This is a genomic window from Peribacillus simplex (genome assembly GCF_001542915.1).
In the GTDB taxonomy this organism is placed as follows: Bacteria; Bacillota; Bacilli; order Bacillales; family DSM-1321; genus Peribacillus; species Peribacillus simplex_B.
This window is the reverse complement of record NZ_LNNH01000012.1, coordinates 393,582-451,252: the sequence shown is the minus strand read 5'-3', so window position 1 is coordinate 451,252 and position 57,671 is coordinate 393,582. Positions and strand designations below refer to the sequence as shown.

Sequence of the window (57,671 nt, the reverse complement as noted above, 5' to 3'; positions counted from 1 at the left end):
CATGATAACTGGGGTGAAACGCCAAAGGCAATACTAGTCCTGAAAGATAACGCCCTTGTGACGGAAAGCGAGATCATTACCTTTTGCCGCTCGCGAATGGCTCATTTTAAAGCGCCTACAACGGTTGAATTCGTTGAAGACCTTCCGAAAACCGCAACAGGCAAACTCCAAAAGTACCGTCTGAGGGAAATCCATTGGAAAGGAACAAAAAAGGTGAATTAATGTCTAAAGTAAAACCAAGCATGCTATGGAAGCAGCATGTTTGGTTTTTTTCTTGCATTCTATTTGGGAGGAATGCTTGTATCAGTTTCCACGACAAATCGGGGCTTCTAAAGGAAAGGTTGGATTCAGTGTAATAAATAAAAGGTTTTTTGATAAATCTGGCTTTTTACCCCTCGCATAGACCGTAAGCGCGTTTTCTGGAATGATATGCTGCTATTTAACCATTAGGACTGGCGACGAGTGCCGATGCAAGTGCTACAGTTGGGCCATCTGCAAACACAAGCGTACTTACAATGCTTGACCAGGTTGTTCCCTTTTGGTGTGCCGTTATCATTTTTCCTAAATGGGCATTAGTAGCCATGATTGCTAATAATTACTCTTTATGTCCATGTTTTATCATCAGGATGTCTCCATCAATGATAGCTGATCGAAATGTATTTTCCATCTACAACATAGACCCATATAGTGTCGTAAATAAAGAAGAAAAGATAAAAAATATTGATTGTTAATGCTTAACGAGCCATGAAAAATCACTTTATATAAGCAAAACTTATGAAGGTGCATTTAAACATTATAACGTTATATTGATTAGTTCAGGGAAATATGTTAATCTATTTTTGTAAAGAGAATATCATGAATTCTCATATTCCATTGTAACCGTTTACGAATTTTACTTACAATCAATAGGACGTTCTTAAAAAGGATGAGGGAAATGACAAGTAGGTTAATACTGAAAAATGTAAGGATGCTAGATGGTAACGGAGCAGATATCATCTTGGAAAATGGGGTGATTAAGGAAATCACTCTGGCAGGGACTGCAAGTGCAACTGGAGCTGAAATGATTGATTACGAGAATAAGGTTTTTGTTTCCAGCGGCTGGATTGATATGCATGTACATGCCTTTCCTGAATTAGACCCTTATGGTGATGATGTTGATGAGATTGGCTGTAAAACAGGTGTAACAACGATCGTTGATGCAGGAAGTACTGGGGCAGATAGGATATCTGATTTAGTTAACAGTTGTGAAAAATCCAAAACGAATGTTTTCGCCTTTCTGAATATTTCGCGGATTGGTTTGAAAAGGATCGATGAGTTATCGGATACTTCATGGCTTGATGAAACGGAATTAAAAAAGGCAATCTCACAGTATGGTGATTTTGTCGTTGGACTTAAAGCCAGAATTAGTAAGAGTGTGGTTGGTCCGAATGGGATCGAACCATTAAAGATCGCTAGGAAATTCTCTGCCGATACTGGATTGCCTTTAATGGTCCATATCGGTTCAGGGCCGCCTGATATTAGAGACGTCCTTAATTTATTAGAGGAAAAAGATATTATTACGCACTACTTAAATGGTAAAGCCAATAATTTATTTGATGAAAAAGGAGAGCCCCTACCTGAGTTCAATAAAGCGATTGAACGGGGGGTTCATCTGGATGTTGGTCATGGAACAGCAAGCTTTTCTTTTCCAACTGCAGAAATGGCGAAAAAGAGGGATATTCGTTTCAATACGATCAGTACAGATATATATCGGGGAAATCGATTAAATGGACCTGTTTATAGTATGGCAAATGTGCTTACTAAATTCTTGTATCTGGGATACCCCTTAAAAGAGGTAATAGATGCAGTTACGGTCAATGCAGCAGTGTGGCTGCATAAGCCAGAGCTAGGAAGGATTTCAGTTGGGGATATGGGGAATCTGACTCTATTTTCCCTTGAGGATGAGTCTACCCTTCTGCAGGATTCCGAAGGCGAAAAAAGGATGGCGGAAAAAAGAGTGGTCGTAAAAGGAGTGGTTATTAATGGAGAGTTCAATGAATGCTAAATACGGTTTGAAAAGAGTCATTAATGCTAGCGGAAGAATGAGTATACTTGGTGTTTCTGCTCCGACTGACACAGTGATGGATGCGATGAAAACAGGTGGACAAAATTATGTTGAAATCTCTGAATTAGTCGAAAAGTCAGGACAGCATATAGCGAATTTACTTCAATCAGAAGCAGCGGTCGTCGTAAACTCAGCTTCCAGCGGAATCGCCCTTTCAGTGGCGGCAATCGTCACTGAAGGAAATAGAAGGAAAAGTGAAAGACTTCATCAAGATCACATTCAAAAGAATGAAGTCATCATGCTGAAAGGACACAATGTTCAGTATGGAGCGCCAGTCGAAACGATGATTTACCTTGGTGGCGGAAAATTGGTTGAAGTGGGATATGCAAACGAAGGCAAGGCAGAACATATTGCCGACGCCATTAATGATAATACGTCCGCGATCTTATACGTGAAATCCCATCATGCCGTTCAGAAGAATATGATTTCGATAGAAGAAGCCTGGGAAGTGGCAAAAACTTATAATATTCCTTTGATTGTCGATGCTGCAGCGGAGGAAGACTTGAAGAAATATGTACAAGTCTCCGATTTAGCCATTTACAGTGGTTCAAAAGCGATTGAAGGACCAACATCGGGTATTGTTGCTGGGAAACAAAAATATATCGGGTGGTTGAAGGTACAATTGCAATGTAACGGCAGGAGTATGAAAGTTGGTAAAGAAACAACCTTTGGGTTGCTTCAGGCATTGGATGAGTATTTTGTCAAAGCGGACAATAGCGGACAAGAAAAAGCTAGTTTACAAGTTCTTGCATCCCTGGAATCCATTGATGGCGTAAAAGTAACGATTGTTCAAGATGAGGCAGGTAGAGCCATCTATAGAGCTCGTATCTCCATTGATCCTTTGATTACGGAAACAACGGCAAAGGAAGTGAACGAGCAGCTGAAAAATGGAAATATTGCCATTTACACGCGTGATTATGGTGTACGTCAAGGCTTTTTCGATATCGATCCGCGTCCATTGCAAGGTGATGACATTCATGTCATTGAAGCACAGTTAAGAACCATTTTAGGAGGGAATCAAGGATGACTAACATAAACGAACGCTTTTTGAATGATCGAGTGGCGCTTAATGTACTTGCCGATAGTGTAGAAAATGCAGTGGAGGTGTTCAACGCAGCGGAAGGCCATGTCTTGGTGGGGGTGCTTTCCAAGGATTATCCAACCGTTGAAGCGGGAGTGGCTGCAATGCAGGAGTATGGCGATGCCATTGATGAGGCCGTTTCAATCGGCCTTGGCGCTGGTGATAATAGGCAGGCGGCAGTTGTTGCAGAAATTGCAAAATATTATCCTGGCAGCCATATTAATCAGGTTTTCCCGAGTGTGGGAGCGACAAGGGCAAATTTGGGCGAAAAGGATAGCTGGATAAATTCGTTGGTTTCTCCAACTGGCAAAGTCGGCTATGTGAATATTTCCACCGGCCCTGTTAGTGCAGGTGCAAGTGAAACTGCCATTGTACCGATCAAAGCGGCCATTGCCTTGGTCCGGGATATGGGAGGTAATGCATTGAAATACTTCCCGATGAAGGGCCTGAAGCATGAAGAGGAGTACCGTGCAGTGGCCAAAGCTTGCGGTGAAGAGGGCTTTGCTTTAGAACCGACTGGTGGAATCGACTTGGAGAATTTCGAAACCATTCTGGAAATAGCTTTGGAAGCAAAAGTGCCTAAAATCATTCCCCATGTTTATTCTTCCATCATTGATCAAGAAACCGGCAAAACGAATGAGGAGGATGTAAGGAAATTATTGGCCATGACAAAAAAATTGGTTGAAAAATATGCGTAAACGGATCGTGGCATTCGGGGAAGTGATGATGCGCTTGCAGGTACCGGGACATGCCCTATTATCACAAGCCAACACGCTGCAATACTCCTTTTCAGGCACGGGGGTAAACGTTGCTTCTGCGATGACCAAACTTGGGCATGATGGTTTCCTGGTGACAAAATTACCGGATAATCCCCTTGGGGATTCTGCGGTGGTTTCCTTGCAGCACTTAGGCATTGAACGGGATTTCATTTCCAGAGGCGGTAAGTATTTGGGGATGTACTTTCTGGAAAACGGCTTTGGGCAACGTGCAAGCCGGGTTACCTACTCAAATCGGCTCGAAAGCAGTTTCAATACTGCTTCGCTATCCGATTATGATTTGGGACTGATTGCAGAAAAGGCAGATATCATTCATTTTTGCGGGATCACACTTGCCATGGCGGATAATGTACGGGAAAGCATGAAGGTGCTGGCGAGAAAAGTAAAAGAAAAAGGCGGTACGGTCTGTTTCGATTGCAATTACCGCCCTTCCTTATGGGAGGGAGGGTATGCAGCTGCCAAGCCTCATTATGAAGAAATGCTTTCATTGGCGGATATTGTCATGATGAATGAAAAAGACGCCATGTATATTTTAGGGATGAAGTCCAAATCTCCACATCGGGATGGACAGCTTAGGGAGTTGGTGCCTGAAGTGGCCAAAAAATACAATATCCGGTCAATAGCGGGGACACATCGTTCAATCAATAGTGATACTACCCATACTTTACGTGGATACCTGTACAAGGGGCAAACATTTCACTTTTCAGATAACCTATCATTTTCGGTTTATGATAGAATAGGTTCAGGCGATGCATATACGAGCGGAATCCTCCATGGAGAATTGACAGGCTTTTCCCCGGAAAAGACAGTTTTGTTTGCAGCTGTTTCAGGAATGCTTGCGTGTACGGTCGTTGGTGATACTCCTTTGGCAACTGAAATGGAGATCCTGTCAGCCATGGAAGGTAAAATGGAAGATATAATGAGATAAAAGGCAGGAGATGTGGGATGAGAGTGAACAGGAAAAATGGACCTATGTATTTACAAATTAAAGAAATATTGAAGGATCGTATTTTACATGGTGTTTATGCCATTGACACGAACATCCCCTCCGAGCCTCTGCTGGAAGAAGAATTTAAGGTAAGTAAGGTTACTGTCCGCAATGCGATTAAAGAACTTGTGCAAGAGGGATATGTCGAAAAGAAAAGCGGAAAAGGCACTAGAGTCATAGCGAATGGTTCGATTGTCAAGCTTTCCAAAGGGAAGCGTTTCACGGAATTATTGGTGGAGGAAGGGCATTTCATTTTCAAAAAAATGTTGAACATCAGTCATGTTGAACTTCCTGCTGATTCTAACCTGCATTCTTTATTCGGCGATCATTGCATAAACATTGAACGAATCTATTTGTTGGACAATGAGCCTTATATTTACTTTACGCATTACGTTTCCCTGGATTTGGACCAAGATGAGTTGGAAGAGGTCCAAATCAATTCCTTGTACCGTTTTTTAGAGGATCATAACGTCCAGCTTGAAACTTTCAGGGACGAATTTGGCGTTACCATCCCACCGGACCATATATGTGAAGCACTGAAAATCGAACCCAATAGTGCTGTTCTAAAAAGGATTCGGATTTCAAGTGACAGGGACGGAAAGGTCATGGAATATAGTGAAGGATTTTACAACACGGCGAAACAGAATTATATCGTTACATATAATGAGCCGGTACAATAATTCGATTTTCGATTTATTGTATCGCTTTGAATGTAAGCGATTTCTTAAGGGCGGGTAGAGCATATGGAGCTATATTTATTAGGAATTACGCTGATAGCGATCGTCATTGTTATTTTGGGGGTATCATGGTGGAAATGGCATGCATTCATAAGTTTGACTGTAGCCAGTTTATTCTTAGCTGTTTTTTCCGGTCTTCCTATGGACAAGATTGTAGGCGCTTACGAAACGGGCGTCGGTGCAGTCCTGGGACACCTTATAGGCATTTTGGCATTAGGGACGATTCTAGGGAAGATGATGTCCGACTCAGGAGCTGGCATGCAGGTAGCCGACTTCTTCATTCATAGATTTGGTGTGAAGAAATTGCCATGGGCGATGCTGTTGTCAGGCTTCATCATCGGGATACCGGTATTTTTCGAAGTGGGCTTGGTCATATTGCTCCCTTTGGTCATTTCCATACGGAAATCGACTAAAGTGAATATACTATTAATCGGAATTCCAGTACTTGCTGGTTTATCGATCGTACATGGGCTTGTACCCCCGCATCCGGGTGCGATGACGGCAATCGGGATTTATAATGCTAACATGGGGCACGTACTTCTTTACTCATTGATCATAGCATTCCCGACAGCTGTACTTGCCGGTCCTTTGTTTGCGAAATGGATTCAAAAACGGGTAGTTCCAGTTGGGGAACCGGAATTGATCCGGGTGGAAACGAAGGCAAATGCCTTGCCAGGCACAGGAGTTTCGTTCTTTATCATCCTCTTGCCTGTATTGCTTATGGTCTTGACGGTGTTGGCTCCTTATCTGCCAATACCGGCTTCCATGGAAAAATGCTTGTTATTTATCGGAAGTCCGGTCATTGCCCTATTAATCTCTTGTTTTGCAGCTTACTATTTCTTGGGCTTTAGGCAGGGAATGGATAAATCGCTCATTAAAAAATTAACGGAAGAATGCTTATTGCCTTTGGCTTCCATTATTTTAATAATTGGAGCGGGGGGTGGCTTCAAGCAGATCTTAATCGATAGTGGCGTGGGAACCGCCATTGCATCCATGTCTGAACAAATATCATTATCACCACTCGTGCTTGCATTTCTAGTGGCTGGATTGATCCGGATTGCCACAGGCTCTGCAACGGTCGCTTTGACCACAGCAGCAGGAATCGTTTCACCAGTCGTTGCCAATATGACGGGTGTCAATTTGGAATTACTCGTCATTGCCACGGGCGCAGGTTCACTTATGTTTTCCCATGTCAATGATGCAGGCTTCTGGTTGGTCAAGGAATATATGGGGTTAACCGTAAAAGAAACGTTCAAAACATGGACAGTCATGGAAACCTTACTTTCCTTTGTGGCTTTCGGTCTTGTATTGATCTTGGATCTATTTGTTTAGGCAATATGAGGGACAAATGTAGTGGATAGATAACAATTCTTTACCCCCGTGATGTGTCAAGGGGTGACATATCACCGGGGGTTTTCATTTTGTATTAAGGTTCCAAAGGCTAAGTGAAGCAAACGAATGGATATGGCCGGCTTGGATGACATAGGAGATTGGAATAAGATTCATCCCGAACTTTCTTCGTTTCACCCAGAGGTTGTGGGGCTTGCTCCTCTAATGTATAAATCCTGACAGAGACTTCGATATTGTAAGATAGACAGCTTACCGTTGACATATTCATTTTGAATATAGTCTAACAATTCATTGGCATGATTGGGCTTCCGGCGTTTTTCCTGAATGTAATGGAGGATTAAAACTTCTATAGTCACACACTCACCTTACTTGACAAGTATTTTTTTCATTAACAATATAACACGGTAATTCAAGTAATTATCATTTTTTGAATATTTTAACTATCGACATTTTTATACAAATATAAGAGCGGTTAAATTCGAACTTTGCCGAAAGAAGCCATGGCCGGTGAAAAATAAGCATTTACCCGTAGTTATTAAGGATTTGCACTGAGATTGCTTCTTCCTCCTCTCCAAGTTATATGGAGAGAATTTAGTTATTGACCGTTTCATTTCACTGCAGTCACCCGCTCATCAAGGGCGGTCCGCCCTTGATGAGCGGCGCATCTTTTCGAATCCACTTTGTAATAGGTTGATGGGAAATGATCTTGCATATGTAAGAGTGAGAGTATGAGGGAATGGGAGTCTATCATCGTTCGTAAGGAAACATTGCCTTGAAGAAGAAATACATAAGGAAGGTATAAAGGTTTCGGAATGAAATCATCCCGAAACCTTTTTGTTTATGAACGGCAATCATTGAGGTGTAAGGGGTAATGACTAAATGAACATCATGCCTGGACTTTTTGAACGGAAAATGGCGCTCCCTGAAGTTCGGCTGCCTCTCTCTTAATGGAGAATATATAAGCGGCCAGGCCTAAGAGGGCTGCAAAAATCAGCATGGCAATCGATGTACTGAAGTCCCCGCCGGAAAGATCGCGCAGCCAGCCCATGATATAACTGGAGAAGCCGCCCATGATATTGGTGAATCCAAGCAAGCCAGCGGCACGCCCGGCCGTTTCTGGCGTTGAATATTTAACCATGAGCATATTGCTCAGATGGAACACTCCGCCTTGGGCACCCATTGCCAGTCCCATGCATAGCCCTGCCAGAATTGGATTTCCAATGAAGACGGCCACTGTCAAAAAGATAGCCGTCATCGCAAATAGAAGCGAGGCCATCAAGCTGGGACGCCGCGTCTTGTCTGCTAGAAATCCGCATGCCAGGACAAAACCAAGCGCAAATAACCAGGAAAGGGAAGTGATGCTCGACATTCCTTCCTTTTCGAAGCCTTTTGCTTCTATAAGATAAGTAGGAAGCCAAATACTTATTCCGAAAAACAGGAATGAACAGACAAGCATACCGAACCAGACGATCCAGAAGCGATGATCTTTGGCGAAATTTTTAGCCTCGGATGGTTCGCCGTTCTTGTCTTCCTCATCCTGCTGGCGAATGAAAGCCAATTCTTCTTTACTTAACCGGGGGTGCTCCTCCGGGGTATTTCTCGTCATGAAAATGAACATCGGGATGTTGATGAATAAGTTGAATGCTGCGAGCATGAAGAAAGCAGCTTGCCAGTGAAGTAAAGAGATAACAAGCACCAATATAATGGCCCCTATCGCTGGCCCTAAATAGTTGCCAGTAAGCCAGGAGGACTGGGCCCTTCCTAATTCACGTTTATGAAACCAGCTGGAAATGAATTTCCCCGATACGGGAATCATCATGCCTTCCCCGAATCCGAGTATGATCCTGCTAATCAGGAACACTTCATACGAATTGGCAAGGCCTGACGTGATCATGGTAAGTGTCCATATGAATAAACCGGCAATGGCGGTTTTTCGGGCCCCCAGTTTATCGATGATGAATCCCCAAAAAAGGTTTGAAACTCCATAGGCAATCGTGAATACGAAAGAAAGAAGACCGATTTTTGCATTTTTATCATCACCTGTCATACCGAGTGCATTCAAGAATTCTGGATCTGTTTGAATGATGGAAATGCCAACCTTATCTATTTGTCCGAAAAACCAAAAGAAAAAAATTGGAACGGCAATGTACAACCATCTTTTTTTCCCATTTAACACAACACCATCTCCTTGTCGATTTTAGCATGACTTAAAACACTTACCATCAAGAATAAGTGAATGTCGGATCTTGGTTTGGATTGTCCCCCTTATCCGCCGCATCCCGCCTTTCTTTAATGAAACTAAAGGTGACTTTTCTGGGTGATGTTTTGTAAGCAAAACAACGTTTCACTTTCTTAACGATAAAATAAATAGAATTGATTGTCAATTTAATATTTTGATAATTTTATATTTTTAGAAAATAGTTCCGGACTGTCAGGTGAGAATGACAGTAAAAAACAACTAATCAAACCGGGAAAAAGAGGATAAGCAAGATGATTGGGAAAATGCAAGTGGTAATGATGAAGAATTTGGCTCTCGCTTATTAAGAGGTTTCCGCTTCAAGAAACCCGCTTCTCTACCGAATTATGAAATTTTACGTTTGTTTTTATTTTCAAACTTAGATATATTTGGAAGGTGATAAGTCTTGATCAAGCAGTGCTTTGGTCATTGCAAAATGCCGAAAGGACTGAATCACCCAAATAGTTTTATATTCGTAAATATGCTTTAATTAACAAATAAGCAATTAATCTATTCATTCGTGATAATAAAAAGGATTGGGAGGTTTAAAAATGTCTATCAGGCACTTGGAAAAACACTCGATTCACTATCTGGAATCGGGAGATGGAAAGGCGCTCGTCATTTTGCATGGCTTAGGAAACAATTCACAGTCATGGAAGCAACAGCTCAGTCAGTTGAAGGAAGATTTCAGGGTAATTGCCTGGGATGCGCCAGGTTACGGTGAAAGTTCTGATCCAGAGGAAGAATTTCAGGATTTTTCGCAGTTTGCGGATGTGTTGAAGGAATTTCTTGAGAGTCTAGGTTTGCCATCGGTGTACCTGCTCGGCCATTCGATGGGATCGGCCATTGCGCTCGATTTTACAAGCAGGTTTCCGAAGATGGTTGAGGCGCTGATCATAGCGGATGCGACGCGGGGAGCGGCCGGGGTAAGCTCTGAGGAAAATAAACGGAAACTTCAGAATAGATTACATTCGATTAATACGTTAAGGCCGGAGGAACTTGCGAGGAAAAGAGTGAAGGCGCTCTTATCGTCAAATGCTTCTTCCGGGGTAGTCAAGGAAGCGGAACGGATCATGTCGCAAGTACGCCCAGCTGGATACCGGTCCGTATCGTACGCTTTATCGAATGTAAACCAAATGGAATTGCTTTCATCCATATCCGTTCCGACCTTAGTCATTTGTGGTGAATTGGATCTGGTCACGCCTGTTAGTGAATCAAAGGTTTTTCATGAGTTGATTCCCCATTCCGAATTGGCCATCGTCCCGAATACCGGCCATTTATGCTATCAGGAAGATCCGGTAACATTTAATGAAATTGTTACCGATTTTTTGAAGCGGCACTTGGCAGACCATACATAATAAGTGACTTGAAGATTGTGGTTTTTTGGAAAAACGAGAAATGAGATGAATATACAACTGGAGGAATACGCGAATGGTAAGCGAAGAAAAAGAAAAAGAGAAATATAGTGCTAATTCATTGGTGAGAGGGCTGGAGATCATTAAGCTATTCAATGAATCACAGCCGAATTTGTCTCTTTCGGAAATTGCAAAACAACTGGGTGTGAGCAGAACGGTTCCATACCGGTTATTATTTACGTTACAAAATATTGGCTACCTATCACAGGACGAACATACAAAACGGTATAGTTTAACCCCAAAAGTGCTGGAATTGGGATTCAGTTATTTGAATAGCCTGAAATTCCAGGAAATTGTCCAACCATATATGGAGGCACTGCGTGATGAAATAGGAGCCTCCTGCCATCTTTCCATTTTGGATGGACAGGAAGTCGTTTATGTTGGCAGTGCTCCGATCAGAGGCGTTTCCGCTGTCAATGTGAACATCGGCTTGCGGCTGCCTGCACATGCGGTGGCGAATGGGAAATTACTTTTGGCTTATCAACCGAAAGAAATGCTTATGCAAATGATCAAAATATCGAACCTTACACCTTATACGGACAAAACACTTACTACTCCTGGGGAATTCATGAAGCAACTGGAGGCGATTCGCCAAAATGGTTACTCGATGACAAGCGGGGAATTCCACCCCGGCATCCGTTCTGTAGCTGCACCTATTTTTGATAGGAATGGTAAGGTACTGGCTGCCTTGAATGTCGTGGCGACAGAATCGGCTTATCAGGCAGACTTCATCGATAAAATCGCCCTGCCGAAACTGCTGGAAATTTCCCGGCAGTTATCCGTGTACATGGGATATAGTGGAGCAAAGCCATTTCAACATGAAGATGTCTGAAGAGATGTATACGATCAAAAATGTATCAACCATTATAAAAATGTGGATTCCTAAAACTTGGGTGTCCACATTTTTTTGTGGAAAAAAGACAGATTCTGCCCTAGTAAGCAAAAAAAGTGCCAATCGCGCAGGTAATGTAAAATGTTTTTAATATTCCAAAAATTAATTGACAATGAATGGGATTCGTTTTAGTATTAATTTATAAATGAAACATTGTTTTGCCAATGAAACATAAACGCATAAAAGGAGGATTTTAATAATGACAAAAGAGACTTTTTCAGTGAAGGATTTCGAAAAAAAATATGTTGCAAGGCTGAAGGATCGGACGCTCGATTGGAACGTCCTGAAGTTCCAGGAAGAAATCGATCCGGCATATAAGCGTGCACAGATGAGATATATCGGACGTGGTGCCACTGCGAATAATGACACAAATGTCATTGCAGGTGAACACTTCACCCTCAGTACGATGGTGCTTCCGCCCGGTTGCATCGGGCCTTTGCACCTTCACGATGATGTTGAAGAAGTATTCTTCATCCTTGAGGGGGAAGTTACGGCCTTGATCCAGGAAGATAGTTACAGTGAAGTGCATGAGATCAAGTTAAATGCCAGAGATTGCATAAGCAGTCCTCCAGGAGTTTATCGGGGAATCAGGAATGACGGGGATGTTGAAGCTCGGATGCTTGTCATGCTTGGGGCGGTGAAACCTAACCTGCCGACATACCCTGAGGGAAGCGAGCTTGAGGAACTTCGGAAACAACGCTCGAAAGAAAGAGAGGCCATCATTAAAGACTGATCATTTACACGAAAAGGGCACCTGCATTATGAAAATTAATCGGGCGCCCTTTTCGATTATCTTGTTATTTCCGGTCCATGCATTCTGTTAAAAAGTAATCTATTTTTATGGGAGGGAGAAAAAGATGCTTGGAATTACCCATTTACGCCATATTGGCATGATCACGCCGAACTTTGATGAACAAGCAGCGTTTTATGAAAAGGTTTGGGGCTTGGACAGGGTGCCGGCCCCTGAAGAGAACACCGTTTATTTCCGTGGTGCTGGCCCAGAACATCATATTTTAAGTCTTCATAAGGGAGAGCAGCGTGGCCTGCACCACATTTCATTCGGGATGGTTGATAAAAATGCCGTGGATCGGGCGGCGGGAATTTTACAATCGAAGGGTGTTCGAATCATCGATCAACCGGGATATTTGGATGAAGCGGGTGCAGGTTATGGATTACGCTTCGTTGATCCGGAAAACCGGGTGATCGAGCTTTCAGCTTGGGTCGAGGTTCAAACCTCAATTTGGAACAAGAAGAATGTGGATCCAGTGAAACTGAATCATGTTGTCATGAACACGAGGGATTTGGATATGATCGTAAAGTTTTATACGGATATCCTTGGTTTTAAAGTTACCGATTGGAGCGAGCATCAAATGTCTTTTCTAAGGTGCAACAGGAAGCATCATTCCATTGCTTTCAATCAAGAAGGCCATGCTTCCGTAAACCATATTGCCTATGAGGTTGATTCCGTGGATGAGCTGATGCGCGGAATAAGCAATGTTCGGAAAGCCGGACTTTCCGAGCTTTGGGGGCCTGGACGTCACGGACCGGGTGACAATATTTTCTGTTACTTCCAGGACCCGGGCGGTTTTGTCATGGAGTATACATGCTACCTGGAAACGATTGAGGATGAGGCGGAATGGCGAGCGCGTGTTTGGAAACGTGTCCCGCATTTAATGGATCAATGGGGTATTGCAGGTCCGCCGAAACCTGAAGCGCGCAAGGCGATGGGCGGAGAACCTGATTTGGGCTGGGTGGATGCTTCCACAAGTGAATCCATCATGTCGGAAAAATGAGAGGGATTTCTAATCTCCTCCCGTATCCTTAAGGCACAAGAAGATTAGGGCAGGGTAATTTCTAAAGAAGAGGGTTTCGAAAAGGAGTGACAAGATGGATTTGGGCCTGCAAGGAAAAGTGGCTGTCATCATGGGCGGCACATCGGGCGTTGGTTTGAAAACAGCAGAAATGTTTTTAGCTGAAGGCGCGAAGGTGGCTATATGCGGCAGAAGCAAGGAGCGTATGGATAATGCTCAACGTCATTTGCTCTCACTAGCTGATGAAGAAGATATTTTTGCATCAATTTGTAATGTCACCTCAAGAACGGAAGTGGATTCCTTCATTGATGGAACGGCAAAAAGGTTCGGCGGGATCGATATATTGGTGAATGCCGCCGGGCAAAGCGTGATGGGTCATTTTTTTGACATAACGGATGAACAGTGGGATGAACAGATTCAATTAAAGTTTTTTGCAATCATATATGCCGTTCGCGCTTCGCACCCGCACCTTGTCAAAAGAGGCGGAGGACGGATCATCAATATTAATGCAACGCTAGCTAAAGAACCGGAGCGTCACATGGTGGCGACTGCAGCGGCAAGGGCTGGTCTCTTGAATTTAAGCAAAACGCTGTCCCAGGAACTGGCCTTTGACAATATATTGGTGAATTCTGTAAGTCTCGGATTGATTCGGACCGATCAGTGGGAGCGGAGAAGAATGAAAAATGCACCGCATATGGATGCGGACGAGTATTACAAAGATCTTGCGAACAAGAGGAATATCCCGCTCGGGCGTGTAGGTGAAGCGGAGGAAGTCGCCAGTGTCATCGTTTTCCTTGCTTCGGAAAAAGCAAGTTATGTGGCGGGTTCAACGATTGAAACGGCAGGAGCGATTGGAAAGGCACTTTAAATATTACTGAAAAGGTAGGATTACGCGATGAATATAATAGAAGAACTGGAGTTTACGACTTCCGATTCCATCGTGAAGGAGCTGGTTCATGCAGGTGTTGAGGTAGCCTTTGGTATCGTCAGCATTCACAATATGCCGATTTATGATGCGATTCTTAGAGATGGAACGATTAAACTCGTTTGTTCACGCGGAGAGAGCGGAGCGGTCAACATGGCCGATGGATATGCTCGTGCAACGGGGAAATTGGGCGTTGTGATTACCAGTACAGGTACAGGAGCTGGTAATGCCGCGGGTTCATTGGTGGAGGCATGGGCTGCGGGGGTACCGCTTCTTCACCTTACGGGGGAGGTCGCTTCCGCTTACCTTGGAACAGGCAAAGGATACATACATGAGTGCAAGGACCAGCTGGCCATGATGGACGGTGCCTGCAAAAATGCAGTAAGGCTTAGGAACCCCTCCCAAGCTGGAGCAGTCGTAAGGCAGGCAATAACCGAAGCATTGACGGCTCCAGCCGGACCGGTTACATTGGAAATCCCCATCGATTACCAATCGGCCATCATCGATGATCTTTCAGCCGATAAGCTTCAGGCTCCAGAGTTTGAAACGAAAACGGCAGCCATTATTCCTGAACGGGTTATGGAACAAATCGCAAAAGCACGGCGGCCGGTGATATGGTCCGGAGGCGGGGTCATAAGCGCCAACGCTTCGCAAGAGCTGCAAAAATTAGCCGAGCTTTTGGGCGCAGCAGTCATAACCAGTCAATCAGGAAAAGGTTCGATCCCTGAAAACCATGAACAGTGCATAGGGCATTTTGCTGCCTATGAACAAACGAAAGAGTTTTTGAGGAATGCCGATCTATTGATTAGCGTAGGCGTAAGATTCAGGGGAAATGAAACCTCCAACTGGAAGGTGCCGGTCCCCAAAGCTCATATAGCGATTGATGCAGATTGGCAGGCAATCAACCGAAACTATAAAGCCACGCTAGGTTTGGTTGGTGATGCAAAAGATATGCTGGCAGCGATCATTCATAAGCTTGAGGAAAAATCAGTGCACCCGGCTCCTTCTTATTTACAAGAAGTCCTTACTCTTCGTGATGAAGTGCGCGCTCAACTCCGTCTCACCCTTGGCCCTTATGAACAATTTGTCGTCGGGATGAGGGAAATATTGCCTCAAGACACCATTTTGGTCCGTGATGTAACGGTTCAGGCAAACGTATGGGGCAGCCGGCTGTTTGAAATCCATGAACCGAGGACATCCATTCATGCATCAGGGGGCGGAATCGGTCAAGGGCTTCCAACGGCGATCGGGGCACAAATGGGCTGTCAAGATAAAACCGTCGTTCTCATGGCAGGAGATGGGGGGTTCATGGTCAATATCGGGGAAATGGTTACGGCAGCGGAAGAAAATTTGCCAATCATCATCGTATTGTTTGATGACTCTGGTTATGGGGTACTTCGCAATATTCAATCTGCTGCGTATGGAAGACAGGTAGCTGTGGATTTATTGAGCCCTGATTTTGTGCAACTGGCTGAAGCGATGCATTTTGCTGCGGTTCGAATCGGCTCAGGAGATGAATTCGTATCCGAATTGAAAAAAGCGAAAGAAAGACGCAAGCCCTCTATGATCGTCGTTGATATGGAAGCCGTGGGGCCAATGGCCAAGCCTTTTGGCGGTCCTCCTGGTGCTGCCGAAGCCTTTAAACCAAAAAAATTATGATGGGGGACCTTAGAATGATTTCGACATACCCATTTGTTTCAGGTAAATGCCTAATTGATGGAGCATGGATAGAACAAGGGGAAAAAGTGGGGGTAATCAATCCTGCAAACACTTCTGAAGTTGTAGGGCAAGTGGCAATATGTTCTGGGGACACCGTGAATGAAGCAATTGAAGTGGCAGAAAAGGCCTTTGATACATGGTCACGCTCGGATGTGAGCGACCGGGCTGACCGGATGAATGCTGCTGCGGTTGAATTGGAAAAAATTATCGAGGAAAATGTTACAATGTTTGTACGGGAAAATGGCAAAACACTTGTTGAAGCTAAAAAAGACTTGGTACGGTGTGTGGAAGTCATGAGGGGCTGTGCAGCAGAGCTGCTGAATTGGTGGAAACCAGAAGAGGTTGCAGGTAAACAAAAAGTCCAAATCAGAAGAAGGGCGAGAGGGGTCACGGCCATTATCACGCCATGGAATTCCCCGATGATATTAACCTTCAAACGGGTGATACCTGCTGTTTTGGCAGGCAATGCCGTTATCGTGAAACCTGCCACGAATTGCCCGCTGACGATCATGACCTGCTTAAAAGTCGTGGCTGAACATTTTCCCCCGGGAGTCATCAATATAGTGACAGGTTCAGGAAAAGTGATTGGGGATTTGGTTTGTTCCGATTCCCGTGTCCGGACAGTGGCATTCGTCGGGAGTACAGAAACCGGAAAGGAAATCATGAAGAAATCGGCGCCGAAGCTGCAGAACGTATATATGGAACTCGGAGGGAATGATCCGGCGTTAATCATGGAAGATGCCAATTTGGATGAAGCGGCGATCCAACGTTTGAGAATGGGGATTTTACGGGCTTCCGGCCAAGTATGTTCTGCGGTTAAGCGAGTGTATGTCCATTCATCACGACATGATGAGGTTGTTGGAAAGCTAACCAAAGAGTTTAGCAGGGTGGTGGTCGGTGATGGCATTCAGCCTGACGTAACCATGGGACCGTTGAATAATAAGGCACAATTCGATTTCGTGCAAGGCTTGATCGAGCGTACGGCCAATGCAGGCGGAAACATCATCACGACTGGCATTCAACTCAATCCGGAAACGTGGGATGCTGGCTACTATATGCTCCCGTCCCTTGTAACAGGCGTCAATCAGCAGAGCGAATTGGTACGGGTCGAGCAATTCGGACCGATCATCCCCATCATCCCCTTCAATGAAGAGGAAGAAGCCATAAGGCTTGCGAATGACAGTGAGTTTGGCCTGCGTGCATCCGTTTGGACAGAGAACGTGGAAGTAGCCATTAAATTGGCAGATCGCCTGGAAGCTGGAGCGGTCTTTCATAACAATCATACGGTGTTCAGTGATTTGGCCCTTGATTTCCCTGGCTTAAAAGAAAGCGGTGTCTCCCGGGAAACAAAACATTGCGGACTTGAATTCTTTGCAGACTCTTACGGGTTTGCTGATTGAGGAAGGATGAAATGACATGAGATTGGGTTTAATCGGATGCGGAAATATCGGGAAATTTCTGCTTCAAGCAATAAATGAAGACGGACTTCTTCCCGGCAGCAAAATCGTTGCGATCTATGCACGCCGTGAAGAAATCGCTGCCCCACTATCTGATGAATTCAAGGCAAAGGCGTATGGGGATGTCGATGCAATCCTGAAATCGGATGTCGATTTAATCATTGAAGCAGCGACGGTTGAAGCTGCGAAGGATTACGGATTGAATGTGCTGAAAAGCGGCAAGGACCTTTTGCTAAGCAGTATCGGGGCGATGGCTGATCCTGATTTTGCCGAAAACGCGAACAAGCTTTGCCAAATGAATAACGTTCAGCTTTTCCTTCCGTCAGGTGCGATCGGAGGTCTTGATATCCTTAAATCGGCAAATGCCATGAATGGACTTGAAACCGTCTCCATCACCACGAGAAAACCGCCAAGCGCATTGCCGGCATGTTCATCATTGGCAAACGAAAAAGTGTTATTTGTTGGTTCTGCTGCAGAGGCCATCAAGCAGTTTCCGAGAAATATCAATGTTGCGATCGTTTTGTCTTTGGCCGGACTTGGATCAGAGCGTACGAAAGTGAAAATCATTGCCGATCCCAATGTGGTGAAAAACATTCATTTGATCGAAGCGACTGGCTCGTTCGGGAAACTGAAGCTTGAAGTGGAAAACGAACCGTTGCCCAATAATCCGAAAACCAGTTATCTTGCGGCACTAAGTGTTTTGGCGACGCTGCAAAACAACGAAAAATGCGTTCAAATCGGATAATGAAAAATGGACTGAAAGCCTATCGAAAGGAGAGAAAAAGTATGATTAAAACGGATAAACCATTGGAAGAAATGTCCAAGCGGCAAGTGGTAAACCATTTATACGATACGGTCAAACCAGAGGAAGGAGTTATACCTGCCTATCTCCTTGGCGATCCAAAGGTGTATGAAATCGAACACGAAAAAGTGTTTTTGAAAACCTGGGTTTTTGTCGGCCATGAATCTGAAGTTCCCAACAAAGGAGACTTCATGACCCGTGAACTTGCTGGTTACTCACTGATCATCACTCGTGATGGTGAAGGGGAAATACGGGCATTTTATAATATGTGCACGCACCGTGGAATGAAGCTTTGCCGGGCTGATAAAGGGAACAAGTCGATGTTTACATGTCCTTATCATGGATTTAATTTCAAGAACACAGGTGAGCTTGTGGGGGTTCCGCTGCAAAAGGACATTTACGGCGGGACGCTTGACCGCACAACGATGGGTTTGCACAAAGTCAAACTTGAATCTTACAAGGGCCTTTTGTTCGGGACCTGGAATGAGGATGCAGAGCCGCTTGAAGATTTTCTCGGAGATATCAGATGGTATTTGGATATCCTTGTCGGCCGGGCAGAAATGGAAGTGATCGGAGTCCCTCAACGATTTGTCGTGAGTTCCAATTGGAAGGTGGGGTCCGATAATTTCGTTGGTGATTCCTATCACACGATGGTTACACACGGTTCGATAGCAAAACTGGGGATGGTGCCGAGTGCAACTTATTCGAAGCGCGGTTTCCAAATCCATACCGAAAATGGACATGGCCTTAACTTGGGAACGCCCAATCCGGACTTTGCATTCCCTGAAGAATTGAAGGCAGAATTTAAAAGCAATTTGTCTGTAGAACAATACGGAGTATTATCGAACTTGAAGAACATGATTGGAAACGTTTTCCCGAACCTGTCTTTTTTAATTTCCCATACAAAAATCAAAGACCAGTTCATCTCAAACACCTCTGTCCGAATGTGGCGGCCGATCGGTCACAATAAGATGGAAGTGATCGCTTGGATGCTCGTTGAAAAAAACGCCTCACAAGATTGGAAGGACCGTTCAAGGGATTCTTTTATCCTGACGTTCAGCCCCTCCGGTATTTTTGAACAAGATGATACGGAGGTGTTTACGGATATCACGGAAGCCGCTCAAGGCCCGATGCCTTTCCTTAAGAATCTTACTTATAACTATACAATGGGCCTTCACCGGGAACCTGTTGAATTCGTAGGACCCGGGGTTGCTTATGATGATAAATTCACGGAAGCGAGCCAGCGGAATTTCTACAAATACTGGCTGGAATTGATGACGAAATGATAAGAGGGAGGAGGAAGGGAAATGAACATGGAAGAAATGCTGGTTAAGTGCCAATTTGAGCAATGGTTATATGATGAAGCACAATTGCTGGATGATATAGAATTTGATCATTGGTTCGATCTTATGCACCGCAGCCTTCGCTATCAAATGCCTGTACGTATCAACAAGGAAGGAGTGGAACGTCCGGATTATTCCACTGACATGTTCACATTCAATGATGACATCGAGCTGCTGAAGCTGCGTGTGGATCGCTTGAAAACGGATTATGCCTGGGCTGAGATACCGCCATCGAGAACACGGCGATTTGTCTCCAATGTACGCGTAAAAGACTATGTAGAAGGTGAAAAAGCTGTCGTGAAAAGCTATCTGCTCATCTATCGCAGCCGCAGCACCGATATTAAACATGATTTGATTTCTGGGGAACGCAATGATGAATTCATCTTCGAAGAAGGTAACTGGAAGCTTTCCAAGCGGATTTTCATTGTTGACCAAACAACGATAAATACTAGGAATCTTGCAATTTTCATATAACTGATTGAAGGGGGATTCATAATGGCAATGGCGTTAAAGGACAAAGTGGCGCTCGTTACCGGGGGCAATTCGGGCATAGGCGAAGCTGTCACGCGACGATTCATACAAGAAGGGGCAAAGGTCAGCATCATTGGACGCTCCGTGGAAACGCTGAAGAAAATGAAAGAGGAGTTTGGGGAAGACATTCTCATCAACCAAGGAGATGTAAGTAAATATGAAGACAATGAAAAAGCGGTGCAAGCCACCGTCGAGCAATTTGGCAAGCTTGATGTTTTCATTGCGAATGCAGGTGTCTTCGATGGGTTTGCGAAATTTGCCGATGTCACTCCGGATGCCCTGGCCGAAGCTTATGATTTTTTGCTTGATATTAATGTCAAAGGCTCTTTCTTCGGAGCAAAGGCTGCACTTGCGGAACTTCAAAAAACGAACGGCAACATCATTTTCACCGTTTCTGGTGCAAGCTTCTATCCTGATGGCGGCGGTGTTTGGTACACAGCAAGCAAGCACGCCCAAATCGGCTTGATGCGCCAGCTTGCATTCGAACTCGCTCCGAATATCCGGGTAAATGCAGTGGCTCCTGGTGGCACACTGACGGCATTGTCGGTCATTCCGCCACTGCGTCCATTCGTGAAAATCGTTGACAATGATACGAAAGCCAGCAGCATTAAAAAAAGAAACCCGCTTCAGCTGGCCCAGATGCCCGAAGATCATGTAGCAGCTTATGTCCTCCTGGCATCGGACGAAGCGCGTGCAATTACTGGTGAGGTCATTTCCAGCGATGGTGGATTGTCAGTTCGTGGACTAGGCTGAGTTCATGATCGAATAACGTTTAAGAGAAGGGGAATCAAATGGCTGAAGCACTATTGGGAAAGATTGGTTGTGAAAGATATCGTGGCTTGCAATCTATCATTTTCCAAACCGCGTGGCACAAAAAAGGCAGAACCATTTTTGACAGGTGACAGTACGGTTTCAAAAGTGATTTATAAGGGTGTGCCAACGGAGTCAAGATCTAAATGGGCATTTACCAACCGTCCAATTTGTGCTGATTGAACCGGATGAAAATCCAGGAACGATCCGGGAGTTTCTCGATGAAGCAGGGGAGGAATTCAGCATATCGCTTTAGAAGTGGATTTTATTCAAAAGAGAGTTCCCGTCATGGATGAAGGTGGAAATCCAGCTTGGCAAACGGATGAATTCAACTTAAGTGACCGACGATGTATATGTAAATACACAAGCTGATCTCAAAACGCTGGTAGAAATGCTCGAGAGTGCCGAGCCTCGGAAAACTTCTTGGAAAAACGATGAAGAGGTAACTATTCAGCCGCCATAAGGGACAAATAAGGTAGAAAGTTTGTTGTAAGAGATTCGGATGCGGCTTCAGAAGCAGACCGCAAGTTGTTGGGAATCGGAAAATAGGACATCATCGATTCGGGACCAGCCGACATATCGAATGTGAGTTAAAAAAGGCCAACCAACTGAAGGGAAAGCAAGATATACGTTCATCGTTACGCCCTTAATCCAGTTTGAATGGATCGGGTCCGACGAATCGTCCAGTACATGGAGGGAACATCTTGACACATTAGGAGAGGCAGTCCACCATATTGGTTTTTCCGCGGACGCCATGGATGAGAAACGGGCGATGCTTGTGGAAATGGGGTATCCGGTCATATAGACAGGAAATTTTTTAAATGGAAAAGGCCGATATGCAAAATATAACATCCACATACAAATGTTCATTGAATTACTGGAACGGTATGAAGGGTGAAGGGAATCCTGTATTCATAAAACCGTTCAGGACCGGGGCGGTTTGCACATACATAATGAAGAATAGCCAAACGTAAGGCGAAAGGTGTCATTCACGATTCACCGTTTAGGTAAGCATCCTATAAAAGGCCATGGAAGAAATGCTCCTGCCATGGCCTTTTATAGAGTTAGGGAGAATGAAGGAATGATGCTATTAATCAACCGATCTCGTTTTCAAAGGCCATTTTCGGTTTAATTCCCTAATAAAGGTCTTCACATTCTTTTTATCTTCCATGATGGGAGAATAAACATAGGAAAGCGTCCTATTAAAGGATTCATTCTTCAAGGGTATAGTGGAAAGGATTTTGGTTTGGACATCGCGCTCTATGACACTTCGGGAGAGGAGGGCAAGACCTCCTCCATGTTTGATTAATGTTTCCTTGATTCCTTGATTGCTGCTGATGGTAAGCATCGATTTAATTTTCAGGCCATTTGAACGTATCACATGGTTAAGGTATTCCCGCGTGCCGGATCCGACTTCCCTTGTTACCCATGCTTGGTCATGCAGGTCGGCAATTTCCACCTCAGTTTTGCATGCGAGCTCATGGTCGTTCGATGAAACGACGAATAACTCATCTTGCATAAACGGGTGTACGGAGAGCTCTTTTTCATTGGTTTGACCTTCGATCAAACCAATATCGACTTTATATAACCGAACGGCCTTAACGATTTCTTCCGTGTTTCCAATGACAACTTGAAGCTCAAGTTCAGGATAATCCTTCTGAAGGTCAATGAGCAGTGATGGCAGTATGTATTCTCCAATCGTAAAACTTGCGCCAATTTTTAACTCTCCTTTGATCGACCTATCATGTTCCTGAATGTCTTGGATGGTCTGTTCATAGATGGTAATCATTTGTTTAGCACGTTCGTAGAGAATTTCGCCCGTTAAGGTGACTTTTAAAAATTTAGGTGAACGAAGAAATAATTTCGTTTGGAACTCTTCTTCCAATTTCTTTACGTGCAAACTAACACTTGGTTGTGACATAAGGAGAATTTCTGCAGTTTTTGTAAAATTCTTGACTTCCACAAGCGTCACAAAAGTTTTTAAAGCATCATAATACATCGGAATACTCCCTCTATTATTAATATTCTTAATAGTAGCAATAAATTATATATATTTTACTAATGATGAGCACTCAGGTAAAGTATTATGAAGAACTTATTTTAACAATAGTATAGGTAAAGCAGGCTATTTTCCTTATTTACGTCAATTGTTCATTTGGCAGCAACCTATCGATTCCAGTTCCCTCCATGTATGAACTGAACTTTCTAAATTTTTTTGCATTTAAAACCGACTTGATCGATAGGAGTAAAAGAGTTAATTCATTTCATGGAGTGAATGAAAATAAGAATCTACTAAAATAAGTTTATATTCCTTTGTGAGGTGGAAATCGTGCAACTTCAGGTAAGTAACAGTCCTTTTAATCAGGAACAGGCAGAGCTTCTTAACAATCTCCTGCCTGGCTTGACAGTAAACCAAAAAGTTTGGCTGAGCGGTTATTTGGCTGCGTCTCTGTCAGTTTCCATTCCAGATACAGTCGCTGAACCGGTGACGGCAGCTCAAACCGATGCCCAGAAAATATCAAAAGAAGTTACCATCCTATATGGTTCACAGACCGGCAATGCACAAGGGGTGGCCGAGAATGCCGCAAGAACGCTCAAGGGTAAAGACTTTCAAGTAACGGTATCATCCATGAGCGATTATAAGGTGAATAATTTAAAAAAAGTCGAGAATCTTCTAATAATCGTTAGCACACATGGTGAGGGTGATCCGCCAGATAACACGATATCCTTCCACGAGTTTCTTCATGGCAGACGGGCATCAAGGCTTGATGATCTCCGCTTCTCTGTATTGGCGCTTGGTGACAGCTCGTATGAATTTTTTTGTGAAACGGGAAAACAATTCGATAAGCGATTGGAAGAGCTTGGCGGCACGAGGATTTTTCCGCGGATGGACTGCGATCTTGATTATGATGAGCCGGCTGCCGAATGGCTCGAAGGCGTCATTTCCAGTTTAAGCAAGGTGCAAGGCAATACTGTTTCACCCGTTATTGAACCGTTGGCACAAACGGCTGAAACTACATATTCGAGGACGAATCCGTTCAAGGCGGAAGTGCTGGAAAATATCAACTTGAACGGCCGAGGCTCCAATAAGGAGACGCGTCATGTCGAGTTGTCGCTTGAAGGCTCTGGAATTACATTTCAACCTGGCGACAGCCTTGGTATTTATCCGCAGAATGATTCAGCTTTAGTGGATATGCTCCTTCATGAACTCGATTGGGATCCAGAAGAAATGGTGAAGGTCAACAAGCAGGGAGACCTCCAGCCGTTCAGGGAAGCGCTCATCTCCAACTTTGACATAACCGTTTTAACTAAGTCACTGCTTGAGCAGGCGGCTGCGATTTCAGGTAGTGAGGAGTTAAAGGCGCTTGTATCACCTGAAAATGAAGCAAAACTAAAGGAATATCGCAAAGGCAGGGATTTGCTTGATGTTATCCGTGATTTTGGCTCATGGGGCGGGTCGGCACAAGAATTCGTTTCCATTCTCAGAAAAATGCCAGCCCGCCTTTATTCCATTGCAAATAGCTTGTCCGCTTATCCGGATGAAGTGCATTTGACAATCGGAGCTGTCCGCTATGAAAGTCATGGGCGGGAAAGAAAGGGCGTTTGCTCCATTTTATGTGCCGAGCGATTACAGCCAGGAGATAAGCTGCCCGTATACATTCAGCATAATCAAAACTTCAAGCAGCCCGTTGATGGGAATACACCAATAATCATGATTGGACCGGGTACGGGCGTTGCGCCCTTCAGATCGTTCATTCAGGAGCGCGAAGAAACGGAAGCAAGCGGGAAAACATGGCTCTTTTTCGGTGATCAGCATTTCGTGACGGATTTCCTTTATCAGACGGAATGGCAAAAGTGGTTGGAAACTGGAGCATTGACAAAGATGGATGTGGCCTTTTCGCGGGATACGGATGAAAAAGTGTATGTACAAAACCGGATGCTCGAGCATAGCGATGAATTATTTCGTTGGCTGCAGGAGGGTGCGGCGATATACATTTGCGGCGATGAGAAAAACATGGCACATGACGTCCACCATACGTTGATTGGAATCATTGAAAAAGAAGGTCGGATGAGTCATGCCGATGCGCAGGCCTACCTGGATGATATGCAACAGAATAAACGCTATCAACGTGATGTGTACTGAAACTATTGATGAAAAGGAGATAACAACATGGTGAACCGACTATTGAAAGCACCTGAAGGACTGCCGAGTGATGTTGAGCAAATAAAAGAAAGAAGCAACTATTTGCGCGGTACACTCGAAGAGGTGATGCAAGATCGCATTAGCGCCGGCATTCCGGATGATGATAATCGCCTGATGAAACATCATGGCAGCTATTTGCAGGATGACCGCGATCTGCGGAATGAACGCCAAAAGCAAAAGCTTGAGCCAGCCTATCAGTTCATGTTGCGTGTGCGCATGCCGGGCGGGGTCGCGTTGCCTTCACAATGGCTGGTCATGGATGATCTTGCCCACAAATATGGAAACGGTACCTTGAAATTGACGACAAGACAGACCTTTCAGATGCATGGCATATTGAAATGGAATATGAAAAAAACGATTCAGGAGATTCATGCGTCCATGCTCGACACCATCGCTGCATGCGGTGATGTCAATCGGAACGTCATGTGCAATTCGATCCCCTTCCAATCTGAAATCCATTCCGAAGTATATGAATGGTCGAAACAATTGAGTGATTATTTATTGCCACGGACAAGGGCGTACCATGAAATATGGCTGGATGAAGAAAAAGTTGTAGGCACCCCTGAATTGGAAGATATCGAACCGATGTACGGACCGCTTTATTTGCCAAGGAAGTTTAAAATAGGCATTGCTGTTCCTCCATCGAATGATATAGATGTATACTCCCAGGATCTGGGCTTCATAGCAATTGTTGAAAACGGAAAACTCGTTGGATTCAATGTGGCGATCGGGGGCGGTATGGGAATGACCCACGGTGATAAATCGACATATCCCCAGCTAGCTAAAGTAATTGGCTTTTGTAAACCTGACCAGATCCTTGAAGTGGCGGAAAAAGTCATTACGATTCAGCGTGATTACGGAAACCGTTCCGTAAGGAAAAATGCCCGTTTCAAATATACCGTTGACCGCCTTGGGCTCGAGACGGTAAAGAATGAACTGGAAAATCGCCTGGGTTGGCAGTTGGACGAGGCGGGGTCTTATCATTTTGATAATAATGGTGATCGTTACGGCTGGGTGAAAGGTTTACGAGGGAAGTGGCATTTTACCTTGTTTGTCGAAGGTGGCCGCATCGCGGATCGGAATGAGTACAAACTGATGACAGGTTTACGTGAGATCGCGAAAATTCATACAGGTGACTTTCGGCTGACTTCCAACCAAAACCTGATCATTGCCAATGTATCAAGTCAGGAAAAGAAAAAAATCAATGGTTTGCTTGCCGAATATGGATTGACGGATGGGGCAAACCATTCAGCCCTCCGCCGAAGCGCGATAGCTTGTGTATCACTTCCGACATGCGGACTGGCAATGGCGGAAGCGGAGCGTTATTTGCCGGTTTTGCTTGATAAAGTGGAGTCCATCGTTGATGAAAACGGATTGAGGGAAGAAGAAATCACGATACGAATGACCGGCTGCCCGAATGGCTGTGCCCGTCATGCACTTGGAGAAATCGGTTTTATCGGAAAAGCGCCTGGCAAGTACAATATGTATCTCGGTGCCGCATTCGATGGGAGCCGGCTAAGCAAGATGTACCGTGAAAATATCGGGGAAGCAGAGATTTTGAACGAGCTGCAGGTCCTGCTTTCACGATTTGCAAAAGAACGGACGGAAGGAGAGCATTTCGGTGACTTTGTCATCCGGGCCGGAATCGTTAAAGAAGTGACGGATGGTACGAATTTTCATGATTGATCCTTACAACAAAAACGAGACGGGAATGGCTTCCTGTCTCGTTTTTTGCGCTTGTCTTCATTCCGAAACCCCGGTTTGGAGGATGTCAGCTTTCGATTCTATACGAATGTCCATATTCGGATAAATGCTTTTCCATCGCTCATACGTCATTTTTTTATTTTTGGCGTGGAATTTTTCCTTTAAGCCAATCGGGTCGATGTTGCGTTTCTGAAAATCTTTAATAAGCCTGGTGGCCTGCTTCGTTAAGTCAGCTTCCATATCCTGTTCGATTTTTTTGATCATTTTTCGATTGGTAAGATTGTCACTTCTCATCGACTCTTTAATTTGCCCTTTTATTTTTAGCTTTATCGTCATCGATGGATGGCTCTCTGAGTCTGATATATGATAACTCGTGCCGCTTCTGATACTTTCCACTACAATATCGCTCTTATTCTTATCATCTAATTTGAATTTGTATATTCCCCTTCGATGGGATTGGACTAAAGTTTTGAAGACGAACATATCTCTTGAATGCACTTTGCTGACAATTTTATTTTCATGAAACAGGGCGACACCGGAAACAGACAAGTCATTTCCACGTTTTTTTATGATAGGGAGATAGGCATCACCGCCATTTTCCAAGGAATTCCCCAAGAAAAGGTGGAGGTTGGTGTCCGGTCCGTTACCTGTTTCATTTTGCTGATTGATAAGGTTCGATAAAAAAATTCCGATATTCACATTTGAATTCGATGGTTTTGTATGGATGACATCCTTGACCTTACCTTCGACGATGACGAGAAGAACCCTGTTACCGAGCTGGGGCTCACGGTAAAGATAATCCGTCAGTTCTGTCATCCCGATTTTATGAACGATTTTTTCACTGAATAAAACGATGCGAGTCTGTCCGAGTAGCACCGTTTTATCTGCTTTTTTTGAAACGGCAGCCTGCACATCACTTGTCGTTGATGAAGTCCCGGATAAGATTTGGTATTTACCCATTTTATCTTGTTGAAAGATAGGGATGACGAACATTCCTTCAACCTTATCATCCTTGATCATATCGTACCCGATGGCCTGGGCCATATTCACCTCGTCAACCACTCGTGGCTGGGCGCAGCTGCATAGAATCACAAAAGCCAAAATGACAGGAAGTAATTTTCTCATATACGATTCCTCTTTTTCTTAATATAGATGATGACCAAAAGAAGAGGCAGGTAGGAAACAAGGAAAATCACGCCGTAGGGATTGATGATCCGCGCCAATATATTAAGCGAATCGATATCAAAAAAGAAAATGTTGATCATCAGGATAATAAGCGACATCCCCCATAATGGATATTTTTGCTGGACATTGAATAATCGCTTGAACCCCCTGCTGGCAGCCCATAAGGAGATGGTCATATTAGGTATGATGACGATGGCCCACCAAGAAACATCTATATATTCAAAACGTTGAATAAAGGACAATTCAACGATGCTTGTCATGGAGAGGGTCGGCCATATGGTCATGACTAACTGCTTCTGCGAATAAAAAACGAGCGAAACCAGATAAATGAACAGGGTGGTCAATGTGGTCGACAAAGCGCCTCCATGAGCGTATTTTTGAGAAGACTTTGCGTCCCTGATGAAAGGGTAGAACATCAGGATCAGTTCAAATCCAATCATGGTTAAGGAAACATTTCTCGTTCCTTTCCATATATCCAAAATCGAGTGATCGAAAATGGGCAGTAAATTGGTGAATTCAGAGTATTTCATGGCATAGAAGAGAAAGAATAAAAGCCCAAAGGTCATGGTGGCGCTTAAAAAGGCTATGCCCGTAATCGTTCGGAAGCCTCCAGTATTGATATAGTAAATCAAGACCAGGAAGACCAGCGAAAAAGACCAGGCAGGAACCTCTTCAAACATCCATACATGTATGACCTGAATATAGCTGATCATGACCGTCAAGCTGAGAAGCAAAAAATAAAGGATGAAAAGCAGGCTGAAGAAGTTTCCCATCCATTTCCCGAATGCCTGATAATTGACAGTCAGGATATCTCCTGGCACAATGCTGAAAATCTTATAAATCACCCATATCAGCAAATGGACAATCAATCCCGCCAGTATTATCGATATCCAGCCATCCGTACCAGTGGATTTTGCTAAAACTCGTTGGAAGCTGAGCACACCAATTCCGGTTTGCATGGCATGCACTAAAAAAAACACATAAAAAGGCTGCACCTTGTCCTTTTCGTTAACACCAGCTGGGTTCATATAGGTTCCTCATTACGATCATTCATTAAAATCATTTTTTTTGATGATTTTCTGTTTCGGCTTTGATTGCCTCGCTGTATTTTCCGTTCGTAAATTGATGGGTCGCGATTTAAAAAGATTAAAGGGGAGCCGCACGAAGCTATCTTTCCAATCCTTTAAGTGGAACGGATAGATAGGCTCAAGGTACGGGTGCCCCATCGATGTCAGCTTAATAAGATGTGTCATTAAGAACACGGCCGAAATGGTAATTCCGAGCAGCCCCCAGATCTGGGCCCCGATCAAAAAGGGAAACCGCAGTAACCGGATGGCATTGCCCATTTTATAAATGGGGGTGACAAACGATGCCAGAGCGGACAAGGCAACGATGATCAACAAGATATTACTCGTCAGCCCCGCTACAACAGCAGCCTGTCCGATTACGATACCGCCGACGATACCCAATGTCTGACCAACCTTTGTCGGAAGCCTGGCAGCGGCCTCCCGCAGTAACTCAATCGAGATCTCCAAGAATAACGCTTCAATCAAAGGCTGGAAGGGGATCAAGTTTCTTGAAGTGACGATCGTTTCCAAAAGATCTTTAGGAATCAGTTCATAATGGTAAGTCAGGACAGCTACATATAGCGGCGTTGCGAATATCGAAAAAATGACCGCGAAAATCCTTAATAAACGAAATGCCGATGCTGGCACCCATGGCATGTTATAATCTTCCATCGTAATGAAGTACTCCAACAAAATGGTTGGGGCAATCAAGGCGGAAGATGACCGATCAACGATCATCGCCACTTTTCCTTCAGCCAAAGCACTGGCGATGCGGTCGGGCCTTTCCGTGTATAGAAAAAGGGGGAATAATGTACTTGTATCATCATAAAGCATTTGCGCCAGATGGGAGCCATCCAAGATTTCATCAAAATCTATTTCATTGATGCGCTGGATGACGGTTTCGACATTTTCATTGTCAACGATGCCATCAATGGACAAGACAGCCACTTTTGTTTTAGATAAGCTGCCCACGGTCAATTCAGTCACCTGCAAGCTTGGTACGGGAAGCCTTTTCCTTACAAGATTCAGATTGATATCGATATCCTCGACAAAAGCTTCCTGGGGACTTATGATCCCAAATTCAAGTTCCGGTTTATCAACCTGCCGCCCATGTTGGGCAACCACATTTATTAACAAACACTCATCAAGGTTTGCATCTAGCCTAATCGCGATATGCCCTCTCATGATTCGCTCTTCCACCACAATCTTCGTACTGGTGATGAGCGTGTCCTCGATTGGAATACTATCTCTCAATTTCTCCAAACTGATTTGTTCCAAGGTTGGTATCACTGACAGTACACTTTTGTGAAGCTCCTGTGCATCAATTAATGAACGATAATACGATACCCAATAACCTACGTCATTATATGAGCCTTGATGGTTTATAAAATCATAGGATGTAGAAAAGGAAATAAATAGTTCGCGTATTTCGGAATTTTTATTGATGCCGTCATCGTTATCCTTTTGTTGTGAGCTGCTTTGTCTGGATTTCCTGCGGTTAAACAATGTTCTCACCTCTTAACTCAAGCTTATGATGGTTAGCATTTGCAATTAAATGACAGATTAACCATTTTAGATTGTCGTTCAATCATTTTCACGAAAGAGAAAACGGTCTGGCAAGGAATAGGAAGCATCTATCCCGCCCCTCCCGAAAGTGATTCTCCAGTCGAATAAAAAATTGAAAAAAGAGGAAACTAAAAAAAATATACTCACTTTACAAAGGAGTTCACAATGGAAAGTAAATCCTTGCATATAAAATTGGATCAAACCCAGGAAAAATTGAAATCCATATTGGATATGCAGGATGATGTGGTTTTTAAAGAATTGTACATTCCCGGTTATGATCGCTCCGGAATATTCGTATTTGTCAATGGGACGATGGATTATCCAGCCTTCAATGAAATCGTCCTTGGTTTATCATCTGCCCAGATTGAAAAGAGCCATTCCGTTTCAGTCGAGCAATTGGTCATTTCCAAGATTTGTTCGGTAAAGGACGATGAAATTGAAACCTATGAAAAAGCCAAGGAGCATATTTTTGACGGGAAAACGCTCTTATTTATAGATGGAATAGCAAAGGGCTATGTCTTGAACCTCGAAAGAGAAAAAACACGCAATTTCACGGAACCTTCAACAGAGAGGGTTGTACGGGGCCCGAAGATGGGCTTTATCGAAAGCCTAAAGGAAAATATCGGGTTGATCAGGCAATATTCAAGCCATCCCAATCTCATTATCAAGCAACAAAAGGTAGGGACGTTGGAAAAACGTGAATTGGCGCTGATATATTATGAGGGAAAAGCAAGCGATAGATTAATAAAAGAAGTGAATAAACGGATAGATGGCGTGAAGGAAACGGACCTTCAGGATACAGGGATGCTGGAGGAATTAATCGAAGATACATCGTTTACCCCATTTCCGCAGATCCAAAATACGGAGCGCCCAGATAAAGTTTTATCTGCCTTGCAAGAGGGGAGAGTGGTGATCATGATCGACGGATCCCCGTTTGCGCTAATGGCACCAACGACGATCACGATGCTGCTGCAATCTCCCGATGATTATTATGAAAGATGGGTAGCGGGCACTTTCTTGCGGATCCTTCGGTATTTTTCGCTTTTTGTTACCGTTTTTCTATCTGGGATTTATATATCCTTGGTATCGTTCAACCCGGGATTGCTGCCGACAGAACTGGCGATGACCATCGCAGGAACAAGGGAGAATGTGCCATTCCCCCCGTTTGTCGAAGCCATCATCATGGAATTGACGATTGAACTGCTTCGAGAAGCGGGCATCCGTCTCCCAGCCCCGATCGGTCAGACAGTTGGATTGGTTGGAGGAGTCATCATCGGACAGGCAGCCGTGCAAGCGAATATCGTGAGCTCACTCATGGTGATCATCGTTGCCATCACGACAATCACTTCATTTACAGTCCCGCAATACAGCTTTGGGCTTGCGTTCCGGGCATTAAGATTCGGTGCGATGATTTTCTCTGCCGTCCTTGGTCTATATGGAACCACTTTATTCTTTATCCTCGTCATCAGCCATTTGTCCAAATTGACAAGCTTTCAAGAACCTTATTTTCAACCGCTCGATTTCATTGGGAAAAAGACTTGGAAGGATGCTTTCATCAGATTACCGAAACGAAAAAAAGGGGGGCGACTCTCTTGAACCATTTGGATGGCAAAATCATTAGTTCAGAATTGGCCGCAATCATTTCATGCAGCATGCTAGGAATTGGGATGCTGACGCTTCCAAGGACAATAACCGAAAAAGTTCACTCGTCCGATGGATGGATCGTCTTGATCCTTAACGGACTGCTAATTGGGTTGTTCATTTGCTTACTTGTTGCCATGTTAAAAAAACATCAGGTTACAAGTTATTATACCTATATGGAAGAGGCATACGGAAGGTTGCTCTCCAAAGTTATCGGTTTGCTCGTCGTACTGTACTTTGTAAGTGTGGCCAGTTTCGAAGTGCTTGCCATGAGTGAAATGGTCCGATTTTATCTGTTGGAGGATACCCCGGAAGAGATCGTGATTCTTACCTTGATTCTAGCAAGTGTGCATCTCTTGACAGGGAAAATTAAAGCGATAGCCAAAGTGTGTGTCTTCTTTCTGCCGTTGACTATTGTCATCGTCTTGTTCATTTACTTACTAAGTATTAGGATTGTCGATTTAAAAAACATACAGCCTGTCCTTGGCAAAGGCTTCCTGCCCGTGATGAAAGGGATGGGCACCGGTACCTTGTCCTTTTTTGGAATTGAGCTTTTCATCTTCCTGTTTGGTTTAGTGAAAAATCAAAAAAAGGTAAGGAGCGGGGTTTTACTCGGTTTTTTCATTCCCGTAATCTTATATGTGATTACATATGTTCTGGTTGTGGCTGCTTTGACTGTACCGGAAGTGAAAGCCGTCACCTGGCCAACGATTTCATTTATACAATCGTTTGAGGTGAAGGGAATATTCATCGAGCGTTTGGAGCTATTTCTTTTGATCACCTGGATCCTCCAGTTTTTTTGTACCCATGCAATTTACTCTTATTTTGCAGCAGAAGGCATGACGAAAATCTTCAACAATTCGTATACAACGAACCTGATCGTTCTCGTTCCCGTCATGTTCATCCTGGCGGAGATTCCGAAAAATACAATCCAGATTTTTAAGATGAGCGATATGCTGGGCTATGTTTTCCCTGTTATATTGATTGGCTTGCCCATTGTAACATTCGTGATCGTTCAAGTGAAAAGGAGTCGAAGAAGCCGATGAAAAGGTTATGGGTACTCTTGCTTATACCATTGCTTTCGGGCTGCTGGGACAGTGAAAACATCGAGGATTTATCCCTTGTGGTAGGAGTGGGAATCGATTTAAGTAAGAACAAAAACGAAATCAAGTTAACTCAGCAAATTCTCGTACCTCCTGGCTATAGCTTGCAGGAAAATCAAGCTAAATTAAAATATAAAAATGTTACCGTCAGTGCGAAAACGCTTCATGAGGCAATACGGGATTCCTTGCTCCTAACCAATACGGTCTTGACAAATCATCAACGAATTTTGCTCATCAATGAAGAAGTGTTAAGGGAAATCCGCATGGAAGCCATCATCAATCAGTCGATACGTGACAACAATACAAGAAGAAGCTGCTTTGTTTTTTTAACGAAAAGACCGACGAGGGAAATATTGGAGAGAGCGGACGACGGGGAGATTCCTTCTAATGTGATCTATGAATTGAAAGATAATGATAAGCGAACGAATAAAATCCTCCCCCCTTTAACATTGGGACAGGCTTCCTCCAGTTTACAATCAGATGGAAGCTTTGCCATCCAGGCTGTTGATATCAAAGGGGGAAAATTAATTTTGCAGGGAGCTGGGGTGATCAACGATTCAAAGTTGGTCGGGCTCATGAATAATAAGGATATCGAATCACTGAATTGGTTGAGTGGATCAGTGAAGGGCGGAATAATCGAAACGGCCCATCATGGTAAACCTTTCAGCGTTGAAGTGGACAAGAGGAGAAGCCGGAAAATCAGGACAGATTTGGACGGAGATCATTTGACGATCAATATTTCTGTAGCATACACAGCAAGACTTTCGGAAGATTGGTATGGCAAGGAAAATTCCTTCAAAGAAAGCTATTTAAAAGAAGCCGAACGTGATGCGGAGGAGAAGGTGACACGAGACGTCGAAAAGGTTGTCTGGAAATTGCAGCATCAATATAAAACGGGGGTAGCGGGGTTGTTCCGTTATGTGGAAAATCAGCATCCAGAGTATTGGGAGAAAAATAAGGAGAACTGGGACAAAATTTTCAGTGATGCCGATATCAATTACCAAATCGACTTAGAAATCATCGACTTTGGCTCAAAAGGTGGGATTAAGTGATTGTTCATAAATAAGCCTTCCTGAAGGGAAGGTTCCAGATTGTAGACAAAAGGGGGTTCGGAATGGAAATATTCCGAACCCCCTTTTAAAATTTCCTTTTGATTTTCGGCTAAAGTCAAGAGATAGGACTACTAAGAGCCCATTATAATAGGACATTTTTGGACCTTTCCATCTTTTGCCATAGCTTTTGAGAGGCACCTATCTTTCTATAGCAATCATTTCAAGTTGATGATTAGAATCATGCATGGAATGCATCCTCTTCCCCTCAAATTTTAAATCAAAAAAGACCTAAGGCAAAAGAGTTGTATCAAAAAATAAAAGTCCATTTGATTGGAGCGTGTGTACGCGGCTGCTGCAGGAAAAGAGCGTCTACTTGAGCCTTAGCGACGCTTGCGGCATGCGCACTTCCAAGTTCATAGGTTATATGTTCTTGGCAGGTTCGTAACTTCATGTGCAACCCGTATCCCCGATTGGATTCCTCCTTCGATCCAGGCTGGGGACGTTGAGGTATGCTCCCCTGCGAAGTGGACCCTGCCTTCAGGGGTGGGGATGTAGGGGAACAGGTCTGTTTCCTGACCAGGCTTAAACATGGAGAAAGCCCCATATGCATACTGGTTCAAAGTCCAGCTATAGGAAGCACCGGTTAAAAACTGATCGTATACTTGTTTTCCATGCACTTTTTCCAGATTCTTCAACGCATTTTGGATTCGGTCTTGTTCAGGAAGAATATCCCATAACGTGGCGTCATCTTCCCACGTATAGCTGGCCAAGAGAAGGCCGGATTCACTTTGATTAAACATGCTGTTAGGGTAATAAGCAAACCTGATGGGAAGGTCGGTCGACAATTTACCGCCGAATATCCCTTCCCGCTCCCAAAACCGCTGCCTGAATTGAAGACCGATTTTTGTCGATGCAGCGTAATGAAGTTCCCTGATAGCCTTCCACTTATTATGCGAAAAGGAATTCCGGGGCTCAATTTCGATAAAGGACAATAATTGAAGTGGGATCGTCACGATGGCAAGATCTCCGGTGACCGTTAAAGGCCTGTTGCTTTGAGTATGTTTAGAATCAATGGTGACCTGATTATTTTGTTGGATGATTTTTGTCACCTGATAATTAAAATTCAGATTTTCCTTCAATTCCGGTAGAAATGCATAGGGGAGCCGATCGTTGCCGCCCTCGATTGCATAGAAATTGATATCCGGATTAAAGAGCGGCATTAACTCGCGAAGGATCGCAGGAAAAGACAGCTCGGGGAAGCCCTCCAAGCCTAAAAGGACCTTTATGCTTTCAATCGCCCCCGTGGAAAGGCTGATCCCTACTGGATTGTATTGCAAAAAGAAGCTCATGGAGTATTTATCGAAGTCTCTAATGACGATGCTCCAATTATTGACAGGGTCTTGATTGATGAAGTCAGTCACCGGCTTAATTGCCAAATTAAGCAATTCTTCAGCTGTTTTCCCTCTTTCACGTGGTGCTACCGGATATTTCAGTATATCCGGATCTTGTTGGTATATGGCAGCCGTCGTCTTGATGCCATTTACATAAATGGGGTCATTTGGAGTCGTATTGGCAAAAGAGAGGGTCCGTAATTGGTATTTTTTAATATATTCAGCGACTAAATAGTGATAATTCGGGATGCGCATGGCACCAGCCTCAAGATAGGCATCATCTAGAAATGGCGCCCTCATAGTCAATATGCGCCCGCCGAGCCTTCCGCTTGCTTCCAATATTGTTACCTCATGTCCTGCTTCCTTTAAAAGGGAAGCGGCAACTAATCCAGAAATGCCGGCTCCAACGATGATGATCTTTTTTGGAGTAAAGGAAGGTCCCAGTCCATTTTTAATGACAGCGAGCATCTGATCGGGTGAAAGCGGGTCGTTGGAAAAGGCCAAAAAAAAACTCTCCTCTCTGATTAAACATTCCTAATCGGGGATTTACTCTATCATATTCTAAAAGGTTCACCATTTATGAAGATTATTGATTAATTGGTTCCTTCATCAACAAAAATCATTCCACTAGTCAATAAAAAGGGTCCGTAAAGATACTGAATATATATCAACAGAAACCTCGCCAGAATATTCATTTCATTAGTTCCTCAAAAAACCTTTCAGCTAAGCAACTATATTAATGGATCCCATGAAAACTTAGTTTGTGGGATTTTATTAAATATTTTCCTTTCCTGCGGAGATACTACCAAGAGACAAAGGTTAGAAAGGAAGAAAGTATGGATCATTTACAAATGGCCCGTGCAATGTTCGGGACGAATATGGCAGTACATATCATATTTGCGACGATAGGCGTCGGGTTGCCGATGATGATGTTGGCCGCGGAATTGATGTATCAAAAAACAAAGGACCTACAGTATGTTGTCATGGCCAAACGATGGACGAAAACATTAGGGGTGCTCCTTGGAGTCGGAATCCCCACAGGTACGATTGCTGGTGTGCAGCTATCCCTTTTATGGCCTGGATTCATGGAAGTGATTGGTCGAGTGATGGCGCTTCCGTTCCAAATCGAGATTTATGCATTCATGGTTGAGGCATTGTTCATGTCCATTTATGTGTATGCAGCTGAAAAAATCAAGCCATGGGCACGAATCGTGAGTTTGTTTTTTGTCGCATTCGGAGCATTGGCATCGGCTGTATTGATTTCAAATGTGCATGCATTTGAAGGAACGCCCGCCGGCTTCCGGTTTGAAAATGGGGAAATAGTCGATGTGGATCCTTGGGCGGCTTTTTTCAATCCAAGCTTCTTGGTGACAGCAGGGCATACGGCGCTTACGGCATATACAACAGGTGCTTTTGTCGTAGCGGCAGTTGCTGCGTATAAAATGTTGAAGAACAAATTCGGAACCACAGAATTTAATTTTCACCAAAAAGCGCTGAAGCTTAGCATCGTCTTGGGTTTGGTTTTTTCTTTTTTGACAGCGCTCAACGGACATGCGACCACACAGCATTTGTACCGCGAGCAGCCAGAGAAATTAGCGGCTGCCGAAGGCTTGTTCGAAACCACGGACCACGCTGGTCTTACCTTATTCGGTTATACCGATCGGGAAGCCCAGGAAGTGAAGTATGGGATTGAATTTCCTTGGCTCTTAAGCTTTTTATCAGGCAATAGTTTCGATACGGTCGTAAGGGGCTTGAACGATTTCCCTGAGGAGTATTGGCCGCCTCTTTATGTCCATATTTTATTCAATGCGATGGTGCTCATTGGTTCAGGTTTAATCGCTTTATCTCTGTTTGCTTTGGTTTGGAGTAAGTGGTTGAAAAAGGAAACCTATCCAAAGTGGATTCTCTGGTTATTTGTGGCGGCGGGTCCGTTTTCGGTGATTTCTATCGAATGTGGCTGGATTTATGCTTGTACAGGCAGGCAGCCCTGGACGATATACAGGATGCTTACCACTGCGGACTCCGTCACAACCTATGAGAATCTTGGATTTTTATTCACGATGTTCATTATCGTATATATCGTGTTGTGCGTGTCAGTCGTGTTTACATTGCTGTACTATTTCAAACGAAATCCGATAAGTGAGGATATATATAAAGCCGAACAAAAAGATGTGAGGCTCTTTGATTCCAATTCATGAAAGGAGGAAGGCAAATGAGCGATGCTCTTCTTGCAATTACGTTGGTTTGGGGCTTTATTTTTCTTTATGCCATCATGGCCTCGATGGATTTTGGTGCTGGTTTCTGGGCGATGACTTACATTAAAAAGGAAGAAACGAACGCTACGAAGATAGCGAACAGCTATTTATCGCCAACTTGGGAAGTGACCAATACATTTGTCGTCGGACTTGTCATTGCAATCTACAGCTTATTCCCAGGTGCGGTTTTCCCAATTGGAGTGGCCTTAATCGTTCCAGCAAGCCTGATATTGGTTTTGCTTTGTATCAGGAGTGCTTTCTTGGTTTTCTCCCATAGCGTAGACAAATATGAAAAAGTGCTGACGTATATTTCAGGGATTACGGGCTTGATCATCCCCGGCCTTTTGATCAGTGTCTTGCCTATCACACATCTAGGGTTTGTCGAAGGGGTGAAGGGGAATGAAGAGCTGAATTTAACGAAGCTTTTCACGAGCCCCAATGAATATGCCTTCTTGTTGTTCGGTGTATTCAGTACACTTTTTTTATCTTCCTTACTCCTATCCGACTACTCAAAGCAAGCGGATGAAATGAAAGCTTACAAAATCTATCGCAGGGATGCGATGATAACCGGACCGCTAATGCTAGTCATGGCCTTGCTGGTAATGGTTACATTAAAAAACGAAGCGAACTGGATTTATGTAGAAATGATGAAAAAATCATCATTATTACTTGTTTCGCTAGTCTTTTTTGTCTTAGCGGGGATAGCGCTTTATCTTCCCTATTTTTCTAAACGTGAGGTCAAAGGGATGCCGCGTCTCGCCGTCATTGCGATCATCATTCAATATTTGATCGGCAGCTATGTGTATGGCCTTGCCCATTTACCTTACATCATATATCCAAATGTCACGATCCATTCAGGCTTTACCGACCCTGCATCCTTCAGGGCAGTGTTTGCCACTTACATCGTAGGCTTTGCAATATTGGTTCCAGGTTTCTACTATTTCTGGTCGATCTTCATGAAGGACCAGCGCCGTAAGTTCAAACGACGACAAATGACCAATTAGTCCATCCTTTGAAAAGAGAGGTTATCACGATGAAAAAGTTAGATTTGCTAAAATATGCGGTTTTAGTTCTTTCACTCTTTGTGAGCTATCAGGCGGTTGAAGCGCATGATAAGAATTTTCAGGTTGATGGCACTTACATCTCCACAAAAAGGGATGTAACAGGGGACCAGAAAATAGACATCATCCAGGTTCACGGGCTGCCTTATAAAGCGGGAAGCAAGTTCCTGAAGCAAATTGAGTTGATTGTCGAAAGCGATCGCCGTACGATCAGCGTACCGTTAGAAGCTGGGTATGATCCTGAACTAAAGGTAGCGGACTTGAATAATGATGGACTGCAGGACATATTGGTCACGGTATTGATGGAAGGCAAGGATCGTTTGATCACAAGCCGTGCCTATACATTCAAGGATGGAAAAGTACATGAACTGGACATGCCTCCATCCGTGCCTGTAACGGCACAATTTTTGGACGGATACAAGGCGAAAATCAGTATTGAAGGACAAAAGCCTGTAGTGATGGATATCCGTTCAAGAAAAAAAGAATACGATGATTTGGGCATTTATCAGGACGGAAAGCTGAATGAACCGACAGAGCTTTTGGTGAATCCATACACGACGCTTGATATCAAATCAGTCTTTGGAAAAAGGAAGCGACTTATCGGAATCCAAAAAGTGAACGGGGCCGATGAACGTGATCCATTATTGGAAATCCAGTCGGTATGGACGTACGAAAATGAATGGAAACTTGTAAAAGCCAAGGTAAAAGAAATCAAGGCAAACAAGCAAACAAGGAGATAGAAAATATTTAAAATAGAATGAAGGAAGATGACAGCTCTTAATCTTGAGGGCTGTTTTTCAATTATATTTAAAAATTGACAATTTTTAAATATTTGGTAAAATCGAAATGAATCCAGTTTTATACATAACGGGTTATTGTCCACTGGATTAAATGTAAGCGGATACAAAGGTGGAGGTGCAGACCTACGGAGTTAAAGGAAAAAATAATAGAAAAATCGTTGACTCTCTTCGAACAGCATGGCTACCATGGTGTCTCCGTTAACGAAATCGTTAAGGCATGCGGAACAAGCAAGGGTGGTTTTTATCACCATTTCTCTTCCAAAGATGAGCTTTTATTTGTCATTCATGATTATTTTATTTCATATGTATTAACAAATGCACAGGAAGCCATATCAGCAAGTACACATCCAGCCGAAAAAATGAAAAAGATCATTCAATCATTCGTAAAAGTGTTTGACCTGTATCAACCGCACATTTCAGTATTCTATCAAGAAAGCATTTACTTAAAACCGCCATATGTGGAAGCCATTATGAAAAAGCGAAAGATGTATAAAGAAATTATATTTTCCGTCATCGAGGAAGGAATTGAAAAAGGCGTGTTCCGCAGCGAATTGCCGGTAGAAATCACCGGTATGTCGATCCTGGGGATGGTTAACTGGTCCTACAAATGGTACAAAAGGGACGGCGGAAAAACGATCGATGAAATCGGAGAGATATATATCGATTTAATCCTTCATGCATTATTGACGGATAAGTAAATGGAAAAGGAAAGCTCCCAGCCATCTTTACCCCATATCGCATAGATTATGGAATAAAGCGAAAAGGTGATTTGCACAGACCAACTAGTCGGTCTTAAATAGGAAGGGGAAGTGACAAATGGATTTCTCACTTACGAAAGAGCAGCAAATGATTAAGGAAATGGTTCGGGAATTTGCCGAAAAGGAAATCAAGCCAATTGCCATTGAATTGGACGCCAAGTCAATGTTCGCAGAGGATGTTTTCAAAAAAATGGGTAAACTCGGGTTACTAGGCATTCCTTTTCCTGAAGAATATGGCGGTTCGGGCGGCGATACGATTTCCTATGCCATCGCAGTTGAAGAAATCGGCAAGGCTTGCGGTGGAACCGGATTAAGCTATGCAGCTGCCGTTTCACTCGGAGCAAGTCCGCTTTATTATTTCGGTACCGAGGAACAGAAGCAAAAATATCTCGTTCCAATCACGACCGGCGAGACTCTGGCAGCCTTTGGATTGACAGAGCCGAATGCAGGCTCCGATGCAGGCGGTACGAGAACGACTGCCAAATTGGATGGTGATGAATATGTAATAAATGGTGAGAAAACGTGGATCACAAATGCCAGCTATTCAAGAACCATCACCGTTACTGCAGTATCGGGCAAGGATGCAAGGGGCAAGAACATCATCTCGGCATTCATCGTGCCAACCGATACGAAAGGGCTTACGATTAATAGCAATTATGAAAAAATGGGTGTCCGTGCTTCCAATACATGTGAAATCATCCTTGATAATGTCCGCGTTCCGAAGAAGAACTTATTGGGTGATCCAGAGAAAGGGTTCAAACAGTTTTTATTCACGCTGGATGGCGGAAGGATTTCGATTGCAGCTTTGGCAGTGGGCATTGCCCAGGCAGCCTTCGATAAGGCTTTGGCTTTTTCAAAGGAGCGCATTCAATTCGGGAAATCGATTTCAAGTTTCCAGGCGATTCAGTTCAAGCTTGCAGACATGGCCATGGAAATTGAATTGGCAAGGAATATGGTCCATAAGGCAGCTTGGTTAAAAGACATGAAAAAACCGTTTGCAAAGGAAGCGGCCTACGCCAAGCTGTTTGCAAGTGAAACCGCATTCAGGGCCAGTAATCAAGCGATTCAAATCCATGGCGGTTCAGGTTATATGAGGGAGTACGAAGTGGAACGTTATTTAAGGGATGCCAAGCTGTTGGAAATCGGTGAGGGCACATCTGAAATTCAAAGAATCGTGATCGCCAGGCAATTAGGGTGCTGATATGTAAGTGACGCAGATGAACCATGATGGTTGGATTCATTTTGGGTGATGGCAGATATTATCTATACAGCAAAGAGCGTTCATTCTTACCTTTATTCGATAGGAGGAATATGATGTCTGATTTGCTAGATGTTACGATCGGAAAACTGCTTGAAATGACCGCAGGGCGATATGGTGAGAATGAAGCGGTGGTGTACCATGAACTAGGCTTTCGCCATACGTACAGCGAATTTGAAAAAATTTGCAGGAAGGCAGCCAGGGGGTTTATGTCACTCGATATTAAAAAAGGGGAGCATATCGCCATCTGGGCGACCAACAAGCCGGAATGGCTCATTTCTCAATTTTCCACAGCGAAAATGGGCGGGGTATTGGTTACGGTCAATACGAATTACCGTACGAGTGAACTGGAGTATCTGCTCAAGCAATCTGATTCGACGACGATGATCCTGATGGAGCAGTACAAGGACCATTCGTATATGGATACGCTTTATGAAATTGTACCTGAATTGAAAACTGCAAAACCAGGAAAGTTGCAGTCTAAGAAACTGCCAAAATTGAAAAACATCATCGTTCTAGGGGAAACACGGTACCCGGGCACATTTTCATGGGATGAAGTCATGGACGGAAGCCGCTCCATTTCGGAGGAGTCCCTTGACGGAAGGATGGGGGAATTGACTCCCGATGATGTTATCAATATGCAATACACATCAGGGACGACAGGATTTCCAAAAGGCGTGATGTTAACGCATTCAAACCTGGTCAACAATGGATTGAATGTCGCTGCATGCATGAAGCTTACAAAGGATGACAGGCTTTGCATCCCTGTCCCGCTGTTTCATTGTTTCGGCTGTTCCCTCGGCTCGATGGCTTCCGTTTCTGTTGGGGCGACGATGGTTCCTCTTGTGGAATTCAATCCCCGAACGGTCCTCCAGACGGTGGAGGCAGAAAAATGCACGGGGCTTCACGGCGTTCCGACCATGTTCATATCGGAACTTAATCTTGATGACTTCGACCAATACAATTTACGTTCTTTACGTACTGGTATCATGGCAGGCTCGACCTGTCCGATCGAGGTCATGAAAAGCGTGGTCAACAAGATGGGGATTTCCGAAATTACGATCACTTACGGGCAAACGGAATCGTCTCCTGGGATTACCATGACCAGAACGGATGACCCGATTGAACTTCGTGTTTCTTCAGTGGGAAGGGCCCTGCCGAAAGTGGAAGTCAAGATTGTCGATCCGGCCACAGGAGAAGAGGTCCAATCGGGTATGCAAGGGGAACTTTGTTCAAGGGGATATCATGTAATGAAGGGATATTATAACAACCCTGAAGCTACGGAGCTCGCAATAGACGGGGAAGGCTGGCTTCATACGGGAGATTTAGCGGTCATGGATGAAAATGGCTACTGCAAAATAACAGGCAGGCTGAAAGACATGATCATTCGCGGCGGTGAAAATATATATCCGCGTGAAATAGAGGAATTCCTCTATCAGCATCCTGCCATAGTCGATGTCCAGGTGCTTGGCGTCCCTGATCAAAAGTATGGGGAAGAAGTGGCGGCATGGATCATCTTGAAGCCGGGGGAAACTTTGACGGAGCAGGAAGTGGCAGATTATTGCAAAGGGAAAATATCGTTTCATAAAATTCCGCGGCACATCCATTTCACGGAAGCTTATCCAATGACCGCATCAGGAAAAATTCAAAAGTATAGGCTGCGTCAACAAACGCTTGACCTGCTAACGGGACGCACTAATTAAGGAGATGATATGATGATCGGAAAAATTCTTATCGCAAACAGAGGGGAAATTGCATCACGCATTATTCGTACATGCAAGAAAATGGGCATAAGCACGGTTGCGGTCCATTCGGAAGCTGATGCCGATGCGCCATTTGTAGGCTTAGCGGATGAATCTCATTCATTGGGCGGCTCGAGAGTTCAGGAAAGCTATTTAAACGTCAACAAGATTTTGGAAATCGCTAAAAATACCGGAGTGGATGCGATTCATCCGGGATATGGATTTTTGAGTGAAAATGCAGATTTCGCGCGTTCATGTGAAGAAGCTGGTTTACAATTCATTGGTCCGAAACCGGAAGTGATCCAGCAAATGGGTAATAAAGTAGAGGCTCGGAAAAAGATGGAGCAAGCGGGTCTTCCGTTGGTTCCGGGTTTTTCCCGACCATTGATCGATGCTGCTGAAGCGGCAGCCGTTGCCGAAAGGATTGGTTATCCCGTCATGCTGAAGGCGGCAGCGGGTGGCGGAGGGATCGGCATGCAGGCCGTTTCCAATGAAGATGAGCTTTCGAAAGCATTTGAAGGAAATCAAAAACGTGCCCAATTGTTTTTTGGCAATGGAGATATGTTCATTGAAAAATTAATTGAAAAGCCGCGTCATATCGAAATTCAAGTTTTGGCGGATACTTTTGGCAATGCCGTTTACTTGTGGGAAAGGGAATGTTCCGTTCAAAGGCGCCACCAAAAGGTCGTGGAGGAGGCACCTTCATCTTTCCTGGACGAAGAGACAAGGAATAAAATGGGGTTGGCTGCCGTTAAGGCGGTAAAGTCGATCGGCTATAGCAATGCAGGCACGCTTGAATTTTTGGTTGATGGAGATAAAAATTTCTATTTTCTAGAAATGAATACGCGCCTTCAGGTTGAGCATCCTGTCACGGAAGAAATTACCGGATTGGATTTGGTTGAACAGCAAATTAACATTGCATCCGGCAAAAAACTGGATTTCACGCAAGCTGACATTAAAAAGCATGGACATTCCATTGAAGTGCGCATATATGCCGAAGATCCGAAAACATTTTATCCGGCACCAGGGACGATTACAAGCCTGAACCTTCCTGAAGGCGATGGAATCCGTCATGAAATGGCGGTTCACGGCACCTCCGTCGTGTCGCATTTTTATGACCCGATGATTGCCAAATTGGTCGTGAGCGGTGATTCGAGGGATAAAGCCATCGAGAGGTTAAGAGAAGCATTGGATACTTATAAAATAGAAGGCATTAAATCGAACCTTCCCTTGCTTTTGCAAATCATCTCTCATGACGCTTTTGCCAAAGGAGATACGACTACCGATTTCATAGATAAATATATTAAAAAACTAACCGTATAAAACGTGACATAAAAACATATATGATCAGGAGGAATGAAGGATGGCAGAATTAAAAGCGAGCATGGCAGGAAGCGTATGGAAAATCGTAGCGAATGAGGGGCAAAGTGTAACGGACGGGGAGGATATCGTCATTTTGGAATCAATGAAAATGGAAATCCCGATTGCGGCAGAGGGAGCGGGCACCATTAAAGAACTTAAAGTGAATGAGGGGGATTTCGTCAATGAGGGTGACGTATTGGCCGTCATCGAATAAAGGAGGAATAAAATGAATTGGCCTGAAAAAGTGACGATTAAGGAAGTCGGTCCGCGGGACGGTCTGCAAAATGAACAAGTCATCATACCAACGCAAAACAAAATTGATTGGATCGATCAGCTCTCTGAGACAGGTCTTTCTTATATAGAAGTGACATCCTTTGTACACCCGAAGTGGATTCCCCAATTGAGCGATGCCGTCCAGGTGGCAAAGGGTATAAAGCGAAATCCTGATATCACCTATGCCGCACTCGTCCCGAATGAAAGGGGGCTTGAGGCGGCGCTTGAGGGGGAAATTGATGAAATTTCAGTTTTCATGTCATCAAGTGAAACCCATAATCTTAAAAACATCAATAAATCGATTTCCGATACCCTTCCAATATTGAAGAAGGTCATCGATGGAGCAGCAAATAGCGGAAAAACGGTCAGGGGGTATGTGTCAACCGTTTTCGGCTGTCCATATGAAGGGGAGGTATCAATGGAACAAGTCTTCCGGGTGTGTGACCAATTGTTTGACTACGGAATCAGTGAAGTGTCACTGGGAGATACGATAGGGGTTGCCTCGCCAAGACAGGTTGCCTCGTTCCTTGAAAATGCCGTGAAAAGATATGATCTCAGCCGAATTGCCCTTCATTTCCATGATACAAGGGGCATGGCATTGGCCAATGTCCTCCAAGCGCTGCAGTATGGAGTCGACACCTTCGATTCTTCACTCGGTGGTTTGGGCGGCTGTCCATATGCACCAGGTGCGAGCGGCAATGTTGCTACGGATGACCTGGTCCATATGCTACATAATATGGGGATCCAAACAGGAATCAATCAAGAAAAACTAATCAAGGCAGCCTCGATGATGCAAAGCTGTTTGGAGAAACCTTTGCCTAGCCATCAGATGGCTGTATATAACGCGCAATAAGACGATAGGAGGGTAACGGATGACTTCGTTGATTGACATAAGCCGTGATGATAAGGGTATCGCCATCGTCACATTAAATCGGCCTGATGCTGCCAATGCTTTATCGACGGAATTGCTTCATAATCTACTTGAGGGCCTGAATGAATTGAAATCGGCAGCCGATTTACGAGCAGTCATAGTAACCGGATCCGGTGAAAAGGCATTTTGTGCAGGTGCGGATCTAAAGGAACGGGCAGGGATGAATGAGGATGAAGTCAAGGAGACGGTGAAGCTGATCGGCGATACGATCACAGCCTTGGAGAACCTGCCAGTCCCGGTCCTTGCTGCCATTAACGGCTCGGCCTTTGGCGGCGGTTTGGAGCTTGCGCTGGCTTGTGACATACGCCTTGCCTCGGAAACGGCAAAGATGGGACTGACGGAAACGTCATTAGGTATCATTCCTGGGGGAGGCGGTACTCAGCGCCTGCCCCGAATAGTCGGAATGGCGACGGCAAAAGAGCTTATATATACGGCAAAGCGTCTTGATGCAAAAACGGCACATGAACTGAAAATCATCAGTCATCTATATCCTGCCCAACAATTGATGGATGAAGCGAAAAAGCTGGCAGCCGAAATTGCCCGCAACGCTCCATTAGCGCTCAGGGCGGCAAAAGCGGCGATGAATCAAGGGGTGGATACAACCCTCGAAAACGGACTGCAAATTGAAAAAGACTGCTATCAGACAACTCTAAAAAGCCGTGACCGACTGGAGGGCCTGGCAGCATTCAAGGAAAAACGCAAACCGGTATTTATGGGGCAGTGAGCTCGAATGAAGGAGGAAAATCGATGGTGACGACTGATAAATTAACGGAAACGGTAGAAACGATCAAAAAAGGCGGTTTAGAAAAATATCACCAAAAAAATGCTGAAAAAGGAAAGCTTTTCGTACGTGAACGTCTGGAGCTCTTATTTGATGAAGGGGTTGAAATAGAGGACGCCTTCTTTGCCAATTGTGCCAATGATGGCCTTCCGGCGGATGGGGTCGTTACAGGAATCGGAAAAATAAATGGTCAGAGGGTTTGTGTCATGGCCAATGATTCGACCGTTAAAGCCGGCTCTTGGGGAGCAAGGACTGTCGAGAAAATCATCCGCATCCAAGAAACCGCAGAAAAACTGCTGCTGCCGCTACTATACTTGGTCGACTCTGCAGGAGCAAGGATTACCGATCAAGTGGAAATGTTTCCGGGACGCCGCGGTGCAGGACGCATTTTTTATAACCAAGTGAAGTTATCCGGAAAAGTTCCGCAAATCTGTCTATTGTTCGGTCCTTCAGCTGCAGGAGGGGCATATATCCCAGCTTTTTGTGATATTGTCGTGATGGTCGAGGGGAATGCTTCGATGTATTTAGGTTCACCGAGAATGGCGGAAATGGTCATTGGCGAAAAGGTGACCGAAGAGGAGATGGGCGGGGCTAAAATGCATTGCTCCGTTTCAGGATGCGGAGATGTGCTGGTGAAATCGGAAGAAGAGTCGATCGCGTTTGCCCGCAAATACTTAAGCTATTTTCCAGGAAATTATCAGGAAAAGCCTGCACCTGTGAAACCTGAACTTCCAGAGCAATTTGACAAGACGTTGGAGGAATTGATTCCGAAAAATCAGAACGCCCCCTTCAATATGTATGATTTGATCGACCGGGTCATAGACAAGGAGTCGTTTTGTGAAATCAAGAAGCTTTTCGCCCCCGAATTAATTACCGGGCTCGCCAGGCTGAATGGGAAGTCCATTGGGATCATTGCCAATCAGCCGCGTGTCAAAGGCGGGGTATTGTTTCATGATTCAGCAGACAAGGCAGCGAAATTCATCAATTTATGTGATGCCTTCCATATACCGCTATTGTTCCTTGTGGATATTCCTGGATTCATGATTGGGACGAAGGTCGAGCAGGCAGGCATCATTCGCCATGGTGCGAAAATGATATCGGCCATGAGTGAGGCCACGGTGCCTAAGATTTCTGTCATTGTCCGTAAGGCTTATGGCGCCGGGCTATATGCGATGGCCGGCCCCGCTTTTGAACCGGATTGCGTTCTGGCCCTGCCAACGGCGCTGATCGCCGTCATGGGGGCGGAAGCTGCAGTCAATGCCGTTTATGCCAATAAAATCAATGCAATGGAAGCGGAAGAAAGGCCCGCCTTCATCGCCCAGAAGCGAACTGAATATAATGAAGACATTGATATTTATCGTTTAGCATCCGAGATGATCGTTGACGGCATCATCCAGCCCAATGACCTGCGAGCGGAGTTGAGTGTCCGGTTTGAGGCGTATGGAAGCAAACAATTGACGTTTACGGCGCGCAAGCACGGAGTCTATCCCGTCTAAATAGGCACAAAAAAAGTCCGGTCATCATCATGATCGGGCTTTTTTTTGTGGGTTAAAGCCAAAATGAAAGATTTTTTGAACAATAAGAAAATTTCTTTTCGTTTGAAGTTGCTAAATGATCGCTGAAGGAGTACTATAATTAGTAATTAATGATTTACTAATTACCTCAGTCCCATACTTAGTGAAAGAAAGTGAGAGTTGCCATGGACCAGCATGAAAAAAAGAAGTATATTACTCCGGATGGATACACCGCGGATATTGCGATCTTTACGATTACGACCAAGAAAACGGCTGAAAAGGCACCACCTGAAATGTTTTTGAAGCTATTATTGATCAAACGTGCCACAAATGACAAAGAAGGAAATCCGAATATTGATGGAGGTAAATGGGCGTTGCCTGGCGGCTTTGTGAATGCCAAGGAGACGGCCTATGAAGCCGCCAAACGAGAATTGAAGGAAGAAACGGGTGTAGCGGGATTCCATGTCGAGCATTTCGGTGTTTATGACCGGCCAGGACGCGATCCGAGAGGGTGGATCATTTCCAACGCCTTTTATGCCATCGTGCAGGAAGAGTTTCTCCATCATAGAAAAGCGAGTGACGATGCAGCGGAGGTTGAATTGTTCACGGTGCAGGAAGCTTTGCAATTGGAGCTTGCATTTGACCATGAGTCGATCATCCATGATGCAATGAACTTACTGAAAAAGGAAATGGTGCAAACGACGATAGCACAAAAGTTCCTGCCAGAAGAGTTTACTCTATCTGAATTGCAGCGGGTCCTGCTGACAGCAAGAGATGATGCGAAGATAAGCGCGGATTCGCTTTTTTATGCCAAGGCGCCTAAACTTCCGTTTTTGGAGAAAGTCTTGGATGAAAAAGGCATGCAGAAGAAAACAAAACGCAATTCATATCGGCCATCACAGCTTTACCGATTTAATGCAGAGGTTGTCACGGACTCCATTTATTATTAAAGGGGGGAATACCTGTAATGGGAAAAAAGGCATTGATCAATATCGATTATACGTATGACTTTGTGGCGGATAAGGGAGCATTGACCTGCGGGAAACCAGGCCAGGATATCGAGGAGGTACTTGTCGGTATAACCAAGGAATTCATCAAAAATGGCGACTATACCGTATTTGCCATTGACTTGCATGATGAAGGAGACCGCTTACATCCTGAAACGAATTTGTTTCCACCGCATAATATTAGCGGTACAATGGGTAGGGACTTATATGGGAAGCTAAAAGAAGAATATGAAGCAAATAAAAATCGAAGTAATGTTCATTATATAGATAAAACACGTTATTCGGCATTTGCAGGAACGGAACTTGATATCCGCCTAAGGGAGCGGCACATCACCGAAGTGCATTTAGTCGGGGTGTGCACAGATATTTGCATTTTGCACACGGCAATCGATGCTTACAATCTAGGCTACAATATCTTCGTATATGAACATGCAGTGGCTTCGTTCAACGATAAAGGCCACGAATGGGCGCTTGGTCATTTTAAAGGATCTCTTGGCGCAACCATTCTATCATAGCCAACATGCAACAGAATAGAAGGGAAGTATACGCTTCTCTTTTGGGAGGAACTATCCATGGAAAAAAAGTACAACGACGACAGTTACGCCTTACACACCGATCTATACCAAATTAATATGGCCCAAACATACTGGCAAGATAAAACTCATGAGCGAAAGGCCGTTTTTGAGATATTTTTCAGGAAGCTTCCATTTAACAGCGGCTATGCGATTTTTGCCGGACTTGAAAAAATCGTTCATTACCTGCAAAACTTCTGCTTCTCTGAAAGTGATATCGACTATTTGAAAAACGAGCTGCATTATGATGAGGAATATTTGGATTATTTGCAAAACATAAGTTTTACAGGGACGATTCGCTGCATGAAGGAGGGGGAGCTCGTCTTTGGCAATGAACCGATTTTACGTGTGGAAGCACCTCTTGGTGAAGCCCAGCTGATTGAAACGGCTTTACTGAACATTGTGAACTATCACACACTCGTAGCTACGAAAGCCTCGCGCATTAAACAAGTCATTGGTGATGAGTCCGCCCTTGAATTCGGTTCAAGAAGGGCACAAGAAATGGATGCGGCCATTTGGGGAGCGAGAGCCGCCTATCTTGCTGGTTTCGATTCCACAAGCAATGTCCGTGCGGGTAAACTGTTTGGCATTCCAGTTTCAGGAACGCATGCCCATTCCATGATCCAGGCTTATAAAGATGAATATACGGCATTCCATAAATATGCCGTTTCCCACAAGGATTGTGTTTTCCTCGTCGATACGTATGACACTTTGCGCTCAGGCATCCCAAATGCAATCCGGGTCGCCAAGGAGCTGGGGAATAAAATCAATTTCATCGGCGTCCGCCTCGACAGCGGCGACTTAGCTTACCTATCGAAGGAAGCAAGGCGAATGCTCGATGCTGCTGGTTTCCATGATGCGAAGATTGTTGCATCCAATGATTTGGATGAATACACGATCATAAACTTGAAGCAGCAAGGCGCCAGAATTGACATTTGGGGCATCGGAACCAAATTGATCACAGCTTATGACCAGCCAGCGTTGGGCGCGGTCTATAAAATGGTTTCAATAGAGGGCGAAGATGGGAATATGAGAGATACCATCAAAATTTCTTCAAACCCTGAAAAAGTGACGACACCCGGCTTGAAGCGGGTATACCGGATCATCAATAAAGTGAATCACCATGCTGAAGGCGACTATTTGGCCATGGAATATGAAAAGCCGCAGGATCAAGAAAAACTAAAAATGTTTCACCCGGTCCATACCTTCCTTAGTAAATTCGTCACCGACTTCGATGCGGTTGATCTGCATGAGGATATTTTCAAGGACGGCCGTTTGATCTATGATTTGCCATCCATTGATGAAATAAAGGCCTTCACGAAAAAGAATCTCCAAGTACTATGGCCAGAATACCTTCGTGCACTCAATCCTGAAGAATATCCGGTGGACCTTAGCCAGGATTGTTGGGATAATAAGATGAGGAATATTGATGAAGTTAAAGCAAATGTAGAGAGAATGCTTAAGAAATGATCAATCAATTTCACTAAGAAAGAGGGTCTATGTGAATGCGTCCATTACAAAAAGAAATCGTAACGAAATTGCTAGTTCAACCAACGATCGATCCTGAAGTTGAATTCAGGAAAAGTGTGGATCTTCTGAAAGGATATTTGAAGAAAAATACATTTCTGAAAAGCTTTATACTTGGAATATCCGGAGGGCAGGATTCGACTCTGGCTGGTTATATCGCCCAGACAGCTGTCAATGAACTGAATGAAGAAACGAACGGAAATGAATATAAGTTTGTCGCTGTAAGCTTACCATATGGTGTCCAAGCCGATGAGGATGATAGGCAGCTGGCGTTGAAATTCATCAAGCCAAGCCAAACGGTCACCGTCAACATCAAGGCTGCCGTCGATGCATCCGTTCAGGCTGTGGAAGACGCTGTGCCCGAAAAACTATCGCATTTCTTAAGGGGCAACGTCAAGGCACGCGAACGGATGAAGGTGCAGTATGATTTAGCAGGTCTATATAAAGGTGTCGTGCTTGGAACAGACCATGCAGCTGAAGCCATCACAGGTTTCTTCACGAAACATGGAGATGGCGCTGCCGACCTGATCCCATTGTACCGATTAAACAAAAGGCAAGGAAAGGAAATCCTGAAATTCGTCGGTGCTCCTGAGCGCCTATATACGAAAGTTCCAACTGCCGATTTGGAGGATGACAAACCGCTGATTCCGGATGAGGTGGCATTGGGCGTTAGCTACGACGAGATCGATGATTATCTTGAAGGGAAAGAAATCAGGACGGAAGCTGCCGAAATCATTGAAGGATGGTATACTAAAACCGAACATAAACGCAATGAAGCGATTAACGTTTACGATACTTGGTGGAAATAAAGGCTAGATGAAGCCGGGAATCCTCTCCGGCTTCATTGGATGAATATAAAAATCCCGCATCTGTTTTTTTGATACGGGATTTTTTTAGGCAAACACCTTTACTAAAACATCAAGATTGAAAAATAATGTACCGACAAAAGGGTGTATTACATGTCCACCGTCAATATGGAACTATCTACATTGATTAATGAAACTAGCAAGGAACTGGAATTCTCGGGTGTAATTGGCGTGAAGGCGGAAGATAAGCTAATTTATTGTTCGGCACACGGTTATTCCAATCGATCGGACGAAATCGTGAATACGACGGAAACAAGGTTCGGAATCGCTTCTGGCTGCAAGCTGTTCACCTCGATCGCGATTTGCCAACTGATTCAAAATGAATTACTCACATTGGACTCGCGAATAAATGAATGTCTATCGTTCGAGTTTCCACATTTCCCCCCACAGATAACGATCCATCATCTTTTGACACATACTGCCGGTATTCCTGATTACTTTGATGAAGCTGTGATGGAGGACTTCGAAGAGCTATGGCAGAAAAATCCGATGTACCATATAAAAAAATTAACGGATTTCCTGCCAATGTTTCAGGATAAGGCGATGATGTTCAAGCCAGGGGAAAGATTTCATTATAACAATGCCGGTTATATTTTATTAGGGTTGATCGTAGAGCAACAGTCACGACTTGAATTTTCCGAATATATCGATAAATTCATTTTTCAACCCTGTGATATGAAAGGTTCCGGTTACTTCTCCCTGGACAGTCTGCCTGAAAACACGGCACTCGGGTACATAGACGAAGCGGACGGAACATGGAGAACGAATGTATATTCGCTTCCTATCAAAGGCGGGGCGGATGGTGGGGCGTTCATTACGGCAGCGGATATGGTCAAATTTTGGGAAGGTCTCTTTTCCAATCGATTGCTGAATCGAGAATATACCCATGTATTATTGCAGCCCCACATTTCGACGGACGCTAAAGGCAATTACTATGGGTATGGGCTATGGATCAGCAAGAAAAATGGCGAGATATTCAAATATCACATTATGGGATATGACCCTGGTGTAAGTTTCCATTCCGCTGTCTATCCAGCCCACCGCCTCACAACCGTGATTTCTTCGAATGAAAGCAGCGGCCCATATGATATAGCTTGCTTGATCGAGAATGAACTATAACGGTAGGAAGATTTATTATTCATATGCATGGGTATTATAGGGGGTGAAGAGCATGCTGCCTGCGCTATTTCCGATTGCTATAGTAGGCCTTGTCGGGCTTGTTGGTTTTAAAATGTTTTTCAAAAAAAAAACGCCTTCTAACGGGTATACACCTTACGATGATATGGTGATGGGGAGAAAAGATGAAGGAAAAAGAGAACAGCGGGCACAAATTTCAAACCTTGGAGAATGAAGGGCTGGCTGTTTTTAAGTAAGCCCCTTGCTATAAAAAGATGGAAAGGACCGATCAAAGAATTTGTATAGTTAAATAGCTTGAAGTAGAGTATATTTAATATACATGAATCTAACTGGTAGTTTAGGGTGGAGGGTCTTTTTACGTTATGAAGGCAAGATATGAACTGGCAAACATGAACTTAACATTGAGTAATGTCACTTTGCGCAATGCAGCGGATAGTTATGTTCTTTTGAAAGCGGCAGATGAGCAAAAGAATGAAATTACGATCAAGCTTTCCCACGCTCAAGCTGAATTTTTAGAAGCGGAATTACGGGAAGTGAACCGCCGTCGCCGGGAAAATGGTCCAGACCTATCTGGGTACGATCGGGAACATATTGATGACGACGATTCGTTTAATTTATTCAGTATTGATATATTTAATGAAACTAAACCGAAGGAATGAACACGATTATTTCGCCTGAAACCTGTTTTTGGGTGTACATAATTGCCGATAAAGCTAAACAAGGTGACACTTCGTTACCTTGTTTTTGATTGCGTGAGGAACTTTTTTAGCACAAGGAATATCGATGAGGCGACAGCAAAAAACAGGAAAAATACGATAAAGCCCCAAAGGCCTACTGCAGCATCTTGAAATTCCATATTTCCCCTGCTGGTAAGGGCTTGCTGTATTTCAATTGCGAACACCAACACGACCATGACGGTAAAAGTATATAGAAAAGAAAGGATTGTAATCCCAAAGCGCATCCGGGAAATGATGGTCGATAAAATGAATACGAACAAAAAGATGATGATACCGATGATTCCCATGATCCAAAAATGGAGATCTTTGTCCGTTGCATTCGAATGTAACGTGTCACTCACAAAAAACAGGATGAAATCGTGAAGATTATTTACGATTTCTGCTAATATCTCGATGAATTCTTTCATTTTTCACACCTCCAATCCTTAGATTATAGCAGGTTATAAAACTATATAGAAGTGGAAGGTCATGTCATGAAAAAAGCAAGCTGAAATGTCATGGCAGCCAATACATAGTAGAAAGCTGGTGTATCCCATGAACAATATAATCATGCCCATAGCGATAGTAGCGTTACTCGTTTTGGTTGGTGTTTTTATGTATAAGATTATAAAAAAATGAGTGGTGGATAAATTTCAGCGTTGGAGGATAAGAAATGAATGACAAACATAATCATGATGTAACGATAATCGATTTTATGAAAACGGGACATAATACTTGTTTTGTTAAGGTATCCGGTTTTGATGCTGGAATTGAAAAGAAATTTGAAGGCGAAGTAAAGTTTGTCGGTGATGTGCCCTATGGAGATCTGTTACATCCCGAAAGGTCACATTTGTCTGGAAGCTGCAGCGAATTCGTGCGGAGCGTTTTAATGCACAAGTATAACGAAGGACAGTTTGAATAAATCTTTGTTTAAGATTGGCAATAAAATGCTTATGAATATCGCTAAAATAGGATATTGGATATTTTTCCCTATTTATCTCCTGGACCTCAATATCTTATAATCTTACATAAGGAAAATATATAGGTGATAGAAGAAATACACTATTTACGAGGTGAGTTTCATGGTTTATGCAGATATTTTGAGTCAAATGCATTCTGCAATATCCAGTAAAAAGGCTAATATAAATGAAAAAATTGACCGTCTAGTAAAGGCGAAAAACGAAATTATGGAAGAACAAAGTATGTGCCTTAACGAAATCAGGAACATAAAAACTCCCGAGCTAGGAAAAAACTGGACAGGGGAGCGCTCGGATAAATTTCAGGAAGCCCGTCAGGACGCTTATCAGGTGATGTTCGGTGTCATACATGACGATTATGATGATTATCAATGGAAAATCGAAGCGATGATCACCAAGCTCAATGCCGAGAATACGCTTCTGAGTATAGCAGGGAATATAGCCCAAGAAGCCGACCACCTTTTAAACAAAGGAGAAGAGGCATTCGAGCAGGTGGAAAGTAAAATTGCCGATTTAAAAAGGCGGTTGTTCTAACAGAATATCGCAGATAAAACCCGCTGTATTGATTGATAAATCCGAAAAATCGTAGATAATACTGCCAATTAGGTTCAAATATCCTGAATTTTGGGGTTGAAACGACAGTTAGAGCGATAACATTCCATTTCAGGGGTTAAACAGCAAGTACCGAAAAAAGGATTTTTTAAATTATGGCTACTTGTCCACACCTTCCATCAGTCCAAGCATATACAATAGTAAGGAGGGTGTTAGGATGAAGACAAATTGTTGTTATGTGGAGAAATGTTATGAGAAAAATGACCCTTGTACTGTATGGGTTCCTAGAAAATGCTGCAAATGCAATAAGTGCAAAAACAAACACCGGTATTAATAATATTTGGGTGAAGCAACTGTGTAAAGCAGTTGTGAAGTAGGGACTGTCCGAGGGACTGTCCTTTTTTTATTATGAATCAGGAAAAATGGACGATATCATTTGAAGAAGAAAAAACACCCAACCGTGATGACTGAGTGTTTTTGCTAATCTTTTTTTAAGATTTCCTTGCTATGTTGAATGATTTCTTTATTTTTGTTAATGGCTTCCACATTGTTTAGCTTGACATGGTCGGTGATCAATTCGTTATCTTCCATATATTCAAGCAGCAATTCGACGGATTTATCCAATAATCTTTCCAGAGAGATATCCCTTTCTTCTGCCAAACGAGTGAGCCTGATATGTAAATGAGTTGCCAGTGATGAAGCGAGAGGATCTCTACCTTGGTTCATGTGCATTCCCCCTTTACCATTACTAGTTCTATTATATTGCTTCAAGAGCTCGAAGGCAAAATAAAGTCATTGATCAAAGCTTATTCATATTACGGAGGGGAAATAAGGGGAATGGAATAAGCTTATTAAGATGCAAGGATCTCCTTTTGAAAGATAAACGCTGTATAATGAAGGTATATTTTACATTAGAAGGAAAATCATTTGGACCATTCCGGCGGATTAATTGGACTTTTTGCAATAGTACCAATATTGTTATACCTAGGCCTTCTTATTCTCAGTATTTATTTTGTTATAAAGATAATAAAATTCATCAATGCCAAAACTAAATTGGATCAGCAAAGAAATGAGAAGCTTGATGAACTGATCAAGGTTATTGGGAACGGCAACGAAAAATCGGAATAACAAAACTGAAGCACAATCCGCTTATGGATTGTGCTTCAGTTTGTAGACAAAAGGGGTTCGGAATTAAAAAATTCCGAACCCCTTTTGAAATTCCTTTGAAATTTTGACCAAAGGTTACGAGATTTGGGCTCTTCGAGCCACTATGTTAAGCCGTTTTAGGACCTTGCCATGTCCAAGTGGCCATCTTCTTTACATTCATGGCAGCGAAAGTAAGCATCGCCTGCATCGACAATTTTTTAAGTCCCCTTAAAGTAGTCCAACGCATACCATGCTTTTCTTTTGCATCTGCGAATACACGCTCAATCGTTTCTTTGCGTTTCGCATATATAGGTTTTACCTCTTGATGATGACGCAGATGATCTGCTTCTTCCACATATGCTTGCCAGATATGCCGTGTCACTACTTTTTGATGGTCTTTGCTTTCCGTACACCTTGATAAAAATGAGCATGTTGCACAAATTTGTTTGGGCGATTTGTACTCGCGATAGCCCTCTTTATTTGTTGTTGAGTACTTTAAAGTTTCTCCCGAAGGGCAAAGGTAACAATCAAAGTGTTCATCGTAAA

General features: G+C 43.8%; 55 protein-coding genes (1 of these 55 only partly in view). 44 read left to right on the top strand and 11 right to left on the bottom strand.

What is annotated here, in order from left to right:
• A protein-coding gene (locus AS888_RS07270) for a long-chain-fatty-acid--CoA ligase (protein ID WP_061141489.1) crosses the window boundary here: on the top strand, positions 1-222 show its final stretch. It extends 1,371 nt beyond the left edge of the window; 222 of the gene's 1,593 nt are visible here — the last part of the coding sequence; the start codon falls outside the window, past its left edge; it ends in the stop codon at positions 220-222.
• Positions 223-439: 217 nt separating this feature from the next.
• Here AS888_RS07270 and AS888_RS25565 read toward each other — a convergent pair whose 3' ends face one another.
• Positions 440-583, bottom strand: coding sequence for a hypothetical protein (locus AS888_RS25565; protein ID WP_155645407.1), 144 nt, complete (start codon positions 581-583; stop codon positions 440-442).
• A gap of 351 nt (positions 584-934) precedes the next feature.
• Here AS888_RS25565 and AS888_RS07265 point away from each other — a divergent pair, with 351 nt between their 5' ends.
• The 6 genes from AS888_RS07265 (at position 935) to AS888_RS07240 (ending at position 7,018) form a co-directional block, all read left to right on the top strand.
• Complete coding sequence (locus AS888_RS07265) at positions 935-2,044, top strand: amidohydrolase/deacetylase family metallohydrolase (protein WP_061141488.1); 1,110 nt, start codon at positions 935-937, stop codon at positions 2,042-2,044.
• Positions 2,022-3,131 (top strand): DgaE family pyridoxal phosphate-dependent ammonia lyase, encoded by a 1,110-nt coding sequence (locus AS888_RS07260; RefSeq protein ID WP_061141487.1) that lies wholly within the window; start codon positions 2,022-2,024, stop codon positions 3,129-3,131. The genes AS888_RS07265 and AS888_RS07260 overlap by 23 nt, the downstream gene beginning before the upstream one ends.
• Complete coding sequence (dagF, locus tag AS888_RS07255; RefSeq protein ID WP_061141486.1) at positions 3,128-3,883, top strand: 2-dehydro-3-deoxy-phosphogluconate aldolase; 756 nt, start codon at positions 3,128-3,130, stop codon at positions 3,881-3,883. Before AS888_RS07260 ends, dagF begins: the two co-directional genes overlap by 4 nt.
• Positions 3,876-4,889 (top strand): sugar kinase, encoded by a 1,014-nt coding sequence (locus AS888_RS07250; RefSeq protein WP_061141485.1) that lies wholly within the window; start codon positions 3,876-3,878, stop codon positions 4,887-4,889. The genes dagF and AS888_RS07250 overlap by 8 nt, the downstream gene beginning before the upstream one ends.
• A gap of 17 nt (positions 4,890-4,906) precedes the next feature.
• Positions 4,907-5,629 (top strand): GntR family transcriptional regulator, encoded by a 723-nt coding sequence (locus AS888_RS07245; protein WP_061141484.1) that lies wholly within the window; start codon positions 4,907-4,909, stop codon positions 5,627-5,629.
• A gap of 63 nt (positions 5,630-5,692) precedes the next feature.
• A complete protein-coding gene (locus tag AS888_RS07240) occupies positions 5,693-7,018 on the top strand; it encodes a GntT/GntP/DsdX family permease (RefSeq protein ID WP_061141483.1) in 1,326 nt (441 codons plus the stop codon).
• 191 nt (positions 7,019-7,209) lie between these two features.
• Here the strand turns inward: AS888_RS07240 and yppF are convergent, their stop codons facing one another.
• Positions 7,210-7,392, bottom strand: a complete 183-nt coding sequence (gene yppF, locus AS888_RS24935; RefSeq protein WP_081092341.1) for a YppF family protein — start codon at positions 7,390-7,392, stop codon at positions 7,210-7,212.
• 530 nt (positions 7,393-7,922) lie between these two features.
• Positions 7,923-9,212 carry an MFS transporter gene (locus tag AS888_RS07235; protein WP_061141482.1) on the bottom strand — a complete coding sequence of 430 codons (1,290 nt, stop codon included), beginning with the start codon at positions 9,210-9,212 and terminating at the stop codon, positions 7,923-7,925.
• Positions 9,213-9,823: 611 nt separating this feature from the next.
• Here AS888_RS07235 and AS888_RS07230 point away from each other — a divergent pair.
• From AS888_RS07230 to AS888_RS26735, 12 genes are all read left to right on the top strand, one after another.
• Complete coding sequence (locus AS888_RS07230; RefSeq protein WP_061141481.1) at positions 9,824-10,630, top strand: alpha/beta fold hydrolase; 807 nt, start codon at positions 9,824-9,826, stop codon at positions 10,628-10,630.
• Between the two features lie 73 nt (positions 10,631-10,703).
• The gene (locus AS888_RS07225; protein WP_061141480.1) at positions 10,704-11,519 is read left to right on the top strand and encodes an IclR family transcriptional regulator; all 816 of its coding nucleotides are present in this window, start codon (positions 10,704-10,706) and stop codon (positions 11,517-11,519) included.
• 259 nt (positions 11,520-11,778) lie between these two features.
• Entirely contained in the window at positions 11,779-12,312 is a 534-nt protein-coding gene (locus tag AS888_RS07220; protein ID WP_061141479.1) for a cupin domain-containing protein, read from the top strand.
• Between the two features lie 124 nt (positions 12,313-12,436).
• The gene (locus AS888_RS07215) at positions 12,437-13,372 is read left to right on the top strand and encodes a VOC family protein (protein WP_061141478.1); all 936 of its coding nucleotides are present in this window, start codon (positions 12,437-12,439) and stop codon (positions 13,370-13,372) included.
• A 94-nt stretch (positions 13,373-13,466) separates the two neighbouring features.
• A complete protein-coding gene (locus tag AS888_RS07210) occupies positions 13,467-14,258 on the top strand; it encodes an SDR family oxidoreductase (RefSeq protein WP_061141477.1) in 792 nt (263 codons plus the stop codon).
• 27 nt (positions 14,259-14,285) lie between these two features.
• The gene (locus tag AS888_RS07205; RefSeq protein WP_061141476.1) at positions 14,286-15,974 is read left to right on the top strand and encodes a thiamine pyrophosphate-binding protein; all 1,689 of its coding nucleotides are present in this window, start codon (positions 14,286-14,288) and stop codon (positions 15,972-15,974) included.
• 14 nt (positions 15,975-15,988) lie between these two features.
• A complete protein-coding gene (locus AS888_RS07200) occupies positions 15,989-17,434 on the top strand; it encodes an aldehyde dehydrogenase family protein (RefSeq protein WP_061141475.1) in 1,446 nt (481 codons plus the stop codon).
• A gap of 16 nt (positions 17,435-17,450) precedes the next feature.
• Positions 17,451-18,236 (top strand): aspartate dehydrogenase, encoded by a 786-nt coding sequence (gene nadX, locus AS888_RS07195; protein WP_061141474.1) that lies wholly within the window; start codon positions 17,451-17,453, stop codon positions 18,234-18,236.
• 41 nt (positions 18,237-18,277) lie between these two features.
• Positions 18,278-19,579 carry an aromatic ring-hydroxylating oxygenase subunit alpha gene (locus tag AS888_RS07190; RefSeq protein WP_061141473.1) on the top strand — a complete coding sequence of 434 codons (1,302 nt, stop codon included), beginning with the start codon at positions 18,278-18,280 and terminating at the stop codon, positions 19,577-19,579.
• Between the two features lie 21 nt (positions 19,580-19,600).
• Complete coding sequence (locus tag AS888_RS07185) at positions 19,601-20,110, top strand: aromatic-ring-hydroxylating dioxygenase subunit beta (protein WP_061141472.1); 510 nt, start codon at positions 19,601-19,603, stop codon at positions 20,108-20,110.
• Positions 20,111-20,131: 21 nt separating this feature from the next.
• Positions 20,132-20,920 carry an SDR family NAD(P)-dependent oxidoreductase gene (locus tag AS888_RS07180; RefSeq protein ID WP_260320147.1) on the top strand — a complete coding sequence of 263 codons (789 nt, stop codon included), beginning with the start codon at positions 20,132-20,134 and terminating at the stop codon, positions 20,918-20,920.
• Between the two features lie 178 nt (positions 20,921-21,098).
• Entirely contained in the window at positions 21,099-21,233 is a 135-nt protein-coding gene (locus AS888_RS26735) for a hypothetical protein (RefSeq protein ID WP_260320146.1), read from the top strand.
• Between the two features lie 834 nt (positions 21,234-22,067).
• Here AS888_RS26735 and AS888_RS07175 read toward each other — a convergent pair.
• Entirely contained in the window at positions 22,068-22,976 is a 909-nt protein-coding gene (locus tag AS888_RS07175) for a LysR family transcriptional regulator (protein ID WP_061141471.1), read from the bottom strand.
• Positions 22,977-23,306: 330 nt separating this feature from the next.
• Between AS888_RS07175 and AS888_RS07170 the strand changes: the two genes are divergently transcribed.
• Together AS888_RS07170 and cysI are read left to right on the top strand one after the other, a co-directional pair.
• A complete protein-coding gene (locus AS888_RS07170) occupies positions 23,307-25,121 on the top strand; it encodes an assimilatory sulfite reductase (NADPH) flavoprotein subunit (RefSeq protein ID WP_061141470.1) in 1,815 nt (604 codons plus the stop codon).
• 27 nt (positions 25,122-25,148) lie between these two features.
• Complete coding sequence (gene cysI / locus AS888_RS07165; protein ID WP_061141469.1) at positions 25,149-26,867, top strand: assimilatory sulfite reductase (NADPH) hemoprotein subunit; 1,719 nt, start codon at positions 25,149-25,151, stop codon at positions 26,865-26,867.
• Between the two features lie 57 nt (positions 26,868-26,924).
• Here the strand turns inward: cysI and AS888_RS07160 are convergent, their stop codons facing one another.
• The 3 genes from AS888_RS07160 to AS888_RS07150 are packed head-to-tail and all read right to left on the bottom strand — an operon-like array spanning position 26,925 to position 30,583.
• A complete protein-coding gene (locus AS888_RS07160; RefSeq protein WP_061141468.1) occupies positions 26,925-28,010 on the bottom strand; it encodes a Ger(x)C family spore germination protein in 1,086 nt (361 codons plus the stop codon).
• Positions 28,007-29,098: a GerAB/ArcD/ProY family transporter gene (locus AS888_RS07155; RefSeq protein WP_061141467.1), complete on the bottom strand. Its 1,092-nt coding sequence runs from the start codon at positions 29,096-29,098 to the stop codon at positions 28,007-28,009. Before AS888_RS07155 ends, AS888_RS07160 begins: the two co-directional genes overlap by 4 nt.
• Positions 29,099-29,116: 18 nt before the next feature.
• On the bottom strand, positions 29,117-30,583 hold the full coding sequence (locus AS888_RS07150; RefSeq protein WP_155645432.1) for a spore germination protein: 1,467 nt from the start codon (positions 30,581-30,583) through the stop codon (positions 29,117-29,119).
• Positions 30,584-30,868: 285 nt separating this feature from the next.
• Here AS888_RS07150 and AS888_RS07145 point away from each other — a divergent pair, with 285 nt between their 5' ends.
• The 3 genes from AS888_RS07145 to AS888_RS07135 are packed head-to-tail and all read left to right on the top strand — an operon-like array spanning position 30,869 to position 34,499.
• Entirely contained in the window at positions 30,869-32,299 is a 1,431-nt protein-coding gene (locus AS888_RS07145) for a spore germination protein (RefSeq protein WP_061141465.1), read from the top strand.
• Positions 32,296-33,390 carry a GerAB/ArcD/ProY family transporter gene (locus tag AS888_RS07140; protein WP_260320145.1) on the top strand — a complete coding sequence of 365 codons (1,095 nt, stop codon included), beginning with the start codon at positions 32,296-32,298 and terminating at the stop codon, positions 33,388-33,390. Before AS888_RS07145 ends, AS888_RS07140 begins: the two co-directional genes overlap by 4 nt.
• On the top strand, positions 33,387-34,499 hold the full coding sequence (locus AS888_RS07135; protein ID WP_061141464.1) for a Ger(x)C family spore germination protein: 1,113 nt from the start codon (positions 33,387-33,389) through the stop codon (positions 34,497-34,499). Before AS888_RS07140 ends, AS888_RS07135 begins: the two co-directional genes overlap by 4 nt.
• Before the next feature lie 413 nt (positions 34,500-34,912).
• Here AS888_RS07135 and AS888_RS07130 read toward each other — a convergent pair whose 3' ends face one another.
• Positions 34,913-36,358 (bottom strand): flavin monoamine oxidase family protein, encoded by a 1,446-nt coding sequence (locus AS888_RS07130; RefSeq protein WP_061141821.1) that lies wholly within the window; start codon positions 36,356-36,358, stop codon positions 34,913-34,915.
• A gap of 368 nt (positions 36,359-36,726) precedes the next feature.
• Between AS888_RS07130 and AS888_RS07125 the strand changes: the two genes are divergently transcribed.
• The 18 genes from AS888_RS07125 to AS888_RS07040 all read left to right on the top strand — a co-directional run bounded on the left by AS888_RS07125 (position 36,727) and on the right by AS888_RS07040 (position 54,393).
• Positions 36,727-38,088, top strand: coding sequence for a cytochrome ubiquinol oxidase subunit I (locus AS888_RS07125; protein ID WP_061141463.1), 1,362 nt, complete (start codon positions 36,727-36,729; stop codon positions 38,086-38,088).
• A gap of 14 nt (positions 38,089-38,102) precedes the next feature.
• Positions 38,103-39,149 (top strand): cytochrome d ubiquinol oxidase subunit II, encoded by a 1,047-nt coding sequence (locus AS888_RS07120; protein WP_061141462.1) that lies wholly within the window; start codon positions 38,103-38,105, stop codon positions 39,147-39,149.
• Positions 39,150-39,178: 29 nt separating this feature from the next.
• On the top strand, positions 39,179-39,946 hold the full coding sequence (locus tag AS888_RS07115; protein WP_061141461.1) for a hypothetical protein: 768 nt from the start codon (positions 39,179-39,181) through the stop codon (positions 39,944-39,946).
• A 161-nt stretch (positions 39,947-40,107) separates the two neighbouring features.
• Complete coding sequence (locus AS888_RS07110) at positions 40,108-40,704, top strand: TetR/AcrR family transcriptional regulator (RefSeq protein WP_061141460.1); 597 nt, start codon at positions 40,108-40,110, stop codon at positions 40,702-40,704.
• Positions 40,705-40,822: 118 nt separating this feature from the next.
• Positions 40,823-41,965, top strand: coding sequence for an acyl-CoA dehydrogenase family protein (locus AS888_RS07105; RefSeq protein ID WP_061141459.1), 1,143 nt, complete (start codon positions 40,823-40,825; stop codon positions 41,963-41,965).
• Positions 41,966-42,078: 113 nt separating this feature from the next.
• On the top strand, positions 42,079-43,725 hold the full coding sequence (locus AS888_RS07100; RefSeq protein ID WP_260320144.1) for an AMP-binding protein: 1,647 nt from the start codon (positions 42,079-42,081) through the stop codon (positions 43,723-43,725).
• 12 nt (positions 43,726-43,737) lie between these two features.
• Positions 43,738-45,087, top strand: a complete 1,350-nt coding sequence (locus tag AS888_RS07095; protein WP_061141458.1) for an acetyl-CoA carboxylase biotin carboxylase subunit — start codon at positions 43,738-43,740, stop codon at positions 45,085-45,087.
• A gap of 40 nt (positions 45,088-45,127) precedes the next feature.
• Positions 45,128-45,340: an acetyl-CoA carboxylase biotin carboxyl carrier protein subunit gene (locus AS888_RS07090; RefSeq protein ID WP_061141457.1), complete on the top strand. Its 213-nt coding sequence runs from the start codon at positions 45,128-45,130 to the stop codon at positions 45,338-45,340.
• 12 nt (positions 45,341-45,352) lie between these two features.
• Positions 45,353-46,252, top strand: coding sequence for a hydroxymethylglutaryl-CoA lyase (locus tag AS888_RS07085; RefSeq protein WP_061141456.1), 900 nt, complete (start codon positions 45,353-45,355; stop codon positions 46,250-46,252).
• Positions 46,253-46,271: 19 nt separating this feature from the next.
• A complete protein-coding gene (locus AS888_RS07080) occupies positions 46,272-47,054 on the top strand; it encodes an enoyl-CoA hydratase (protein ID WP_061141455.1) in 783 nt (260 codons plus the stop codon).
• Positions 47,055-47,077: 23 nt separating this feature from the next.
• Positions 47,078-48,607: an acyl-CoA carboxylase subunit beta gene (locus AS888_RS07075; protein WP_061141454.1), complete on the top strand. Its 1,530-nt coding sequence runs from the start codon at positions 47,078-47,080 to the stop codon at positions 48,605-48,607.
• Between the two features lie 203 nt (positions 48,608-48,810).
• The gene (locus tag AS888_RS07070; protein ID WP_061141453.1) at positions 48,811-49,575 is read left to right on the top strand and encodes an NUDIX domain-containing protein; all 765 of its coding nucleotides are present in this window, start codon (positions 48,811-48,813) and stop codon (positions 49,573-49,575) included.
• A 17-nt stretch (positions 49,576-49,592) separates the two neighbouring features.
• Positions 49,593-50,147, top strand: a complete 555-nt coding sequence (locus AS888_RS07065) for a cysteine hydrolase family protein (protein WP_061141452.1) — start codon at positions 49,593-49,595, stop codon at positions 50,145-50,147.
• A gap of 57 nt (positions 50,148-50,204) precedes the next feature.
• On the top strand, positions 50,205-51,674 hold the full coding sequence (locus AS888_RS07060; RefSeq protein WP_061141451.1) for a nicotinate phosphoribosyltransferase: 1,470 nt from the start codon (positions 50,205-50,207) through the stop codon (positions 51,672-51,674).
• Between the two features lie 35 nt (positions 51,675-51,709).
• Positions 51,710-52,540, top strand: a complete 831-nt coding sequence (gene nadE, locus AS888_RS07055) for an ammonia-dependent NAD(+) synthetase (RefSeq protein ID WP_061141450.1) — start codon at positions 51,710-51,712, stop codon at positions 52,538-52,540.
• Positions 52,541-52,690: 150 nt separating this feature from the next.
• Positions 52,691-53,716, top strand: coding sequence for a serine hydrolase domain-containing protein (locus AS888_RS07050; protein ID WP_061141449.1), 1,026 nt, complete (start codon positions 52,691-52,693; stop codon positions 53,714-53,716).
• Positions 53,717-53,768: 52 nt separating this feature from the next.
• Positions 53,769-53,948, top strand: a complete 180-nt coding sequence (locus AS888_RS07045) for a DUF3951 domain-containing protein (RefSeq protein WP_061141448.1) — start codon at positions 53,769-53,771, stop codon at positions 53,946-53,948.
• A gap of 148 nt (positions 53,949-54,096) precedes the next feature.
• Positions 54,097-54,393, top strand: coding sequence for a hypothetical protein (locus tag AS888_RS07040; protein WP_061141447.1), 297 nt, complete (start codon positions 54,097-54,099; stop codon positions 54,391-54,393).
• Positions 54,394-54,467: 74 nt separating this feature from the next.
• On the opposite strand, the gene AS888_RS07035 is transcribed toward AS888_RS07040, so the two are convergent.
• Positions 54,468-54,878, bottom strand: coding sequence for a hypothetical protein (locus AS888_RS07035; protein ID WP_061141446.1), 411 nt, complete (start codon positions 54,876-54,878; stop codon positions 54,468-54,470).
• Between the two features lie 245 nt (positions 54,879-55,123).
• Between AS888_RS07035 and AS888_RS07030 the strand changes: the two genes are divergently transcribed.
• Positions 55,124-55,372: a hypothetical protein gene (locus AS888_RS07030; protein ID WP_061141445.1), complete on the top strand. Its 249-nt coding sequence runs from the start codon at positions 55,124-55,126 to the stop codon at positions 55,370-55,372.
• A gap of 160 nt (positions 55,373-55,532) precedes the next feature.
• Positions 55,533-55,961 carry a YwqH-like family protein gene (locus AS888_RS07025; protein WP_061141444.1) on the top strand — a complete coding sequence of 143 codons (429 nt, stop codon included), beginning with the start codon at positions 55,533-55,535 and terminating at the stop codon, positions 55,959-55,961.
• Between the two features lie 498 nt (positions 55,962-56,459).
• On the opposite strand, the gene AS888_RS07020 is transcribed toward AS888_RS07025, so the two are convergent.
• Positions 56,460-56,705 (bottom strand): hypothetical protein, encoded by a 246-nt coding sequence (locus AS888_RS07020; RefSeq protein ID WP_061141443.1) that lies wholly within the window; start codon positions 56,703-56,705, stop codon positions 56,460-56,462.
• A gap of 547 nt (positions 56,706-57,252) precedes the next feature.
• On the bottom strand, positions 57,253-57,671 hold a 419-nt coding region (locus AS888_RS24930), incomplete at its 5' end, for a transposase (RefSeq protein WP_185113043.1).

Coding starts and splice junctions, on each gene's coding strand:
- AS888_RS25565 (WP_155645407.1), bottom strand. CDS start 583: ATGGCTACTAATGCCCATTTAGGAAAAATGATAACGGCACACCAAAAG.
- AS888_RS07265 (WP_061141488.1), top strand. CDS start 935: ATGACAAGTAGGTTAATACTGAAAAATGTAAGGATGCTAGATGGTAAC.
- AS888_RS07260 (WP_061141487.1), top strand. CDS start 2,022: ATGGAGAGTTCAATGAATGCTAAATACGGTTTGAAAAGAGTCATTAAT.
- dagF (WP_061141486.1), top strand. CDS start 3,128: ATGACTAACATAAACGAACGCTTTTTGAATGATCGAGTGGCGCTTAAT.
- AS888_RS07250 (WP_061141485.1), top strand. CDS start 3,876: ATGCGTAAACGGATCGTGGCATTCGGGGAAGTGATGATGCGCTTGCAG.
- AS888_RS07245 (WP_061141484.1), top strand. CDS start 4,907: ATGAGAGTGAACAGGAAAAATGGACCTATGTATTTACAAATTAAAGAA.
- AS888_RS07240 (WP_061141483.1), top strand. CDS start 5,693: ATGGAGCTATATTTATTAGGAATTACGCTGATAGCGATCGTCATTGTT.
- AS888_RS07230 (WP_061141481.1), top strand. CDS start 9,824: ATGTCTATCAGGCACTTGGAAAAACACTCGATTCACTATCTGGAATCG.
- AS888_RS07225 (WP_061141480.1), top strand. CDS start 10,704: ATGGTAAGCGAAGAAAAAGAAAAAGAGAAATATAGTGCTAATTCATTG.
- AS888_RS07220 (WP_061141479.1), top strand. CDS start 11,779: ATGACAAAAGAGACTTTTTCAGTGAAGGATTTCGAAAAAAAATATGTT.
- AS888_RS07215 (WP_061141478.1), top strand. CDS start 12,437: ATGCTTGGAATTACCCATTTACGCCATATTGGCATGATCACGCCGAAC.
- AS888_RS07210 (WP_061141477.1), top strand. CDS start 13,467: ATGGATTTGGGCCTGCAAGGAAAAGTGGCTGTCATCATGGGCGGCACA.
- AS888_RS07205 (WP_061141476.1), top strand. CDS start 14,286: ATGAATATAATAGAAGAACTGGAGTTTACGACTTCCGATTCCATCGTG.
- AS888_RS07200 (WP_061141475.1), top strand. CDS start 15,989: ATGATTTCGACATACCCATTTGTTTCAGGTAAATGCCTAATTGATGGA.
- nadX (WP_061141474.1), top strand. CDS start 17,451: ATGAGATTGGGTTTAATCGGATGCGGAAATATCGGGAAATTTCTGCTT.
- AS888_RS07190 (WP_061141473.1), top strand. CDS start 18,278: ATGATTAAAACGGATAAACCATTGGAAGAAATGTCCAAGCGGCAAGTG.
- AS888_RS07185 (WP_061141472.1), top strand. CDS start 19,601: ATGAACATGGAAGAAATGCTGGTTAAGTGCCAATTTGAGCAATGGTTA.
- AS888_RS07180 (WP_260320147.1), top strand. CDS start 20,132: ATGGCAATGGCGTTAAAGGACAAAGTGGCGCTCGTTACCGGGGGCAAT.
- AS888_RS07175 (WP_061141471.1), bottom strand. CDS start 22,976: ATGTATTATGATGCTTTAAAAACTTTTGTGACGCTTGTGGAAGTCAAG.
- cysI (WP_061141469.1), top strand. CDS start 25,149: ATGGTGAACCGACTATTGAAAGCACCTGAAGGACTGCCGAGTGATGTT.
- AS888_RS07160 (WP_061141468.1), bottom strand. CDS start 28,010: ATGAGAAAATTACTTCCTGTCATTTTGGCTTTTGTGATTCTATGCAGC.
- AS888_RS07155 (WP_061141467.1), bottom strand. CDS start 29,098: ATGAACCCAGCTGGTGTTAACGAAAAGGACAAGGTGCAGCCTTTTTAT.
- AS888_RS07145 (WP_061141465.1), top strand. CDS start 30,869: ATGGAAAGTAAATCCTTGCATATAAAATTGGATCAAACCCAGGAAAAA.
- AS888_RS07135 (WP_061141464.1), top strand. CDS start 33,387: ATGAAAAGGTTATGGGTACTCTTGCTTATACCATTGCTTTCGGGCTGC.
- AS888_RS07130 (WP_061141821.1), bottom strand. CDS start 36,358: ATGCTCGCTGTCATTAAAAATGGACTGGGACCTTCCTTTACTCCAAAA.
- AS888_RS07125 (WP_061141463.1), top strand. CDS start 36,727: ATGGATCATTTACAAATGGCCCGTGCAATGTTCGGGACGAATATGGCA.
- AS888_RS07120 (WP_061141462.1), top strand. CDS start 38,103: ATGAGCGATGCTCTTCTTGCAATTACGTTGGTTTGGGGCTTTATTTTT.
- AS888_RS07115 (WP_061141461.1), top strand. CDS start 39,179: ATGAAAAAGTTAGATTTGCTAAAATATGCGGTTTTAGTTCTTTCACTC.
- AS888_RS07105 (WP_061141459.1), top strand. CDS start 40,823: ATGGATTTCTCACTTACGAAAGAGCAGCAAATGATTAAGGAAATGGTT.
- AS888_RS07100 (WP_260320144.1), top strand. CDS start 42,079: ATGTCTGATTTGCTAGATGTTACGATCGGAAAACTGCTTGAAATGACC.
- AS888_RS07095 (WP_061141458.1), top strand. CDS start 43,738: ATGATCGGAAAAATTCTTATCGCAAACAGAGGGGAAATTGCATCACGC.
- AS888_RS07090 (WP_061141457.1), top strand. CDS start 45,128: ATGGCAGAATTAAAAGCGAGCATGGCAGGAAGCGTATGGAAAATCGTA.
- AS888_RS07085 (WP_061141456.1), top strand. CDS start 45,353: ATGAATTGGCCTGAAAAAGTGACGATTAAGGAAGTCGGTCCGCGGGAC.
- AS888_RS07080 (WP_061141455.1), top strand. CDS start 46,272: ATGACTTCGTTGATTGACATAAGCCGTGATGATAAGGGTATCGCCATC.
- AS888_RS07075 (WP_061141454.1), top strand. CDS start 47,078: ATGGTGACGACTGATAAATTAACGGAAACGGTAGAAACGATCAAAAAA.
- AS888_RS07070 (WP_061141453.1), top strand. CDS start 48,811: ATGGACCAGCATGAAAAAAAGAAGTATATTACTCCGGATGGATACACC.
- AS888_RS07065 (WP_061141452.1), top strand. CDS start 49,593: ATGGGAAAAAAGGCATTGATCAATATCGATTATACGTATGACTTTGTG.
- AS888_RS07060 (WP_061141451.1), top strand. CDS start 50,205: ATGGAAAAAAAGTACAACGACGACAGTTACGCCTTACACACCGATCTA.
- nadE (WP_061141450.1), top strand. CDS start 51,710: ATGCGTCCATTACAAAAAGAAATCGTAACGAAATTGCTAGTTCAACCA.
- AS888_RS07050 (WP_061141449.1), top strand. CDS start 52,691: ATGTCCACCGTCAATATGGAACTATCTACATTGATTAATGAAACTAGC.
- AS888_RS07045 (WP_061141448.1), top strand. CDS start 53,769: ATGCTGCCTGCGCTATTTCCGATTGCTATAGTAGGCCTTGTCGGGCTT.
- AS888_RS07040 (WP_061141447.1), top strand. CDS start 54,097: ATGAAGGCAAGATATGAACTGGCAAACATGAACTTAACATTGAGTAAT.
- AS888_RS07035 (WP_061141446.1), bottom strand. CDS start 54,878: ATGAAAGAATTCATCGAGATATTAGCAGAAATCGTAAATAATCTTCAC.
- AS888_RS07030 (WP_061141445.1), top strand. CDS start 55,124: ATGAATGACAAACATAATCATGATGTAACGATAATCGATTTTATGAAA.
- AS888_RS07025 (WP_061141444.1), top strand. CDS start 55,533: ATGGTTTATGCAGATATTTTGAGTCAAATGCATTCTGCAATATCCAGT.
- AS888_RS07020 (WP_061141443.1), bottom strand. CDS start 56,705: ATGAACCAAGGTAGAGATCCTCTCGCTTCATCACTGGCAACTCATTTA.